Source organism: Dorea hominis, from assembly GCF_014287705.1.
Taxonomy (GTDB): domain Bacteria; phylum Bacillota; class Clostridia; order Lachnospirales; family Lachnospiraceae; genus Dorea_D; species Dorea_D hominis.
In genome coordinates this window covers 1-57,671 of record NZ_JACOOY010000002.1, presented here as the reverse complement: position 1 = coordinate 57,671, position 57,671 = coordinate 1, and the positions used below count along the sequence as shown (strand labels likewise).

Sequence of the window (57,671 nt, the reverse complement as noted above, 5' to 3'; positions counted from 1 at the left end):
CATCACAGGTAACAAGGAAATGTCTCTTTCCTTTAGAGTCTCTCAGAAAAAGATTCTTACATAAAGTTCCTTTTTCGGGAAGTCCTAGCCTATCCATATCTTCCATTGTATGCACCGGTTCATGTTCCACAACTTCATATTTAATTTTCAATTTATCAAGCGCATCATATACGCGTTTTTTCTGGTCTTCCATATTAAAAGCCCCTTTCTTCTCTTTGCAATTTCAGACAGTCTGTCTGTATTTACAAATAAACTTTTTATTTATTATATGGTATTTATTTAACGAAGTAAAGTGAAAATTTCTTGCACTTCTCGCTTATACTCCTCTATTGTCTGTGTTTTCTTGATTTTTCTTATTTTTTCCAGATGATCTGGATAATACCGCATCAAGTAAGTCCAGATTTCTTTCATTTTAAATAATACATATATTTCTTTCGGACTTGCTTCTTCATAATGAATGCAGATATCTTGCAGAAATGCTGCCATACGCTCTTTTTCTATCGAAAAGCCACCATAGCTTTGTATTTTCTTTTCATTTTTTAATTTCTCTGCTTCCAGTTCCATCAAAAGTCCCGGATTAGCGATCATTCCTCGTCCGATCATCCAGCAGTCTGTCTGTGGAAATCTCTGCTGCATCTCCTGGATATTTTTTACAGTATTCAGTTCTCCGTTATAGCAAAGACTGTGTCTGCTGTGTCCTTCGGCATATGCATACCAGGAAAGTCTTACCTCATGCATATAGTAATCCTTCTGTACTCGCGGATGAATGATCAACTCTTCCAGCGGATACTGATTATATATAGAAAGAATCCGTTCAAATTCTTCCGGTTCATCTCTTCCAAGCCTCGTTTTCACAGAGATTTTCACATCTTTTTCATTCGAAAATACGGTATCCAGAAATCGATCCAGTTCTTCCGTCTTTGCAAGGAATCCGGAGCCACGGTATTTTGATGCAACCGTCCTTGACGGACAGCCAAAATTCAGATTGATCTCTTCGTATCCATATCGTTTCAGTTTTTCAATCGTCTGTACACAGTCATTTCCATTGTTGCTTAAAATCTGTGGAACAACAAAAAGTCCTGCATTATGCGCAGGCAGAATCTCTTCCTGTTCTTTCAAATTCAGCCCGCGCTTACTATGCGGTACGAAGAAAGGTGTATAATATTTATCCATTTTCCGAAAATACTTATGATACGCGTTCCTGAAAATATAGGTCGTGATCCCCTCCATCGGGGCAAGGTAATACTTTGCCATCATGTTCTCCTTTTCATCTTTCAACATTCTAGCAAAGCTTTCTCACCACTGCAATGATTTTTATACACTAGCTGTCTTGAAATAATTTTCCGATTGATCTAAACTTCGATCTGTCCTGTTATTATCGTATGGCGCGGTGACTGGCTTGTTTAAATATTACGAACTACTCTCCCTGTTCTGTTTTTCTTTTCATTTTTTTCATTGTGTGCTATCATATCTGACGGAAATATAACAAAATCTAAAGGAGTATATCAAATGGAATTTTTAAAGAAAAATACGAAAGGGATCTTATTATGTCTCTGCATCGCTATTCCTTGCTGGATACTGGGACAACATTTTCCAATTATCGGCGGACCGGTATTCGGTATTCTTGTCGGGATGATCCTGACATTATTTATCAAAGACAAATCTGCTTTCCAGAGTGGGATTACTTTTGTATCAAAGAAAGTATTACAGTATGCTGTCATCCTTCTTGGGTTCGGGCTGAACCTGACTGTTATTCTGGAAACCGGGAAGCAATCACTTCCGATCATTGTAACCACAATCGCAACTTCTCTGATTCTTGCCTATGTATTGCATAAAATCATGCATATTCCGGGCAACATCTCTACTCTGGTTGGCGTCGGATCTTCCATCTGTGGTGGTTCTGCAATTGCAGCTACAGCACCGGTCATTGATGCAGATGATGACGAAGTCGCACAGGCAATCTCTGTAATCTTCTTTTTCAATATGATTGCAGCTTTACTGTTTCCAACGCTGGGCGGAATTCTTGGCTTTTCCACAACAAGCGGCGAATCATTTGGAATCTTTGCCGGAACGGCTGTCAACGACACCTCTTCTGTAACAGCAACGGCATCTACATGGGATTCTCTGTACCACCTGGGTTCTGCGACACTGGATAAAGCCGCTACCGTTAAACTGACACGTACACTTGCGATCATTCCGATCACTCTGGCACTTGCATTCATCCGCACACGAAGTCAGAAAGCTGAAGGCAAAAAAGTAGAGTTGAAAAAAATCTTTCCAATGTTCATTCTTTATTTTGTACTTGCTTCTGTCATTACAACAATTGCGACTTCCTGCGGTATCTCCGCAGATGTATTCACTCCACTGAAAACACTGAGTAAATTCTTTATCGTTCTAGCCATGAGCGCAGTCGGTCTGAATACAAATATTATCAAGCTCATCAAAACCGGTGGAAAACCACTTCTGCTCGGTTTCTGCTGCTGGGTTGGAATTGCTCTTGCAAGTCTTGGCATGCAGCATATACTTGGAATCTGGTAGGATATCTCTGCTGTAATAACAAAGTTATTACAGCAAAACGGCAGTTTATGGAATCAGATCTTTGAAAACATCTCAATTATATCTATCCACGAACTGCCGTTTTATTTTTTACTATTATTATAATTATCACAATCTCTGGCAGAAACTATCTCTGGCAGATTCCTTGAATATCAATTATTTTAACAAATCTGCATCGTCAAAGTAATTGATATGCATTGCATCTTTCACATCATGCAGTGTCTGGGCTGCTTTTGCACGGGCAACTTCTGTTCCGGCTTTCAGAATATCATAAACATCTGTCTTTCTGCTTTCCCAGTCTTTTCTTCTTGCACGGATCGGCTCCAGTTCTGCCTGCATAACATTATTCAGGAATTTCTTAACTTTCACATCACCAAGACCACCACGCTGATAATGTGCCTTTAATTCATCCAGATTTGCATAATCCGGTAAAAATTCTGCGAAATACTCATCCTTACAAAATGCATCCAGATAAATAAATACCGGATTGCCTTCTACCTGTCCCGGATCTTCCACACGCAGATGATTCGGATCTGTAAACATGGACATAACTTTCTTCTTAATGTCTTCCGGCTCATCAGACAGATAAATGCAGTTTCCAAGAGACTTGCTCATCTTCGCTTTACCATCAATCCCCGGCAAACGCAGACATGCTTTATTAGACGGAAGAATGATCTCAGGCTCTGTAAGTGTCTCGCCATATACACTGTTGAACTTGTGTACGATTTCCTTGCACTGTTCTAACATCGGAAGCTGGTCTTCTCCAACCGGAACGGCTGTTGCACGGAAAGCGGTAATATCTGCCGCCTGACTGATCGGATAGCAAAAAAATCCAACCGGAATACTTGCTTCAAAATTACGTTGCTGGATCTCAGCTTTTACTGTAGGGTTTCTCTGTACACGGGATACAGTAACAAGATTCATATAATAAAATGTAAATTCTGTCAGTTCCGGAACCATAGACTGAATGAAAATATTCGCTTTCTCCGGATCGATTCCGCAAGCAAGATAATCCAGCGCTACATTCATAATATTCTGGCGTACCTTCTCCGGATGCTCTGCATTATCTGTCAGTGCCTGTGCATCCGCGATCATAATATAAATCTCGTCAAACTTACCGGAATTCTGCAGTTTTACACGCTCTTTCAGGGATCCTACATAATGTCCTACGTGAAGCCGACCGGTCGGACGGTCACCTGTTAAAATAATTTTGCTCATTCTTGTTCTCCTTACGCTATATCATTCACACATTTCCATACAGAAAGTGTATTTTTCTTAACCCTTTTATTATAAAGCGCGAACGACAGACCGTCAACAATACAGGCAACAAAAAAAGAAAAAGGCACTTACGCAGCGCCTCTTCCTTTTTTTTCACAGGCTTCTTCAAAAGCCTTTAATTTTCTCTTTGCATCTTCGCTCAGATTTTTCGGTACCTGGATTCGAACAGTTATATATTGATCTCCCCGTATATTTTTATCTTTCATAGATACGATTCCTTTGCCTCGAAGTCTGATCTTCGTTCCAGACTGTGTACCCGGTGCGATTTTACACATAACCTTACCGGTCAGCGTCTGCACGATTGTTTCTCCTCCCAGCACAGCTGTTGTAAATGGAATCTGAACAGTACTGTATACGTCTTTTCCTTTACGTTCATATCCCGGTTTCATGCTGACAGTCACTTTCAAGAACAGATCACCGTCTTTTCCACCGCCATATCCCGGACTGCCTTTGCCACGGAGCCGGATGCTCTGTCCGGTATCAATTCCGGCAGGTATCTTCACTTTCAGAGACTTCCGTTCTCCGCTTCCATCTGTCACATGGATCAGTTTTTCACATCCGAAAGCCGCATCCTCAAAGGAAACTGTAATATCCGCCTCCACATCTGCACCATCCTGTTGAAAACTCCTTCCATAATTTCTGTAGGAATTTCCGCCCTGGTTTCCTGTTTGTCTGCCGAAACCTCCAAATGAACTGTGTGCGCCGCCGAAACCATGAAACGCACCACCGAACATCTGCTTTAGGAAATCATCCATATCTCCATTTCCTTCGAAATGATATTCATGAAATGTACCATCCGGTCCTGCATAACGGTAAGTGCCGCCACCAGACGCACTACCATTTCCATAAGCACCGTCAGCTCCCATAGATCCGTCAAATGCTGCATGTCCATACTGGTCATACATTTTTCTTTTTTCTTTATCACTTAATATATTATATGCTTCGGTAGCTTCCTTAAATTTCTCCGCTGCCTGCTCATTTCCTGCATTCGTATCCGGGTGGTACTTTTTCGCCAGTTTACGGTAAGCTTTTTTTATTGTTCCGGTATCTGCGTTACGTGCAACTCCAAGAACATCGTAATAATCTCTTTTCGCCGCCATAAAATCCCTCCCGTTTTTCTTTATTGCTGTTATTTACACCCCACACAGAGTGTATTGTAATCTTGTTTTAACATTTTATGAAAACCATCTATATGAAGATTACCCCGCGGGATCATGCCCGCGAGGTAATACGAATTTTACATTGCAGCTCTGTTGTTATCCCTCAATGCTGATATAATGTTTCTTCTCTTCTACCGGTTTTGCTTCCTCTTTTGGAACGCTGAAGGAAAGAATACCATTCTCATATTTCGGATGGATATCTTCTTCCGTTACATGTTTACCTACATAAAAGCTTCTACTCATGCTTCCTGCATAACGTTCTTTTCTGATGTAAGTTCCATCCTTCTTCTCTTCATCCTTATCCAGTCCTTTAGCTGCACTGACTGTTAAAACTCCTTCTTTCAGTTCCATCTGGATCTCATCTTTCTTAAATCCAGGAAGATCAATATCTACTTCATAACCCTCTTTGGTATCTTTTACATCTGTCTTCATTAAGTTCTTTGCATGTTTACCATAAAGTTCTTTCTCTACATCCGGGAATTTCGGGAATGTAAAATCATTCATAAAATCATCAAATAAGTTTTCTCCAAAAATACTAGGCATCATCATAAGTCATATCTCCTTCCAATACTTTATAAATATTATTAAGCACATATGAAATATTCGTCTGGAATATCTGATGTGTTGTTATCTGGAACATCCAGGATTCCGGATTTCTAAGAAGTTCTTTCTTTTTATCCCTCTTCCTTTGTTCTAGTTGTACTATAACATTTACTATTAGCACTGTCAAGAGGTGAGTGCTAATTATTTTGTGAAGATTTTGTGAACACTACAAGCCATGCAAAATGGTAAAAATAACGCTCTGCAAGACCCAGCACCGTACAACTGCTGATACTACCGGAGCCGATGTTGTAAAAAATGCTTTGGATCAAGCCAATCATTTTGAAGGATCTGCTGAAGAAGCCCAAGTTGCCATGTTCCTGAAACAATTAGGAATCAAATATAGCAAACTCACCAAAGATGAATTTGTCACTTTGATGGGCATCCTTTGTAAATCCGATATGCTGAAATCTTCAGGAAGCAAGCGTGGCAAAGGTAACCGAAAGAAACGATAGCAACATAAAACAGGTCCGGACGCACTGAGGGTAATCAGTGTATCTGAACCTGTCTTTTCTATGGTCTTTCCGATGAATAGCTGGGCCGGCTTTTCATTGAAATTTCTTATGCTTTTTTCGTTGACATTTAATACTGTTCAATGTATCATATAATCAAGAAATGGGTTTGTTACCGTACAGCTATTGCTCAAGCGGGGTGCTCGTTTCTTTTTTTATGTTCACCATGTCATACAAATATAAATTTCCGTCTGCAACATGTCGTATCAACATTTCTATCCTGAATATATTAAACCGTTCAAGATCTCCAGTATCATTGTTATATACTGGAAGTGCAAACCTTATCGTAAATCTATACCAGTCAAACTTTGCATCAACGTTATGCTTTCCTTTAAAGTTTTCCTGCCATCGTTTATTCGTAGCACATTGAAGAAGCATAGGAATTCCCTGGGTAGCATTAGCCTTTGCTTTCGCATTCGCTCCATATAATCTTTTGGTATCTCCAGATCCTTTTAATTCTCCTGGAAAATCTGAACCAATATAGACTTGCTCCGAGGTTTCGACTACTTCATAGCAATCTCCTATGTATTCTTTTAAATACTGCTCAACTTCTTCCCAATTGATATTCCTCTTTCCTTTAAAACGAATATCACTGATTACAACAATTTTCTTTCCATCCAAATCAGTGCCACAATTAATGCCATTAGCGCCATTTTTAGTGTCATTGGCGTTAATTATGGCGTTATTGGTATCAACCTGACCTCGATAAATATTGATACGCAAATCAACTTTACCAGACAAAATAACCGATGCAACGGAAAGCCTGTAAAGCAGCCACTTTCGAGATACACAAGACAGGACAAAAATCGACTTCCATTATCAAGAGTGAGTGTAATTTTTTGAAATTTTTTCAGATGTAACTATCAAAGAAAAGTGTTATGTTATAATTACTTAATATAAATTCCACTTTAATAATCCATAATGAGGAGGAAAATCTATGAAACAAGTTACATTAGGAAAAACAGGTATTACTGTTCCACAGAATGCGTTCGGCGCTTTACCAATCCAGCGCGTCTGTCAGGACTATGCTGTGAAATTGCTGCGCAGAGCCTATGAGGGTGGCATGCGTTTCTTCGACACGGCAAGAGCCTACAGCGACAGTGAGATCAAGGTTGGGGAAGCCTTTGATGGTATGCGAGCCAAGGTATACATTGCCACTAAAACAGCCGCCAAGACACCGGACGATTTCTGGAAAGAGCTGGAAACTTCCTTAAAAAATCTCCGTACAGACTATATTGACATTTATCAGCTCCATTGTGTACCACAGTGTTACCGTCCAGGAGATGGCACTGGAATGTATGAATGCCTACAAAAAGCAAAAGAAGAAGGTACGATCCGCCATATCGGAATTACTGCACATAAGCTGGGTGTAGCAGAAGAAATCGTCGAAAGCGGTCTGTACGAGACTTTGCAGTATCCGTTCAGTTATCTTTCTTCTAAAAGGGAAATCGCACTGGTGAACGCCTGTAAAGAAAAAAATATGGGATTTATCGCTATGAAGGGACTTGCCGGCGGTCTGATCAACCGCTCCGAAGTAGCCATGGCTTATATGACGCAATACGATAATGCGCTTCCAATCTGGGGAATCCAGAAAGAGGACGAACTGGAAGAATGGCTCAGCTACATGGAGCAGACGCCATCCATGACACCGGATCTGGCCGCTTACATTGAAAAAGAGCAGAAAGTATTGACCGGAGAATTCTGCCGCGGCTGTGGATATTGTATGCCATGTCCTGCCGGTATCCAGATCAACAATTGCGCCAGAATGTCTTTGATGCTCCGCCGTGCGCCATCCGAAGCCTGGCTGACACCGGAAATGCAGGAAGAGATGCGCAAAATTGAAAACTGCCTGAACTGCGGACAGTGCAGGAAGAAATGTCCGTATGAATTAAACACACCGGAGCTTCTGAAAAAGAATTATGAAGATTACAAAAAAGTACTTGCCGGAGAAGTAAAAGTACAGTAACCAGCCTCTCCACGCACAAAATCATAACAGTCGTGGTTCTCCCACCAAAACAGGACTGGTCACACTTAGAATGATGTGATCAGTCATTTTTCCTTCATCCGCTCCATATATTCTTCCGGTTCTTCAAATGAACTGTCTTCTCCGGTACAGATCACTCTCAAGTCATCTAGGAGCGCTCTCGCTTCCATCATCCCGCTTTTCTCCAGTTCATTTATAAGCTCTCTGCTTTTTCTGACTACAGCTTCCGATATTCCATCCCACTTCTCGTGGAATCTCCGGTATCTGTAATACAGTTCTTTTTCCTTCATATATTGTCTGAGCATCTGTGCCGCACGCTCCGGACAGCCGTGTACATCCAGATATGCAATCACATTTTTCAAATCCACTGCGTCTTCCAGTGCATCATGACTGACAGAAGAGCCAAGTCCGCATAACAGCTTCAGATTCGCAATGCCTATGCTGTGCATATTCAGCTTTCTGGAATAGATTCCCTCGATATCGCGCATCTGTTCAAGCATCTGACTCACTGTCTTGCGGATGTGTTTGGAAATGCCTGTCCGATAATATTTTAAATCCTGGCTGATCACCTGCTGATCCGGTCCCCATACGCAGATTATTCTGACATTACGTGCGCGCAGTTTTCTTGCCACTTCTTTCATAACCTGTTCATAAGGTGGTGCCTGCAGGAGCTCCTCTTCCGTGATCCCGGTAAGCTCGCGGAATTTATCATGCAGCGGTTCATCATTATAAATATAAGAATGAAACCTCTCTACTTCCTCAAAATTCTCCCGACAGATCACCATACCAAGCGATACCAGTTTTGCCGGTGGACCGCCTTTCTTCTGTGACGTCACATATTCGGAATCCAGAAAAGCAATCCTTCCTTCTTCCAGAAAATCTGCAGCTTTAAAAACTGCTTTTGATTTTTTTCTTTTGATTGTATATTTCTTTCTTGTCTTTCCCAAAGAGCCACCTCTTGTTCATCAACTTATTTTTCGCTCCGGCACTTTTTATGCGTCAAAATCTGCCTCGAACGTACCTTCCGGTGTTTTCATTGTTAAGATTCCGAGATTAAAATCTTCATCCTGAATTGTAATATGATATTCAAAAATTACATCATCCTCAATTTTGGATAATAAAATATACTCTCCGTTTTCTTTTCCTTCAATCTGGTCACAGATATCATCATATACATCTGCTCCGGAAATCTTTCTCGGGTATCCTGCTTCTTTTATCTTTTTTTCAATTACTTCGAATAATTCATTCATCTGTCTGCCTCACTCTCTGATATCATCTGTTTATTAAACTCTTACACCATTTCATTATAATGTGCATAAATGCCATCTTTTTTCAAAAGTTCTTCATGCGTACCGCGTTCTTCAATTCCACTCTCTGCTACAACAAGTATCTCGTCCGCATTCCGTATCGTAGATAACCGATGTGCGATCGTAATGGTTGTGCGGTTTTTCGCCAGCTCTTCCAGGCTCTTCTGGATATGACGTTCACTTTCATTGTCCAATGCACTGGTTGCTTCATCCAGGATCAGGATTGATGGATTCTTCAAAAATACGCGGGCGATCGATATTCTCTGCTTTTGTCCACCGGACAGTCTTGTTCCACGTTCTCCTACAAATGTATCATAATCATCCGGTAATCCCATAATAAAATCATGAATATTCGCCTTTTTTGCTGCACTTTCAATCTCTTTCTGCGAAGCTCCTGGTTTTCCATATGCAATATTTTCCCGGATTGTTCCACAGAATAGATAGACATCCTGCTGCACCAACCCGATCGTCTCACGAAGACTCTCGAGTGTAAGATTTCTGATATCTTTTCCGTCAATCGTTATTTTTCCACCTGTCACATCATAAAATCTCGGAAGTAAAGAACAGATGGTTGTCTTTCCACTTCCGGAAGGTCCGACAAGTGCAATTGATTTTCCTGCCGGAATTTCAAATGACACATGGGAAAGTACCGATGTATCATCATCGCTGTAATGGAAAGAAACATCCTCATAGCAGACATGCCCTGTTACATCTGTAAGTTCTTCTGCTCCCGGCGCATCTACAATTTCCGGCTCTGTATCAATAACATCCAGGAAACGATGAAAACCGGATAAGCCTTTCTGCATCATTTCTGTCAGTTCTACAAGAATCTGGATCGGACTGATGAAGATTCCGATATATAATGCATACATGGCAAGATCAGCAGCTTCCATCTGTCCATGTGCGATCAGCCATCCACCAAATACAAGTGTCACCAGATACATCAATCCCTGGAAAAAGAGATTTCCACTCATAAAACTTCCCATACAGTGATAATTGGCATCTTTGGATTTTAAAAATCCTTCATTGCTTTTCTTGAATTTTTCACATTCAACTGTCTCATTTGCAAAAGACTGCACAACCCGGATTCCCGCAAGTGTATCCTGCAGACTCGCATTCACATCTCCGATCTTTCTCCGGTTATCCATAAAAGTTTCCTGCATTTTACGATTTTGTCCATAAGAGAAAAACAGCATAAATACAACCAGCACCAGCAATGGAATCGCCAGTCTCCAGTTGATCAGGAATAAAAATACAAACGAACCGATGATCTTAATCAGTGAGATAAATAAATTTTCCGGTCCATGATGTGCAAACTCAGATATATCAAACAAATCTGAAACTAATTTGCTCATCATCTGTCCGGAATTGTTCTGATCATAATAAGAAAACGATAATTTTTCATAATGTTCAAATAATTGCTGGCGCATGTCGCGTTCCATTCTCGCTCCCATCATATGTCCCTGATAGCTGACATAATATTTACAGCCCATCTGCACAAGATATACAATCAGCAAAACAATTCCGACCGGTAATAGCGCATGCAGTATTTTCTCCGGTGTTTCGGTAAATAATGTCTTCGTCATTGTACGAAGGATCTGCGGAAATGCCAGATCCACAAGACTTATAACCGCCGCGCATACAAGATCAAGGAAAAATACACCTTTATACGGCGCATAATATTGAATAAATTTCTTTATTGTATACATAAAAATGCCCTCTTTCTATAATGATTCAATATGCCTGATTCATTTTCGGCACTTTTCCTATTATAAATGATTTTCTTTCGTACTTCCACCCTTTTATAACCATTCTCTATGTTACATAACTGTTCTTTCACACATTTTTTCAATAAACTTCTTTTCTTATTGATACTTGTTTCACAAACACTTTAAGTATATACTATAGCATATACTATTCTATATATTATCTGAGGAGGTATCGCTATGATTTCTTTAGAACATTTTGATGAAATTGACATGCGTGTCGGCACAGTTACTGCCGTGTCCCTGAACAAAAGAGCGCGAAAGCCAGCTTATAAAATCACTGTAGACCTCGGTGATGAACTCGGTATTAAAAACAGTTCGGCACAGCTTACAAATTATGAACCGGAAGAACTGATTGGAAAACAGGTTGTCTGTATATGTAATTTTGAACCGATCCGGATCGGTGATGTAAAAAGTGAAATCCGTATTCTCGGAAGTGATACCGACAAAGGATGCATTATATTGACATCCGTCTCACCGGTGAAGAATGGAAGTAAGATTTATTAAATCTGCTAATTTGCAGTTGCTAATTGTTCCGTATAAAAAGAGATTACCTGATGCAGGGTATGTCACCTCAACAGGTAGTCTCTTTCTGTTATAGCTTCAAAAATCAGGTTTTCTGATTTGTCATGTATTCATGTTATTCCTGTGCATCCAGTAATTTTCTCATACTCTGATTTGCAAAGCAAATATCTTCTTTCCAACTGTCCTGCCCTACATCCCAGAGTTCCGTTACATAACGGCGCACGCCCAGTTTCCATGCCGTTTTAATGACTCTCTCAAATTTCACGTGTCCGGTCAGGAATGGAACTTCGCGGAAAATTCCCGGTTTTGTTTCTTTCAAATGCAGTGCGATCAGTCTTCCTTCACCAAGCAACAGATCTTCACACACATCATGCTTATATAAAACCGCTGCATTCGTAATATTACCAGCATCCGGATAGATTTTCAGATACGGAGAATTGACACGGTCTACATAATGAACAGCCTTTCCGACTGTATTCATAAATTCATTTTCCATTGTCTCAAATCCAAGAAGCACGCCTTCTCTCTCTGCCACTTCTGCCATAATACGGATATTTTCAAGGAAATACCGTTTCGTCTCTACTGTAGATTCTCCAAAATAAATATCATATCCCGGAATCATCACTGTACGTATGCCAATTGCTGCTGCAAATTCAATTGATTTAACTGCAATCTCCATGCCACGGTTACGGATCTCCGGATCCGGATCTCCTACTGCGTATTTTGTCAATGCACTGACACTCATAGACTGGATTGGGACTCCCGTCTCAAACATCGCATCTACGATTTCTTTACGCTCCTGTTCACTCATATACACACGGCTGATACGCTTCTCTGAAGCATCAATGCTGATCTCCATGTAATCATATCCACAGTCTTTTGTACATTCAAGCATTTCCTTCCAGGAAAGTGTACTTCTCATTGCTTTTTCATACAAGCCTATCTTATACTTCTTCACACTGCCACCTCTCTCATTTTCTTTGTTACATCTGTTGTCGTTCCTGTAAATAGCCTGCTTTTATTATCCCACATTTTTTTCAGATACGCAATCTTCACAGCATCTTTTATTCTCGGATCATCCGTCTGATCCACAAGCATGCCCCCGTTAAAACCAAAATTAGAGCCTTATCCGATATAAGTTTCCGGATAGGCTCCATTTTCTTCAAAAACAGATACTATGATTTCTTTGCGTATCCAAGTGATTCGTTCTCATAGTCTCCGCGTTCCTTTTTCTTCTGAACATATATATCCCATACACCAGCTTCGTCTTCAATGCCAACTGTCGCAGGATCAAATAAAGGATCTAATCCAAGCTTAATCTGTGTCTCATAATCCTTTACAATCTTCAGTACTTTCGGTGTCAGAAGCAGAACACTGAATGTATTTACCCATAACATACAGCCGACTCCGATATCACCCATTGGCCAGATGGTATCTCCGTCAATCAAGATTCCAAACAGGCAGAAAATTAAAAATAAAATCCTGACTACAGTTACAATCATCCTGTTCTCTCCAAAGAGATATTTGCATGTTGATTCTAACTGATAAGAATAAGACAACATGGTTGTAAAAATAAAGATAAACAACATCACTGCAAGCAGCATTGCTCCTGCTTTTCCAATTGTATCGGACATCGCTTCCTGCATGAATGCGATTCCGTACTGTACTCCCGGCGCGTGTTCAATCAGAAGTGCTGCGCTCTTACCACCGTCTGCTGAGACATTATAAGTTCCTGCCATCAATACAGAAATTCCGGTACAGGTACATACAAGCAATGTGTCAATATATACAGATAATCCCTGCACAAGTCCCTGCTTTACCGGATGTGAGGTGTCTGTTGTAGCTGATATTAACGGGCTCATACCATTACCGGCATCATTGGAGAAGAATCCACGTTTAATTCCCCATGCAACTGCGGAACCTACGATTCCGCCAAATACAGCATCCTTACCAAATGCACTTGTAAAAATAGATCCAAATACACTCGGTACTTTCTGGATGTTCATTACGATGATCAGAATCGTGATCAGGAAATAAATACCGCACATGATCGGTGCCAGAAATTCTGCAACCTGTCCGATTCGTTTGATACCGCCCATGATGACGATACCGACGATCACTGTCATTGCAAGTCCGACTACAATAAACGGAAGTCCAAACGCTCCGTTTACTGCTGTAGCTGCTGTCTGTGTCTGCATCGCCGGAAGTAAAAATCCCGGTCCGATAAATACCGCAATACAAAACAGTACAGCAAGTACCTTTCCGAAATATTTATTCTTCATTCCTCTGGACATGTAGAATGCCGGACCTCCGGTCAGCTCTCCCAGATTTCTTGTCTTATAAGCCTGTCCGAGCATACACTCTACCATTCCGGTAGATGCTCCTAAGATCGCTGTGATCCACATCCAGAACAATGCTCCCGGACCACCCATGAAGATCGCTGTCGCTGTTCCGGCAATATTACCGGTTCCGACACGTCCTCCGACCGTCGTCGCAAATGCCTGAAATGGTGACAGACCTGTATCTTTGTCATTGTGGCCTTCTTCGAGCAGGCAGTGAACCATATCTTTTAATCGTCTCACCTGCATGCCGCGAAGTCTTACTGTGAACCAAAGTGCAGCAACCATCAGGAACACACACATAACCGGTGCCCATATGATGTCGTTGACCATGTTCATAACTTTTACAAATACTTCCATTTTCCCTTTTCCCTTAAATATTTTGCCAATGCATTTATGTTACCATAAGACATCCTGCGTTTCAAATATTTTTCGGCATAATCCCACATAAAAAAGAAGAAGTTCTCACACATGATATGGTAGAACTTCTTTGTTAATTTTCTATCTATCGTATAAATACTCTTTTCGCAATCACTACAACGAGAAACCACAGTACTTCTAGCAGTACGATTGTTCCTCCCGGTTTCACTCCCACATAGTAAGATAAAAATAATCCTGTAATTGTCGTGACCACTGCAACGATCACTCCACACACCAGCGTCATGCGGTAACTCTTTGCCATCTGCATCCCACAGGCAACCGGAACTACCAGCATGGAGGACACGATCAGTGTTCCGACCGTTCTGGATGCTGCCGATACCGTTAGCGCTGTCAGAATCGTGAAAATAAAGTTCACTTGTCTGACCGGAACGCCGGAGATTCTTGCCGCATTTTCGTCAAATCCAATATAGAAAAGTTCTCTGGAAAAGATGCCAAGCACAAGCAGGACTGCCACACTGATGATACATACTGCGAGCATTTCTCCCCTGCTGATCGACACAATACTTCCAAATAAAAAGCTATTAAAGTTCGCACTGTCTTCCACAAAACCGGAAAGCACACCTGCCAGCCCGATTCCCGCCGACATAATGATCGCAATTGCCATCTCCGAGTAACGCGGTATTTTTTTTCGAATAGCTTCAATTCCAAATGCCGCAACAATGCAAAGCGCCCCCGCACCAAGTACCGGATTGATTCCAAGTAAAAGTCCAAGTGCTACACCTGCCAGTGACGAATGTGACAGTGCATCACCCACCATGGACAGTCGCTTTAATACAATCGTAATTCCGATACACGGCGTGATCACTGCAAGAAGAAGCCCTACTACAAAAGCTCGCTGCATAAATCCATACTGTAAAATCTCCATTACTCTGTAATGCCTCCTTCATCTGCTTTAAAATGTCTGTTTACTCCACAGAATAATTTTGTGTTTCCATGTGTTACCATCAAAATCGTAAGTCCTTCTTCGTTCTTTTTCTGTAACACTTTCGCAAGTGCTTCCAGTGAAACAGAGTCTACGCCGACGGTTGGCTCATCCAGTATGAGAAGTCCCGGATCTGCTGCCAGAACTCTTGCCAGCATGACACGCTGCTGCTGTCCACCGGAAAGCTCACCGATTCTTCGTTTCAGGAAACTTTCCATTCCAAGTTCTGTCAGCGCCACTGTAATCTTTTGTCTGCACTCTTTTCTGCTCAGCCGCTTCTTGAAAGGGCGGTAAAGACCTGTCATCATCACTTCCTCTACGGTTGCCGGGAAGTCTTTGTTTCCACTGATACTGTTCTGTGGCACATAACCAATCTTAAGTTCTTTAAAATCCGCTTTCCCAATTTTTTTTCCAAAAATCTCCACAGTTCCCTGATCCGGTTCCAATTCTCCTAAAAGGAGCTTTAAGAATGTACTTTTTCCACTTCCGTTTTCTCCGGTCAGGATTGCATAATCACCACTGTTCAGACATATATTTACATTTTCCAATATAGGTACATCCCCGGTATAATGAAAAGAAACATCCTTCATCTGTATAACTTCCATTTTGCCACCTGCTTTCTGCATGTTTGCCCTCACTGTCTTTTCCCAAAATGCTTTCTTATTTTTCTTAATTATCGAGAGCTTTCTTAAGTGTCCTGAGATTCTCTTCCATCACAGAAAAATAATCTGCACCCGCTTTCTGATCTTCATCGCTCATTCCTTCGAGTGTATCCAACACTGCCGTCTTCGCACCGATTTCTTTTGCGATCGTCTCTGCCACTTTCGGGCTTACCAGTTCCTCAAAGAAAATCGTACCTACATCATGTTTCTTTGCAAACTGGATGATTTCTTTCATTCTTGCCGCATCCGGCTCCGAATCTGACTGAATTCCTTCAATACCAATCTGCTTCAGATCATAAGCGCGGCACAGATATCCAAATGCTTCATGCGCAGTGATCACTTCTTTTCTCTTAATCTGACCGAGTGTTCTTTTATACCGTTCATCCAGTTTTTCACATTTTTCGGCATTTTTTTTGTAATTTTCCTCATAAACAGTTCTGTGTTTTGGATCTGCTTTTATCAGTGCATCTTTGATATTTTCCATTTCCTTTTTTGCATTGAGCGGTGCAAGCCAGACATGCGGATCACTGCCTGTAAGCTTAACTCCCTTACTTGCTTCTGCGACAACAAGCTCTTTGTTATCCAATGTATTTAAAATTGTATCCGTCCAGTGTTCCATCTCTGCGCCGTTATATACAAACACATCTGCATCTTCCAGACTGGCTACATCTCTTGCGCCCGGTTCCCATTCATGTGGTTCTGTTCCTGCCGGAACAAGGTCCTTCACTTCCACCTGATCTCCGCCTATTTTTTTTGCAAGATCATACATCATATAAAAACTCGCCACAACCTGTACTTTTCCATTTGCTTTTTTACGCTCCATGCTGCTTTCCTTTCCACATCCGGTTACAAGCATGGAAATTGCCAACAAAAAAAGCACCACTGTGCTGAAACGATAACGGAATGTCTTCTTCATCCTAATCATCCTCCAAAAATGCAACTCATTTGCATTTAACACAATAATGCTTTTTCAGTTATTTGTCAATATCTTCTTCGATATTTGCAACTCATTTGCTTATTTATCTTCCATTTTTTTCTCGCAGTCACCGCAGATCCCATGCAGCAGATCTCCTTCACACAATAGACGGAACTTATGATCTTCTTTTAGATGGTTGCGGAACTCATCCATAAACTCACAGTCCAGATGCAGGATTCTTCCGCATTTGACACATTTCAGATGCAAATGCTGTACACAATGCCCCATCTCTCCGGAATACTGATAAACTGCTCTTTCTGATCCGGCATCCGCATACTTGATGATTACATGTTCTGCCAGAAGTTTATCCAGATAACGGTAAATCGTTGTCGTATTCGCCTTTATCTCTTTTTCTTCCAGATGCTTCTTAATATCGGAAGCACTGACCGTTACTGACCAGTTCTGTTTCAGATATTCCAGAATCTCCGTTCTCGTTTTTGTTATATATGTTTTTCGCTCTGCCATTGCTTTCGCCTCTTTGTTATTTATTTTTCTTTGCTGCTTTTCTTGCTTTTTTCAGTGCTTTCGTCGCAAGCCATTCTGAACGTCTGAACTCTTTTAATCGTCCAAACTGCTCCTTATAAAGTCTTGGCTGCATCTTCGGGAATGCACGCAGCATACGTGTTGTCATTCTAGGGCTGCGTTTCTGCAATTCCAGATACATACCACGAAGCTCCTCTTTTCTCGCTTCTGTCTGTTCTTTTATGCGCTCCTGGCGTTCCATGCCTTCCATGACACTTTTGTAAATGTCGCTGCCAATCTGATCAGAGATCCGGTGAAACTCTGCGGCAATCTCCTCCATTTTCTCCAGACGTTTATTAAATTTCAGGATTGCAGCTACCGTTACTGAAATATCAACAAAAATACTGATACCAAATGCAACGTCCTCACCGATTGTCAGCCACTTCGGTACAAGCAGTACCAGTTTACAGATCAGCGGATGGACGATCTTTACAACAAATACACACGCTGCACCCCATGCCGCCGAAAAAGGAATACACACATAGCCATTCAGATTAAATGGAACTTCCGAGTAATCCCACCATTTGTGATGAAATAATTTGTCCAGCGCAAATCCGGTCAGCCACTCCAGTGTCGTTGTAAGCACAATCGACAGTAAATATAATAATCCAAGTTGATGCGCGTACGGATCTAAAAGCTGTACAACGATCACAACACCGACTCCATAGATTGGACAGATCGGACCGTTCAAAAACCCACGGTTTACGAATTTCCGTTCCTTGACTGCGGCATAGGCAACCTCTGTACACCAACCGAGAAAGCCGTAAATAAAAAAGTATAAAATAATATTCTGTATTTCCATATTCATCTCTTTTCTTCTATAATTTTTATTCTACTGCCAGCTTACCGGTCATTTTAAAACTGAAACAATCCGTCATTTTTCTGCTCCAGTACTTTAATTCCGTTCAGAAACAGCCGGCAGATAGGTGTTGCCACGCCAAGTTCTTCTCCCATGCGTACCATCTCGCCTGCAAACATCTCAATCTCTGTCTTCTTTCCTGCTTCTATATCCTGAAGCGTAGACGGCTTATTCTGCGGCGGGATTCTTTTGATCGTTTCATACTGGTCGTCTAACTGCTCCTGGGTAATGATAATTCCTTTTGCTTTTGCAACTGCACGGACTTCTTCCATTGCTTCTACGCGGATAGCACTTGCTTCTTTGCTTTTTACATAAGCGCCAAACGGAATACCAAGAAGTGCACAGGTCAGATTCTCACCAACATTACACATATATTTAAACCACAGCCCGTTCAACATATCCTTCCGGATCACATATGGAATATCACAACGTTCTAATACTTCTTTTATTGCTTCTACTCTCCCGGACAATGTCTCATTTATTTTTTCCCCAAAATATATCTTTCCCCAGTACGGATCAAAATCTGCTTTTCCATCCTTCATTACAATCGACATCCGCATATAAGAATACAGTACATGCTCCCATCCATATGCTGCCGCTACCTGCTCCTCACTGTTCACACCGTTCATAACGCATAAGATCTGTGTATCCGGTCCGACAAATTTCTCAATATCTTTAATTGCCTGTGCAAGTCCCAGATCCTTTGTTGCCATAATGATCAGATCTGTCGGTGTTCCATCTTCCGGAGTACAGATTGGAAAATGATAGTTTACACCATTGACTGTCACGCCTTTTGTCTGTAGTCTTTCTTTTCTTTCCCCTTCTGCGATCACGCAGAAATTCTCTCTTCCAAGATGTTCCTCCATACGTGGCGCGAAAAAAACGCCCATCGCTCCCAGTCCGATCAGTGCTGCATTTTTTATATCCATCTTTTTTCCTCCTGTCTGTATTCATAAGCTGTCATGTGCTATAGATTCCATACAAATTGTTCCGCACTTCGTACTTCCACAATTCTCTCCGATCATTCGCATATCATTTTTATCATAGCAAAATCCGGAATAAATTTCCACACCTACAATATAAAAAGAATCAAGGCTGTTACACCTTGATTCTCCATGCTGCATCATCGCTGATCGCGATTCTCACCTGATTCGTTCCGATGATCAATCCTCCGATAAACTTCTGTATAATGTGGATATCCACACCTTCTTTTATCTGGTACTGTGCCATTAGATCCAGCACTTCCGGTACTCCGAACATCCATTTAATCGTGTAGTCTTCTCCTACGTTCGCCTCTGCAAGTGCCTGCATACTATCACCTCTTTTTTTCATTGTATGAGCGCACATGCCTGTTAGTCAATCGTAACATTTTTTATTTCATATTTTTCTCCATATCCCGCATCTCTGCAAGTGCCTGGCCACCCATCAGATACAAAATTCCAATATTGAAAATGGTCATAAGTCCAATACCGACATCCCCCAGATCCCAGACAAATGTGTATGTCGCGATTCCTCCGATGAAAAGCATTACCAGTGCCAGCACTTTGTATGCTGTCTGGGAAAACCAGTTATCTCCAAACAGATAAGCAACATTACTTCTCGCATAGAAAAGGATTCCCAAGAATGTTGAAAAGCTGAACAGAAACAGCGTGACCGCAATAAATATAACTCCGGCTTCCCCGAAATGATACCGCATAGCTGCCTGTAAAAGCTCCATTCCTTCTTTTCCTGCCAGCATTTTCTCCGGTGCAAGCAGCATGATCATTGCTGTACAACTACAGATCACGATCGTATCAATAAATACACCTAAAGCCTGTACAAGTCCGGCTTTTCCCGGTCGCTCACATTCAGCAGCTGCGGCTGCACAAGGTGCTGAACCGGAACCTGCTTCATTAGAGAACAGTCCTCTCTTCACTCCGTTCATGATCACGGCTCCAAAGCCACCTGCAGCTGCCTGTCTGAAGCCAAATGCTTCTTTGAAAATTCTGGAAAATACACCCGGCAGGCTCGGAATGTGTGTCATGATCAGAAAAACGGTGATTGCAAAATAAAACACTGCCATAATTGGTACAATTACATCCAGAACTTTCACGGTCGCATTCTTTCTTAACACAATAAATGCTGCCAGAATAACCAGAACGATCGTAGTATATAAAGGTGGAATAGAAAATGCATTTTCAAATGAAGATGCTACCGAATTGCTGATCACCTGGCTGATTCCGCACCAGCAGATCAGTCCGGATATTGCAAATAAAACGGCAATCAGTACATGCTTTTTCTTCGTTCCCTGTCTATCTTCTATATAGTGATGTATATAATAAGCCGGACCGCCCCGGTAACCACCGTACAGAGGGTCCTTCTCCTTGTAAAGCTGTGCCAGTGTTGCTTCTATAAATGCCGTAGATGAGCCGATCACTGCCGTTATCCACATCCAGAACACAGCCCCGGCTCCTCCTGCTGAGATTGCTGCTACCACGCCGACCAGGTTACCCATGCCTACCCGTGTTGCCGTAGACACGATCAATGTCTGAAATGTAGAAAGGCTGCTCTCTTCTTTCTTTTTCTCAAGAAGTGCCTTCACCATCTCCGAAAATAACCGGACAGGCAACACTCTTGTCCTTATTGTAAAATAAATTCCTACCGGTATCAGCAAGATAATAAGCAGGGATATTCCTACAGAGCCACCGCCAGGAAGTGGTATCTGCAGGAAATCTCCCCATAAAAATCTGTAAATTGTTTCAATAATTGTAATGATCATTTCCCCGGTCCTTTCCATAACGTAAACATACTAAAAATTATTTTACCACAGACCGGAACTTATTACTATATTTACTTACATCTGTTTTCTTACAACCATATATTCATCACCATTGCGGTAGTACGGACACTGGTAATGCTGGTCGGAAATAAGACGCATATATTCGTCTTCATCCATATTAATATCGCATACATAGCTCTCATAATCTTCATCATATGTGAAATAAGTGCAGCTCTCGCAGCTTCCTTTTGTCTGTTTGCTTGCCATCGTTTTTCCTCTTAATGTAAAATGATGTTAAAGTTAAAAGATGCCATACGAATTGTTCCGTACTACGTACTCCCACAATTCTACCCAATATTCGCATATCGTGAAGCTTACGCTCCACTTTTATGCTCATATCGGGGGGGGCGGGTCACTAAGCCATAAAACCACTCACGTGCAAGCACATCGTGGCTTCAGGCTTTTGACCCTGGCATCATATCCTCTATCATTTTGTAGGAAGATACGGAAAATGTCAAGCCGTATACCGAAGTGCTTCCACCGGTTTTTTCTTAGCTGCCTTATTTGCCGGATACAATCCGAAGATTACACCGATCGCTACAGAAAAAAGCACGGCGATCCACAGTTTTCCTTATTCTTTCCCGGTAAAATATCCCGGATCATCTTCCTGATCGGTATGTGCATAAGACGAATCAGTAAAATGTTCCTGATACTTTGTTCCATTACCGCCGGTCAGTTTTCCATCACCTGTAAACATATCTGCATCTTCTTTCACTTCTGTCAGATAAAAATTCGCACGCTTTTTCTTCCAGATGGCATACAGATTATATTTACATTCTTCTGGATTGTCTGCATGCATCCGTTCTTCATCTTTGTACATTACTTCGCCACGCTTTTCTTTGCTCCATCCCAGAAATAAATATCCTCTTCTTACATATTGATTGGCAGGAAGCTTTCCTGAATCCAGGTATTCCAGCCGGAATACATCCATCGTTCCACTGCCTCCGTTTGCATGAAACCAATAGCTGAACTCTTCCGGTTTCCACACTGCGTTGATGCTAAGATTACTTTTTACACAGCTCATTTCCTCCCCGGATCTATCCCATCCTTCAAAACGATATCCTGTTTTTTTCGGTTCCAATGGTTTACCGACACTTTCTCCTCTTGAAACTTCTTTCTTTATTTCCTCTGTCTGCCAATTTGTACATCCCGGCGCACGAAATGTAACCTGATACTTAGGACGCTCCAGTGTAATTCCTGCAGTTGCTCCTTCATAACGCGTTCCGGAATATGTCTTTAATCCGGTCTGCGCTGCATTTACCTGCAGGTAAACAGTTACGATTGTCACTTCATCTGTGCATTTCTCTTTCGCAAGCTTCTTCGTTCCGGCAGCATCTGTATAATAGAGACATCTGCCATCCGGGCAGTTCTTTGTGACAGACTGCCCGGCAATCTGGCTATGTGCAGGGATTGTAAACGTCATCGGAATATTAAATATGTAATAATATCCCTGATTTGCATCCTTACCGGTACTGACCTGCGTCACTGCCGTAAATTCTCCATTCACATATTTTCCAATACGGAAATTATACCGGTTCACTGCATTTCCTGATCCATCTGCTACTTTCAGACTTACATTCCATTTCGTAGACTTTGCACGCAGTTCTTCTATCGTCGGGGCAGTCGTTCTGGATAGTGTCAGCTTTCCGATTGCTGTCTGCACTCCCGGATTTTTATCTTCCGGTGAGAGAAAAGGCATATTTATTCCGTCCAGTCTGATCTCCATGCTACCAGATTTATATGCTGACTCTGCCGCAAATACATTCCATAGAACCATTCCGGCTGTTGCCAGTACAAGAATGCTCATTGTCAGTATAACGGCAATTCTTTTTCCGGTACAAAGAGACTGTCTATCCTTTTCCTGCATATTTACCTTTCCTCCTTTTTCTTCCTGCATACATTCCCATACTCATACATGCCATCCCTGCGAGCAATAATCCATATCCAATGTGCGCACCTGTCTCCGGAAGTTCTAAAACAGCGCTGTTACTTATCTGGTAAGAAAGATCATAATAATAACAGGAATCCCGAAAAACGACTGCTTTCTCTACATCGGCTCCTTCTTTCTCTGCTTCTTCCTTTGGCAGCACAAGTGGGATTGTTACAGAAATTGGTTTTGTCAGTTTACTTTTTCCATAAACTGTCTGCAATTCTTTTATCTCATATTGTCCGGTTTTAAGCCCGGAAAATGCCAGTTTCCCATCCTTTCCTGATGTGGACACAGCAACCTGCTTTCCATTAGCATCATAGATTCCAAACAAAACTCCAGCAAGCGCATTTCCATGCTCATCTGTTTTCCTAATCTGGATCTTTCCGGTTCTTGCACGATTTTCAAATACAGCATGTCCTTCCAGCGTTCTTCTCCCCTGTGACTGTCCGTCACGTCCGATCCGCCAGGTTATCTCCTGGTTTGTTTCATCAATCTTCACACCTTCGTCTGTACAGCTTATCTGTGACAGCCGGTAATAAGGATCTGTCTGCTCTTCCCGCACCGTATAGGTTCCCGGCTGCAGATCTGTAAACTCCAGAGATTTGGTAATATATCCATCCGTTTCTTCCAACAGATACCTGACTTCTTCTTTTGTAAAAGAAAGGATTCCCTGTTGGTTGATTTCCTCGCCCAAAAGCGTTTTTCCATGAAGTGTAAATGAAAACTCCGGTCTCCATTTTTCCCAGTCAATCTCATCTTTTTTAATTTTCTTGAAGATTATAATTTTCCCTTTCTCCGGAACATGCTGGTTCGTAATTGTCGTTTTCAGAAAACTTCTGTTCTCTTCCTCTGTCTCTTCTTCCGTATAAAGCGGTAAATATCCTGTCTCCTTGTTTCCGTCAATAAGTTCTGTCTGTTCTTCCCGGAATTCATAAACATAAGCTCTTCCTTTCTCATCTTCTGCCGGAAGATCCTCAAAGCTTTTTTCATCTTTCCAGTTATTTTCCTCCTGCAAAATTGTTTCCCGGTACGGAATACCATTTTGATACAGATACACTTTTACCTTATCCGGACGAATTCCATCCAGATTGTCTTCATCTTCCCACTTCTTCTCTACCTGCAGATTGCATCGCCGGTCCTTAATTTTATTTGTCACCGTCCAGACTCCTTTCTTCTCATCTGTAATTATCCCATCAGATTCATATCCTTCCGGTACTTCTTCACACAACTCCCACTCTTTCATCTCTGCAACCAGAATGTCTGTTTCCAGCCTCCAGTCATTTTCTTTCGATAATGTATATGTCTTTTCTATTCCGTCTTTTTTTGCAGAAATAAGAATCTCCGAAGGGCGTTTCCCTGCCGCATTACGATTATCATCCCATATCTTCACAAGTTCCGCATGTTCAAGTTTCCGGTTGCTGACTGTTACTGTCCTGCTGTTTTCTTTCGGTTCTCCATCAAAACTCCAACTGTTCTTCGTTCCTTTTTCAATCTTGTACCCCGGTGCACTTCTTATTTCTCTTACTTCATATAATCCATCTGCGCCAGAACTGTAAAGATCCGATGGAAGTCCGGAAAACATTACTTTCGAACTTGTTCCTTCTCCTGTACTTTCTGACTGTGCTTCCATAATTCGTTCACCTTTCCGGAAGAGAATTTCTCCGTCCGCATTCCGGATCTCTCTGCCTGCATACATACCAAACAGAGCTCCTTCTACCGGATTTCCACTTTCATCTTCTTTTCCAATTTCAATTGTCTGCGTCAGGAGTGCATCTTCTGCTTCCAACCGGAAATCAACATCTTTCACTTCCTGCCTGTCTGCATCTATTACATCTACAACCTGTACGATTGTCTCTGCTTTCGGATAATCTGCAAGACTTCCTTTTGTAAATACAAATCCAACCGTCTCTTTTCCTTCTTTTTCTGCTTTCTGTGGCAAAATCTGTACTTCTTCGTCCGAAGGATATACTTCTTTCCTGGAACCGTCACTATACACAAGCTGAAAATTAAAATCTTCCGTTTTATAAACACTTCCTACTGTAAAATCATATTTCGGACTTACGTCCGCCTTCACTGGAACCGGCGAGCCTTCTGTCTCCTCATTTTCGATTCTTGTATTGGCATAGATTTTTTCCAGACTCGTACAATTTCGAAACATATTTTTTACATATTTCATGTTTTTTGTATAAAATCTTGTCAGATCCAGTTCTTTTAATTTTGTACATCTGCTGAACATATCATTTGCATTGATCACACTGGAAGTCTCTATAGCATCAAAATAAATCTTCTCCAACATAACCAGTTGTCTGAACACCGCAGAACTGTCTGCGTTCAGAATGACATCCTGTTCTTCCGTCTGCGTGGAAATCATGCAATTCTGATCTTCCATCCACATCACAACACTTCCATCCTCCAATGAAGATACATCTTTATATGACGCTCCTTCCGGTGCTTTTTCATTTGTAAATGTTATTGTGTCAAGCTTATCTTCCACGCTGTGGAGTATTCTTCGGAATTCTCTTCCGGACTTTAAAATATAACGTCCCTTGCTCGCTTCCGGGTATGTAACAGGCAGTGACTCATCCGTATTGTTATCCGGTACATCCGGCGATGTGACTTCATTCTCCTTTTTGGCATTTTCATCCCATGTCAGACGGACTTCATATATCTCTTCGTCTTTTCGATAGCCATATGGTGCTTCCAGCTCCCGTACTTCATATATTCCAAGTGGAAATAATTCTGTCTTTGTTCCATCTGCCTGTTTGCGTGTGAATTTTATGTTACCGGATTCATCTGTCCTCTTCTTATCGATCAATGTTCCTGTCTTCCACAATACCGAATCATCATCCAGGCAGATATCTTCCTTTGCATACAATCCATAGACAGCTCCTGCCACCTGCCCAGTTCTGTATTGGAACTGCCCCTGTGAAAATCCATGTAACCGGTCACCCATCTTCGTCATCTGGATCTTCCCGCGAACCGGGACATCTTGATCTTCCATTTTCATAATTCCATCCGGCGCATCTTTGAATGTAATTGTAAATTCTTTCTTCTGACTGCATTTATAGCCATCAGGTGATACAATTTCTTTCAGTGTGTAATGTCCGTAAGGCAGACGACACATCCCGGCTCCCTGCTTTTCTGTCTCCTCCCCCTGTCCGGTTGTAAATCTGGCAACCGTTTCTCCTTTCTCATCCAGCACAAGATAAGTTGCATCATTTAAAAGCTTTCCGGTCTCTGCCGAACGCTTTGTTAATTCAAAAGAAATCAAATTTTCTTCATTTATTATAGTAATTACTTCCGTTTTTCCTTTTTGCTCTTTCCCAAGGATGACTTTCCTGTCTTCGCTGAATCTGTGCGTTGACACTCCTTCTATCTGATGAATCATATATGTTCCAAATGCAAGTTTTCCGCTTACTGCTTCCCCTTTTTCGTCTGTCGTAAGTGTCTCCACTGCTTTTCCCTGCTCGTTCCGAATCTCAAACCTGGCTCCTGCTTCCGGCTGTGTCACAGTTTCTGTCTTTGACGGACGATCTGTAACCATCATTTTCTTTATGTGAATAAACGCATAATCCTCAAATACATCTTTTGCTTTGAATGTATAGACGAGATGACCGTCTTCTTCTACCGGTGTTTCTTTGGACGAATCAAAGATTTCCGCAAAGGAATAACCTTCTGCTCCTTTTGTCTGTCTTACAAAGAATGATTCGCCAGAGGAAAGCATATCCAGTAAAGCACAGGCTTCTCCTTTTTCATCTGTTACAAGTGTCTGCATCTTCTCTTTTTTCTCATTCAATACTTCAAACTCCGCTCCTGCTTCCAGTGTCTCTTTGCCATCCTTTTCCTTGGTTTTTCGTATCCGTATCTTTTGCGCAGTACTCTCATTTTCCAGATAATAAGATAATAAGCGCTCTTCTCCTGACTTTATCGTCACTTTAAAATCCGGAATCTTTTTATAATTTTCCGCACCTTTACTCTGATGTATCGTATAAATTCCCGGCTCCATCTTCTGGCTGTATGCTGTTCCGTTCTCATCAGTAACAAGACTCTCTACCTTTTTCCCGGATGCGTCCAGGATTTCAAATTCAGCACCTTTTTCTGCTTCACATTCGTTAATTCCTGTCTCAGCATCAAATAATTTCTTTACTTTTGAAATTGCAATACCTGCATATGCTGGCATGTCATGCCCTTTTATCTCATAGATTTTCTGATTTCTTGTAACCGCAACTGTCTGCGGTGCCAGAAAACTGTATCCTCCAATTCCCTGTATCTGTTCCAGACGATAATGTCCATAAGGAAGCCATCCCGATTCTGCCTTTCCTTCTAAATCTGTAAGCAGAGTCTCAACCTTTCTTCCCTGACTGTCATACAGTACAAACGCTGCCCCTTCTTCCGGCATACTGTCTGTACCATCCTGTCTGCCACATGTTTTATGTATGCGAATCTTTCCTCTGATCATAGCATCCTGTACAGTAATTTTCTGATCTTCAGTCCGTAAATCCACCGAATAAGCAGTGTCATCCAACAAGAATCCTCTCGGAGCTTCTTTTTCTCTTAAATAATATTTCCCCGGGCGAAGTCCTCCTGCATTCGCCTGCCCCTTCTGGTTTGTGCAAAGTTCCGTCACTTCTTCTCCCGGTACATAGAGCACCCGCTTGTTATCACTGTCCATTATTTCTGTTTCCGCATACAGACCATAAATTGCATCTGCCAGGGATGTCTCCGCACTCTCTTCTTTTTCTGCACTGATCTTTTCAAGCTTAAGTTCTCTGTCTTCCGGATAATTCCACAATTGTACTTTTAGATCTTTCTCCGTCTGTTCTGTGAGCATCACTCCGTCTGCATCGGAAATCCTGTGACCGAAAGGCGCTTTTATCTCTTTTATATTCCATAAGTGGAACTTACTCTGCAAAGAAGACAGTTCCGCTTGAACTTTTTTATTTATCTCTCTTTTTGCTGCCTTTTCTGCCAGACTTTTATTCTGATAATAGCCATTTTCTGTCGCCTCTGATTTCTTCTTTTTATCCAGATCATCCCAGTTTGACACATATTTTTTTGACACCGTGTATGTCTTCGTCTTCAACAGCCGCTCATAAATATACTGCGCTTTCCCATCTGCATCCGTTATCACATCCACAATCGCTTTTCCGTCACAGCTTAACTGAAAAACAGCTCCTTCCAGTGCTCTTTCTGTACGAATGTCTCTCTTGTCGATCCGAAGTGATACTTTCTGGGATGACTCACCGGCACCTTTTCTTTCTACATTCTTTATGACCGGTTTTGGATTCGTCACAATTTTAAAAACAGCGATCGGCTGATGAGTGTTTCCATACCTCTCCAGTTTGTAAGTTTTCTCTGTGATCGTATAATCTCCCAGTATATTCTTTGCTTCCGTATAGAGCTGATCATATAGAATGATCTGTTTCGATGCACCAAAATCCGGAACCTGACTGATCAGCTTTACCGTCTTTCCTTCCGTCCGGTTGTAGGATGCATGCTGCATATACCAGCTGAATCCCTGGGCGAGCATCTGTCTTTTGCTTTTCGGAAGTTTCATCAGTTTACTGCTCCCGGTAATCCCACGAAGTGTGACTTTTCCTGAAAGCAGATATTCTTGTGCGATACCGATATATTTATATTTCTCATATCCGTTTTTCCGTTCATACATCCAGCTTGTGCGGCTGTCTTTTGTCACATCGAATTCTTTCGCAGGACCAACCGGTGTATCCTGCTCCGCATAGACACACTGCCCCAGTTCGCCATCCATATAATGAAGCAGCACACAGGCATTTTCCCTTATATACTGTAACCCTTTTCCGGTATTGAACTTTGCATTACTTTTCCACTGATAAGTCACAATGTGACTGCTCGTATCTATTTTCTTTGACAAGCTGTGTCTGGCAGCCTTTGCAGACATTCCCCATATTCCGGTCAGCAATAATATAAGCAGAATTATTCCGCAGATTTTCCGGAAATACTGCTCTACCCGTACATCCTGCGTTTTCTGTATCTTCCTGCATTCTGTCATGCTCCTGTCTCCTTCTTTTCTTCGCTTTCTGACTGAATATACCAGGTAACGGAATTTTCCATTCCCCCGATATGGATGACAGGTCAGAAGCGTAAGCATATCTTTCTCTTTTTTTATTTTCTGTGTTTCTTCCAGCCGGATGATATCCATATCCTGCACTCTATATTCCAGTTTCTGCTCAGGTGTCCGCACATAAATTACATCACCATACTCCAGCTTTTCAATATCCCGGAAATAAGGCTTTCCCCGGTATCCCCGGTGCGCTGCAATGATACAATTCTGCCCTTTTTCCTCTGGAAGTCCACTTTCTTTTAAAATAGCAGCTCCCCACGCAAGATGTTCTTCTGTCTCATTTCTATAAAGTGGCAGCGTCACATTCATTTTCGGGATCTGAATATATCCGTATTCTTCCTGCCTGCTTCCTGTTACACTCCTTCGTCTGCTTTTATGTTCACGCTCATACGTTTTTACAAATGCCTGTACTTTTATCTCCTGCAGATCTGTTGCCACATCCGGATAAAAATACAGACATATTCCAAGTAACCACAAAACAATTCCCGCAAGCTTTGTCTTTTTCATCACTCAGATGTCCACTTTCTTTTTAAAATTCCAACGCACACAACCATCGACGCTGCGATCAGCAAAGTTTTCCGATACTCCTTTTGCCATCTGGTCTTCCTTTTCTTATGCTTTTCTTCTCTGTATGCTTCCTTCCGGTAAGAAATACGATGTCCTCTGACCAGTAATCTGTGACTGTTCACTCCATACGGCGTGCAGGTTAAAAGCGTCACCAGATCTTGCTCTCCCTGCACATACAGTTTCTTCGTATCATCGGGACGTACAACAGAAATATCGTCCACTTCATATGCCAGGATTTTTCCCAGCACATGAATATAAAACTGATCTTTTTTTCTGACCTCTTCCAAATCTGTAAATAATTTTGCTTTATCCAGTCCTGTATGCCCGGTAAGTACTGCATGAGTTCCTTTACCGCCAACCGGAACACTTGTCGCACCGAGGTGCCCGATCCCTTTTTCCAGCACCTCACCGTCCGTTCCATGATATACCGGAAGATATATACGGATTCCCGGAATATCCACATATGCCATTACTTCACTTCCGGGGATATGTAATATTTCCCGGTAATCCTTTCAGGTATTTTTTTTACTCTGTTCTGATGAAAATGGATCTGTCAGTATCACATCTGCTTTTGCAAGATTCGCATTGTAATCTCTTGCTTCCCGCATAAGATTTTGATAATTTTTCTTCGGAAGTTCCCTGCTCTTTTTTTCATATACCTGTATCCGGGAACCTGCTTCTTTTTCATACAAACTGTTACTGATCCATGGATAAGAAGCCATTCCGATCCCTGCCAGGATCAATCCGATCTGTATTATTTTACGCATGGAGTTTTTTCATCTTTTTTTCTTTTTCCGGTAGTAAACATCATTCCTGTTCCTGCCAGGATCACACCTGCAATCGTAAGCAGATACAGCCCTCTTCCTCCTGTCTTCGGAAGCGAAAAACCTTTTGCATTCTGCACTTCCATTTTCACAAGCGCATTTGCAGAAGCCGGATCAGTGGAAGATTTCTCCATTATTGCATTTGTCCCATCAACTGTTGCAGAAGCCGCTGTAACCTGCACCGAGCTTTCTGTTCCTTTTGCCGAACTGCTTACTACACCTTTTGTCCCATGGATCACAATCTGAAGTGGTTCTTTCAAGAGACTGTATCCCTGATCCGAATGTGTCTCTGTCAGCACGTAAGTATCTCCTTCCAGTCCATGGATCAAGAGCGTTCCGTCCGCTGCAGGTGTAAAGTCTGTTGCTTTATTTCTCTCTTCTTCTTTTCCTGTCACATAGTAGACACCGTCTGTTCCATTCGCCTTTACATAATATCTATCTGTCTGATTCTGCAATACAAACTGTACCTGCGTGGCATCTCCTTTTCCATCTGAAAATGTCTTTTTCAAATGGATTCCATAAGTATAAACAAGTGCCTTATCATCCTGCGTGTCGTAATAAGAGTCGCTTGTTCTTCTCCATTCAAGCGTAACATCGTTTGGATTTCCTTTATCTCCGGTTACAACCGATTCTTCAGATCTGACGGTTGCGGTATAATACACAACCAGATATTTATCCGAATAATTTTCGTTAATTTCTTTTAATCCTTCTTTTGTCATGCCAAGAAGCATCTGGGAACTTTCATCCTCATTTTTCGTATATTCCTGTGTGAATTTTCCTGAATCCTTCGTCCACACTGCCACCGCACCGCTTCCGGCGACATTATCTATATTTGTTGTTGTTGCTTTTTCTGCGGAATCATAAAATGCAAGAACTGCATTTTCTCCATAGCGAAGACCTTTCGCCATTGTATCTTTGAATGTGTATTTACTAAGATAAGTTGATGTGCTTGTAATATGCGGAAGTTTTGATATAAACTGATAATCCAGTGCTGCACCTTCTGAAGCTGTCACCGTGTCTTTGTACCCAGATTTTCCATCTGCCCGGTCCTTTACCTTCTTATCCAGTATCGGATCTCCAGTCTGGTTCTTCGGATAACAGGTCACATCATAAAACCAGCTTTCTCCACCTGCATCCGTCATCGGAAGCTGTACAAACCACGGATCTGTCGTATCGGTAACATCCTCGGGTACTTTCGTCTCTACAAGCAGATACAAACCAAGTTCCAGACCTGCTTTCGTTGTCTTTCCGGTTGTGTCAGTGAGCGTCATCTTCTCTCCGGCTTTTACATAATCTTCCAGACGGTTCTTCGTTGTCACATTATCCGCAAGTGCATTCCTCATGGCTGTCTGAATCTGATCTGCTGTATAATAACAGGTTCCATCTTTTGTCTCTGTGGCTGCTTTCTTCTCCAGACCTAAAATCTTCTCCAAAATATCCGGGATTCCATATATTAGTTTCACATCCCCATTCTTACTGTATGTGTCCACATCTCCGACACGAAGACAGGTAAATTCCACACCTTCCATTGCGTAATCCTTTAACTTGTTCTCTACAGATTCATCTTTCCGCCCGTTTCCCGGTTCTCCTGCCTGTATACCAGCTTTGCCGGCGCCTGTTATATCATACTTGTAAATCGTAAGTGAACCTTTTTTCGATGTGTCTACAATGTGTTCTGCTGCAAATGCGGGAAATACGCTTCCCACTGCCAGTGCAAGCGCAATTACAAATGCACTTAATCTTCTTTTCTTCATAAAATGTTCTCCTTTCCCTTGTCTTGCATTATGGCAATCCCAGGATAATTTGAGAATTGGTTCCAGAGCTACGTCTCTTATAAATACAATCCTCCTTCGAAGAAACATCACTCTCCCATAATTAAACTAACTGTCTTCATCGGATCTTGTTTTGAAAATAAAACACCGAATGTAAGATGCCTTACGGCTAAGAATCACTTTCTGGATTACAGAATGTTCTCCTAAAAGTGAATATAGAATAACACGAGTTTTTCTTTTATGCAAGCATATTTTTTATAATATTTGTCAGCTCTTTCTCCGATATTTTTTCTCCGAATGCACAAAATGCAGAGTCTGCCACTGGCAGTTTCCTCCGTATACCATAACAATATCAGAACCAAAACACCGCACAGACTCTATTCATCTGTGCGGCATCCATATTTTCTCTTATTCTTAGAAAAGACCTGTAATTCTGCCCTCATCATCTACGTCTATACGCTCTGCTGCCGGTACTTTCGGCAGTCCAGGCATAGTCATAATATCTCCGGTCAGTGCGACAATGAATCCGGCTCCTGCAGAAATTTTCAGATTTCTTACTGTAATCTCAAAATCTTCCGGTGCGCCAAGTTTCTTCGGGTCATCCGTCAGACTGTACTGTGTCTTCGCCATGCAGATTGGTGCATTGTCAAATCCAAGTGCTGTAAGCTGATCTGCCTGCTTCTTCGCATTCGCAGTCAATACTGCTCCTTTACCGCCATAAATTTTCTGTACGATCTGGTTGATCTTATCTTCAATCGTTCCTTCCAGCTCATAACTGTAATGGAAGTCACTTGGTTCATCACACAGACGGATTACTTCTTCTGCCAACTTGATTCCGCCTTCTCCACCTTTTGCCCACACTTCGGAAAGTGCCACATTCACACCTGCTTCTTTACATTTTTCTTCAATTAACGCAAGTTCTGCCGGTGTATCTGTCGGGAATGCATTGATTGCAACTACGCAAGGAAGTCCATATACATGTTTAATATTATGTACATGTTTCATAAGATTCGGAAGTCCCTTCTCAAGTGCTTCCAGATTCTCTTCATTAAGCTCCTGTTTCGGAACTCCTCCATTGTATTTCAGCGCACGTACAGTTGCAACGATCACTACCGCATCCGGCTTAAGACCTGCCATACGGCATTTGATATCCAGGAACTTCTCTGCTCCAAGATCCGCTCCAAAACCTGCCTCTGTGATCGCATAATCGGCTAATTTTAATGCCATCTTCGTTGCTGTCACAGAGTTACATCCGTGTGCAATATTTGCAAACGGACCACCATGCACAATTGCCGGAACATGTTCCAATGTCTGTACAAGATTCGGCTTCAATGCATCTTTCAGAAGTGCACACATCGCGCCTTCTGCATGCAGATCATGCGCTGTTACCGGTTTCTGCTCGGACACTTTTCCATATGTGTATCCGACAATCAGTTTACCGAGACGTTCTTTCAGATCCTTGATATCATTGGACAGACATAAAACTGCCATAATCTCAGAAGCAACTGTAATATCATAGCCATCTTCTCTCGGTACACCGTTGACTCTTCCTCCCAGACCATCTGTTACAAAACGAAGCTGTCTGTCATTCATATCCACGCAGCGTTTCCATACGATCTTTCTCGGATCAATGCCAAGCTCATTTCCCTGATAAATGTGATTATCGATCATTGCTGCAAGCAGATTATTTGCCGCACCAATCGCATGGAAATCGCCTGTAAAATGCAGGTTGATATCTTCCATCGGAACGACCTGTGCATATCCGCCGCCTGCTGCTCCGCCTTTCATTCCAAATACCGGTCCGAGAGAAGGCTCTCTTAAAGCAACCATAACCTTCTTATCCAGCTTCTGCATCGCATCCGCAAGGCCTACCGTTGTTGTTGTCTTACCTTCCCCTGCCGGAGTCGGATTGATCGCAGTCACCAGAATCAGTTTACCGTCTTTTGCTTCTGACTTTTTCAGCAGATTATAATCAATCTTTGCTTTGTATTTTCCATACTGCTCCAGATATTCATCCGGGATTCCTGCTTTTTCTGCTATCTTCGTAATCGGTTCCATCGTACATTCCTGTGCAATTTCAATATCTGTTTTCATCGTCATATCCTCCTGATCTGTGTCCTTTTTATCGACAGTTTCTCTCGGTCCTTTATTTTCTCCTGTCTATACAATAGTAGTAAAATAAAGGACAACATCTATCCTTTCGAATAAATGTTGCCCAGACGGTCGGCTTGTCTTTCTAATACTTGATTCCCCTGTGGTTCTCCACAATTATCCGTCAGTAATCAGTACCTATATCTGCCATTTATAATATTATAGAAAAATACAATTGTCAAGACTTTCTCTTTTTTAGTTCTTCCAGTTTTTTTAATGCTTATTTCTTCCCTTTTTTCTGAATCCTTTTTCCTATAATTCTAAATCAGACCGTACCAGATAACGGTATCTCAAAGCTGCTCCTCATATTTCCACTCACTTTTCCCGATGTGGCCCGCCGTCTTTCTGTTATCTAATTTTGTCGTCTATATCCAGAAATTCACTAACTTTTAGTACTGCCCCCCCCCGGATTTTTCAGACATTTCTATTATCTTTCCTATCTTCTCATGTTCTTTCTGGGCAGAATCAAACATTACAACATCCGTATCATAAACCATCTCCTGTATCTCATCTTCTATATCTTTGAGACAGGTAAGAAGCAGCGGATTAAATGCACCGCACTCTCCGTTCAGAATCATCTGCATTGCTTTCTCATGAGAATAGCTTGCCTTATATACACGCTTGCTCACCAGTGCGTCATACACATCTGCCAGTGATACAACCTGTGCACTGATCGGAATATCTTCTCCTTTCAGTCCATCCGGATATCCTCGTCCGTCGTAACGTTCATGATGCCATCTGCAGATCTCTCTCGCTGTCTTCACCAGAGGTTCATCCTGATAATACTGTAACTCTTCCAGAATCTCCACACCAATCACAGTGTGTTGTTTCATAATCTCAAACTCTTCATCTGTAAGCCGGCCTTTTTTATTCAGAATCTTATCATCAATCCCGATCTTACCGATATCATGCAGAGAAGATGCCATCACGATCAGATCACGATCCATCCATGATAAATGATACTGATCCGAGATCTGAACCAGTCTTCCGAGCAATAACTGTGTCAATACATTGATATGCTGCACATGCGGTCCACTTTCACCATTACGGAACTCTACAATATGACTCAGAATTCCGATCATGATCTTACGGCTTTCTTCTTTTGCACGGATTTGTTCTGTCAGAATTACTGTCAGTCTCCGCTGTTTCGCATACAGCTTGATCGTATTATAAACACGCTTATATACAATCTGCGCATCATACGGTCTGCTGATATAATCCGATACACCCATCTCATATGCACGACGGATAAAAGATGTAGAATCTTCACTGGAAATCATGACAACCGGAATCTCTTCGATCATATCTTTTTCATTCATGTGTTCAAGAACTTCAAATCCATCCATGATCGGCATTACAATGTCCAGAAGCACCAGTGATATCTCGCATCCGTACCGTTCCAGGACTTCCAGTGCTTCCTTTCCATTCTCAGCCTCAAGTATATCAAATTCATCTTTCAGCATCTCGTATAAGATCTCCCTGTTCATCTCGGAATCATCAACAATCAGTATCCGCTGGCGCTTTTTCTTCTTTGCGTTCACCTGTGGCAGGCTGTCATCCATGGCAATGGTTCCCCATTCTGCCACGATTGCATTCTTATGTGACTTTGCCTGATACATATAACGGTCCGCACGTGCAATTGCGTCCCGGATCTGCTCTCCCTGAGCCATAACCGCTCCAACACTGGCGGAAATCCTGTTTCCGATACTCTCCGGCATCTCCACCAAACAGATCTGTCTGCGGATATCACGAAGCTTCTGTTCAAAAAACTCTTCCGATATTCCCGGCATAACCAGCAAGAACTCATCACCGCCATAGCGAATCAGGGCATCTGTCTTACGGATCATCTTCTTGATTACAGCAACTTCTGTCTTTAAAAATGCATCCCCGATATCATGTCCGTATGTATCATTTGCTAATTTGAAATCATCCAGATCGAACATTGCAACTCCGGCATGCATGGATTTCTTCTTGATCTGGTCTTCATAATATCTGCGGTTGTATGCTCCTGTCAGAGCATCCGTATACAATGCTTCATAAAATGCTTTCGTATCTTTGATCTCATCTGACTGAGCAATGTCTGCTCCATTTCCCAGATTCTGTATCATCTCCAATACACAGGACTGCCCGTCAACTTCCACATACTGTGCAGTTACCTCATATAGTTCTGTGCCTATATATTTCAGCTTTGTCTTCCGTGCTTTCTCTTTCAACGCAACTACGGAAACACAATCGTCGCAGTATTTCCCTGCGCCAAGGCATGACTCTTTCCAGTAGTTTTCGCCTTTTCCTGCCTGCGTTGTATTTTCTTCTTTGAGTTCTTCTGCACTAAGCAGTCGGACTTTACTGTATATCCGTCTAAAAATCTCCAATTGTTCTTCTGCCTGTTCTTTTGTCAGCCTTATCTCTGATAACTGTGTATCCATTTATTCTCCTTTTAGCCGTTCCGGCTTTTAATTCTGTTCCTGCTGCCACTCCCTGATTGCTTCTACTGTGATCTGATACTGTTTCTGTACCGCTGCAAACTGTTCTTCATACCCTTTGAGCTCACGATCTCTTAATGCCTCTGTTAGTTCAGCGCTCACTTCGTATAACTTCTGAAAGCCAAGATTCAGACATACTCCTTTTAATGTATGTGCACCTCGAAAAGCTGTCTCTGCATCTTTTGCTTCAATGCCATCTGCGATCATCTGGTAGCTTCCGTCACTTAAGAAACTTCCTGTAAAACGTTCTACCAGCGCATCGCTGCCCATTCTCTGCAGAACATCATCATAACTTGCTCCCATTTTTTCATAACACTCTCTTATATCCATCTCTATGTCCTCCATTACTCTGATTTTCTATAAAAAATGATACGAACATTCTGTATATCTGTATTCTGTCCATGTTCATGCATTTTTTTGCATATATATACAATCATTGTATACCAAAATCCGTCTTACCTCAATCTTTTTCGACATTTTCTGCTATCGTTTAAACCAACGTACAGACTATGGCCTGTCTGTAATTTTTTCCCGGTTTTCCTTATATTTCTCACTACAATATCTATAATCCAGAATCCAAAGGCAATCCCAATGCAGGTTTCCGCTATAACCGTTAGATGCTCAAATGCGATTGCATATTTTCCGGCAACCATCCCCGCCATCATATAGTAAAGACGTGCTCCCGGCATCAGTGGAAAAACCGAACCTGTCAGGAACAACGTTGAAGGAGATTTCATGAGTCTGGACATCATATACGCATAAGCTGCCACAAAGCAGGACGATATAATAACTGAATAGAAATTATTTCCATTGCATGCAAATGCAAGCAAATAGATTCCCCATGTAATGAATGCGCCGATTCCGGAATATACCATCCTTTTTCCGCGGATGCCAAACCAGCTTGCATATCCTATACAGCCTATTGTGCAGGATACAATCTGTATCCAGACACTTGGATTTATCACAAAATGATCTGTGCCGTTCCATTTCATCAACATCATGGCAAGTGCAATTCCGAAAGCAATTCCAAATGCTCCCAGCAGTGAATTCATGATTTCCAGAAAGCCGGATATAAAATTTGCCTGCATTACGTCCCTGATTCCGTTAATCAGACCAAGTGAACTAACAAGCAGCATTACAACACCAATCATGATCCAGTCCGGATGCCCCGTAATTCCTGCCCGGAATGCCAGAACAACAAATACTTCTGACAGAAAAGAAAGTATCAGATTGTAGATCAGGAGATTTTCTTCCCGCTTCTCCAGCCATTTTCCAAAGAACACGATGAACACGGACAGCACCAGCGCTATCAGCGCGTCTCCGAAATTACATCCAAAAAACACCGCAAAACTGGTACCTCCAACAAGCTGCGCAAGAACGATTATCCATGCTTTCTGTGTTGGTGCGTCCATAATTTCCCGATATCTTTTCTGCAATTCTTCATCGTCCGGTCTGTTGGTGCATATATATCTGGATAACCCGTTTAATGCATCCAACCGGTCATAATTGAATCCTGTCGTCTCGACATGACGAATCTGCGTGATCATTTCATGCTCTTTTGTTTCCACCGTGATCTGAATATTGTTCTGTATCACAAATACATCCTGCCGAAGGAAGCCATAGCTTGCACACATGCGATCAATACTGTCCTGCACCCGGTAGATTTCCGCGCCTGTACACAGTAGCGATTCGCCAATATCCATAATTCCCTGAACGATTTTATCGTAATTCACAGGTATTTCCCTTTCTATTGTTTTCAAATTCTATATATTACTTACAAGCTTTTTCCATCAGCGACTGTTATCCAAAATTTTCGAATAACTGAATCATCCTCATGTCCGGAGGTCTATTAACCGTGTTCTCTGCTCATCACCGCCACCGTCTCAACATGGTACGTATTCGGGAATAAATCTACGCAGGAGATCTTCTCCACCTTATATCCTCTACCCTGGATCATCTCGAGATCTCTGGCAAGGCTGGTCGGTTTACAGGCAATATATACAAGACGATCCACGCCGAAATTTAGGATCTTCATCAGCGCTTTTGGATTCACGCCGTCACGCGGTGGATCAAGCATAATAAGATCTGGCACTTCGCCCAGTTCATCAATCACTTTCAGCACATCACCTGCCCAGAATGTGCAGTTATCAAGGCCATTAAGCGCAGCATTTTCCTTCGCCGCTTCAACCGCTTCTTCCACAATCTCCACACCAACAACTTTTTTTGCTACCGGTGCAAGGATCTGCGCAATCGTTCCGGTTCCGCTATACAAGTCAAAGATAACCTTCTCATTGATATCTCCAATGTACTCTCTCGCTGTCTCATACAGCACTTCCGCTCCCAGCGAATTTGTCTGGAAGAACGAAAATGGGGTAATCTTGAATTTCAGCCCTAACAGTTCTTCATAGAAATAATCCTGTCCATAGAGCACTTCCGTTCCTTCATCTTTTACTACATCAGCAACACTGTCATTTTTTGTATGCAGGATACCTGCCATTTTACCATCGAGTTCCAATTCCAGAAGCTTTTTCACCCATGTATCCAGAAATGCCTGTGCATCTGTTTCCGTTGTCGTTACAAGATCTACTAAAATCTCTTCTGTTTTCACAGCTTTTCTTACAAGCAGATGGCGAAAATATCCGGTATGTCTCATGCGGTGATAATATAGAAGTCCCGACTCCCTTGCTGCCTCTAATGTACAGTCAAGAATCTTTCGGTAATCTTCGTCCACAATCTGGCAGTCTGTCACATTGACAATATCATGAAAACTGCCTCTTTTATGCATACCAAGTGCGATTGGTCCATCTTTATACTCATCTCCAAAAGAGAACTCCATCTTATTACGATATGCCTGTTTTACCGGGCTTGGTTTTACTCCCTCCCAGACATACTTGCCATTCACAGCTTCATCCATCATTTTCTTAATCTGTGACTCTTTCATTGCCAGTTGTTCTTCATATGGCAGATTCTGATATGTGCAACCACCACACTGTCCAAAATGTGGACAAACAGACGGAATCTCTTTCTCTGATGGCTTCAGCACTTCCAGCAGTCTTCCTTCTGCTTTCCCTTTGCGGATCTTATTTACTGAAAATCTGATCTTCTGTCCCGGCACTGTATTTTTCACGATCACGGTACGATCTTCTTCCGGCAGAAATACTTTTCCTTTATTTGGAAAATCTACCTCTTTTACGATTCCTTCCCAGACCTGTCCCTTTTTCATGTTTTCTATTCCTTCCTGTTTAAATAATACTTTTTTTGATTCATTCTATCTTCTTGATTTTCATCCCACAGGATTACTTCTGTTCTTTATATTTTGCGATCAGTATTGTTCCTGCTTTTTCTACCCTTATCTGGTCTACACTCTTCACATACTGATTAAACTGTGCATATCCATAGTCATTGATCTTAAAATCTTTGTATTTTTCATAAATACGGTTGCCCAGTGTGCTCAACTCAATTCCCTTCTCTCCGGCATTCTTCACCAGATTCTGTACATACCGGTCAACAACCGTTTTCTTTCCATGATTTTCTTTCAGAGAAACTGCAACGAACTTACCTTTTTTTACAAGCTCCAGTTTCGGAAATTCTTCCAGAAATTTGGAAAGCATGTTGTAGCCATAGCTTCGCACATCAAAATCCGGATGCAGGCTTACAAGGCGGCTTCCGACTTCGCCAAGTCCTGTCTGCTTATTGTTATCATCATTTTCCAGTATCATCTTCACAATGTCTTCTTCAATCTTCTCTTTGCTCAGACCTTCCCGTGGTGTCTCTGTTCTTCCCGGTTCCTGTTCATTTAACAGGTTTTCTAAAATAGTAAATTTATCACACGCCTTGCGAAACGGCTCCGGCGTTTTATTTTCACCCATACCGATCACATTCTTCCCACTTTCACGAAGTCTGCTTACCAGTCTTGTAAAATCACTGTCACTGGACACAATGCAGAATCCATCTACATCATTCGTGTACAAAATATCCATTGCATCAATGATCATTGCAGAGTCCGTTGCATTTTTCCCCTGTGTGTAACTGAACTGCTGGATCGGTGTGATGGAATTTTTCAAAAGTTCATCTTTCCAGCTTGAATGCTGTGTACTTGTCCAGTCTCCATAAATTCTCTTATAAGTAATATTGCCGTAACGCGCAAGCTCTGTCAAAATCGGTTTGATATATTTTGCAGATACGTTGTCCGCATCAATGAGTAATGCATAGCATTGTCCGTCCATATCTTAAGATCTCCTTATCCCGAAATTCGTTCTTATCTTTTCCCTGCTATAACGAAAAAACTTTTTTCTCTCACTATAGCAAGAAAAAAAGCAGGCAAAAAACCTGCTTTTCTTTTACTTTTTTGTAAGACTTATACCTGATCTTCGTCATTGAAGAAATCATCATCGAAATCATCCTCAAAATCATCTTCAAAGTCTTCCAGATAATCTGGCGTAAAGAAGCAGTATACTGCATAGGCGATTCCTGCTACTGCTGCAATTGCACCTACGATTGCCAGCGCCCATAATACGTTCTTACACTGCTTATCTTCTTCCTTTTTATTCACCAGCTCGCTTAATTTGGTTGCTGCAATAAGTTCATCTACTCTACTCATGCTCCCACATCCTTTCTCGTGATCTCACGCGATTCAATTATTGGTCTTATTATAACACTATCGTTTTCAGATTACTATCTTTTTATGTTAAATTTTCCGAAGTTTTGCAAACATTGCAAACATTTTTTTCGTACCTGCGCTGTCAAAATCAACTGTCACTTCGTAGTCTCTTCCGCCTTTCACAAGTGCCGTCACAGTTCCTTCCCCGAACTTGACATGCTGAACGCGATCGCCCACATCATAACCCGGTCCGTCTCCCTTTGGTGTGCCAAATTCTTTTGCAGGTTTCGCTGTGGAAAATGGATTCGATGCCGCAAATGGTTTTGTGTGAAATGCCTGTTTTGCCTGCATATAAGCACTTGCTTTCGCTAGTTCTTCCACTGGCGCTTCTTTCTTGAAAATACCGCCTGTACTTAAGAGTTCCATCGGAATCTCTTTTAAGAAACGGGATATTTTATTATACTGTGTCTCTCCGCGGATCATCCGTCTTCTTGCACAGGTTAATGTCAGTTCCTCCTCCGCTCTTGTAATTCCGACATAACAGAGTCTTCTCTCTTCTTCCAGTTCTTCTGGACTGTCTGCCGTAATTGTCATATAGCTTGGAAATATTCCATCTTCCAGTCCTGCTAGATATACGTGTGAAAATTCCAGACCTTTCGCGCTGTGAAGTGTCATGAGCACAACATAGTCAGTGTCTTCATCCAGACTGTCAATATCCGCAACCAGCGCAACCTCTTCCAGAAATCCATTCAACGTAGCCGGTTCGTTATTTTCTTCGCATGTTTCTTCATATGTCGCGATCTTGCTTCTAAGCTCGTCAATATTCTCAATTCGCGCTTCTGCTTCTTCCGGCCCCTCTGCCATAAGACTGTCAATATAACCTGTAACATCCAGAATCTCCTGCATCAGATCGGACAGCGTCATATCTTTTGCATCCACTTTGAAATGTTCAATCAGTGCAACAAAGGATTCTAATTTTGAAAGTCCTCTTCCAATATTCGGGATTGCATCTGCAGAAAGAAGTGCATCATAAAATCCGATATCATATGCTGCCGCATAATCCTGCACACGGTTAATGCTCGTAAGACCGATTCCTCGTTTTGGTACATTGATCACACGACGGACAGCAAGATCATCTTTGCCATTGTCGATCGTCTTCAGATAGCACAGCAGATCTTTGATCTCACGTCTTGCATAGAAGTTGATTCCTCCGACGATCTTATATGGAATATTCGCTGTGACAAATTTCTCTTCAAATATACGCGACTGTGCATTCGTCCGGTATAAAATAGCATTATCATTATAAGTGCCATTTCCTCTATCTACCTGTTCTCGGATATCATCTACGATAAATTCGGCTTCATCATATGCGGTATCAAACTGGCGAAAACGGATCTTATCGCCTTCGTCATTATCTGTCCACAATGTTTTGGCTTTTCTTCCCACATTGTTGCTGATCACAGCGTTCGCCGCATTCAGGATATTCTGTGTAGAACGGTAATTCTGCTCCAGTTTGATCACTTTCGCATCTTCAAATACTTTTTCAAAGTTCAGAATATTTTTAATGTTCGCGCCACGGAACTTATAAATGGACTGGTCATCGTCTCCTACTACACAGAGATTTCTGTACTTTGCAGCAAGCAGCCGGATCAGTTCAAACTGTACAGTATTCGTATCCTGATACTCATCTACCATCATATAACGGAAACGTTCTTGATAATATTCCAGAACATCTTTCTGCGTCTGGAAAAGCTGTACTGTCTTAAAAAGCAGATCGTCAAAATCCAACGCATTATTTGCGCGGAGCTGTTTCTCATATTCTTCGTAAACATCTGCAATTTTCCGCTGTGCAAAATCTCCACCCGCATTCAGCCGGAACTCTTCCGGTGTGATCAGTTCATTCTTCGCCTGGGAAACTGCACTCATAAGTGCACGCTCTCTGAAACGTTTTGTATCAATCTCCAGTAGCTTGCAAACATCTTTCATCAACGTCTTCTGATCATCTGTATCATAAATCGTAAAATTTGTATCATATCCCAGCAGTTCAATATGACGTCTGAGAATCCGCACACACATCGAATGAAAGGTACTTACCCAGATGCTTTCTGAACCGAATCCAACCAGCTGGTCAACTCTGTCCCGCATCTCACCTGCTGCCTTATTCGTAAATGTGATTGCCAGGATATTCCACGGATTTACGCCCTGTTCTTCGATCAGATATGCAATCCGATGAGTCAGCACTCTTGTTTTCCCGGAACCCGCACCGGCAAGAATAAGAAGTGGACCTTCCGTTTGAAATACGGCTTCTCTCTGTGGTTCATTTAATGTATCGTAAATACTCAAAGTTCTTAATTTCCTTTCTTGTCAGACATTGCTTTATGTTCTTTCAAAATCTCATTATGCAGTGAAACCGAATCCCATTCCTGATTAGAAGGTGTGAGAACTGCTTTTAACGGCACCTGCACTTTTTCTTTGCGCATCATAAATAGTGCTTTGTCGAGGGACGCCTCCGATGCCGGACATAAGATAAGCATCTCGTCTGTAAATGGCTCTTCGCCGTCCGTTTCTTCGCTCTTTGTCTCCTCATCTGTTTTGCCCTCTGCCAGTTCTCCTACCGGAATATGATATTCTTCCGGCAGAATATGACGCACTATAAACCCGAGATAGCTGAAAATCATTCCTAGTTTTCTTCCTTTTTTCGTTCCTTTTAAATTGTAGCACAGTACCGTCTGTCTCATTACCTATTCTCCGATCATCATTTTAATAATCTCTTCATTCGTCTCACGCATACCTTCTTTACCGAGACGACCGATATTCTGGATCGTTGCCTCCACACCTTTTGTTACAATTCCGTCACCGGCGTAGAACTGCTGTCCATTCAGGTACATGTTATAGCCAAGGATTCCTGCATCTACAGATGCCGCAATCTTCGCTGCACAGGAAGCTTTCGCTCCATCACAGACCATACCGGATACGATTGCCAGTGCATTCACAACTGTATGAATAACTTCTTCATAGCCGCCACCGCACAGGTATGCAATTCCAGCCCCTGCTGCCGCACCTGCACTGACTGCTCCACAATATGCGGAAAGTCTTCCAATTCCGGTCTTCTGATGGATTGCTGTCAGATTTGATAACGCAAGTGCACGGTATTTCTTCTCTTCTGTCACATTCAGCTCTTTTGCATATTCGAGAACCGGTAACGAACATGTCATTCCCTGATTACCGCTTCCAGCGTTAATAATAACCGGCAGCTCACATCCGTTCATACGTGCATCCGATCCTGCTGCCGCTCTCGCCTTCGCTCTTGTACGGACATCATCTCCGTACGCGCTTAAGAGAACACTTCCGATATTTGCTCCGTAGTCCCCGCGCAGACCTTCATCTGCAATCGCTGTATTATACTCAATCTGACGCCCGATTACTTCTTTAATATCGACAACATCTACCGTATTAATAAAATTCCAGATAGACTTCATGTCCAGAAGGCTTCTGTCCGTCAGCCCTTCTTCGTTCTCTCCTTCTACCGGAATGTTAAATATCACTTCACCATCTTTTTCAATATGTACAATGTTCGTATGATAATTTGCGATTCTTACCTTCGCATAGGAATCTTCTTTATACAACGTCAGCACAATATCAAATGTAATCCCCTGATCGATATGTTCAACTGTAATCGGCGTCTCTTTTAAAAATGTGATCATCTGCTCAATCTCATCCGGTGTCACTTCTGCGATAACTTCCAGCTCTTTCTCTGCCTTTCCGGCAATGATTCCTGCTGTCACTGCCGCCGGAATTCCTTTCAGATGATTCGTATTCGGAACAATGACACTTTTTACATTTTTTATAATACTTCCGCTGGCTTCTACCAGTACTTTATTCGGTACACATCCCAGTACTTCTCTTGCCTTTGCTCCTGCATAAGCAAGTGCGATCGGTTCCGTACACCCCATTGCCGGCACCAGTTCTTCTTTTAATATCTGTATGTATGCCTGATATTTTTCATCTGTTTTCTTCATGATAACCTCCCTGCTTTACGCAAATTCCCCAATATTTTTTACCCAAACAGTATAGCATAAAAATATTTCTATTGCCATCTAGTTTTGAATACTATATAATGGTTACATTGAGGTGATAATATGACAATTGATACAAATGATCTGCTGAACAGTATTTTATCCAGCATCTCCAGAATAGACTATATCAAGCCGGAAGACATCCCGAATATTGACCTGTATATGGATCAGGTCACTACCTTTATGGAAGAGAGTCTCCGCTCGACCAAGCGCTATACGGATGATAAGATCCTGACCAAGACTATGATCAATAATTACGCGAAGAACAATCTCCTCCCGCCTCCGGTGAAGAAGAAGTATTCACGCGAACATGTTCTTGTTATGATCTTTATTTATTATTTTAAAAACATTTTATCTATCAAGGATATTGAAACGATTCTTGCTCCTCTGACGGAACAGTATTTTTCAGACACAAAAGGACTCTCTATTACAGACATTTACAGTGATATCTGCGAACTTGAGAAATCACGCATTTGGAATATGCAGAAGGATGTTACACATTCTTATAATGCAGCGATGGAGATGTTTCAGGATATTCCAGATAAAGAACAGCGTAATCTTCAGATTTTCGCTTTCATCTGCAATCTGAGTTTTGATGTATACGTCAAGAAGCAGATCATTGAAAAACTGATCGACGAACTTCCAAAACCGGAAGAGCGCAAAAAAAAGAAGTAAGAACTTCACTTACTTCTTTTTTTATTCTTATTAAATTCTTTGTTATTCTATCGTATAAATGCTTTATTCTCCGCTCTGCTCTTCTTTCTTAGCAATTCGCTCAAATACCATATCGTATCCGTCATTCCCATAATTCAAAGAACGGTTCACACGACTGATCGTGGCTGTGGAAGCTCCTGTTTTCTCTGCAATCTCCAGATATGTCTTCTGCTCTCTCAGCATCTTCGCAACTTCAAATCTCTGCGACAGGGATAACAACTCGTTGATCGTACAGATATCCTCAAAAAATGTATAACACTCTTCTTTATTCTCCAGACTCAGCACAGCTTCAAACAGATAGTCAACTGCTTCCGTCCTTATTTTTTTACTCATAGCAATTATCTCCTTTGTAACAGTATTCATTACCGTTACATTTTAACACACTAAATTCGTAAAGTCTATAGCTTTTTATTACGTTTTAATGCTTCTTTCAATTTTACGATCGATGTATTCACGATCAGCTCTTCCGGAAAGTCCACTTCTCTTAATACGGGTTCCGACCATGTACAGTCTGCAATGAAAGCATCTACATGTGCATCTGAACCAAGCACGATCTTTGCTCCAAGCTCTTTACAGCATCTCAGCATCTCTATGGCGTTCTCTTTTGTATTCTGTCGGAAACCGCCAGGACGTAATGATGAATTATTAAGTTCCAGCAATGTTCCTGTCTCTTTTGCCTTTTTCACAATCGTCGGATAATCTACCGGAAATCTTCCGTCATCCGGATGTCCGATAATATCGATCCACGGATTCTCCATTGCATTTAAGTAAGCTTCTGTAACCGGCTCTTTTTTCCACTCATCTTCAAAACACAGCGTGTGGATGCTTGCAATAGCAATATCCAGTTTCCGAAGCACGGATTTTGGCAGATCTACACTGCCTGCCGCATCCAGAATATTTAACTCTGATCCAAGAAGCACATCGATTCCGTACATCTTACGCGGAACAACACCAAGATTTTCAAAATAATATAAATTCGTACTTCCGGGCATTTTTGGTGCATGTTCTGTAAGCGCCAGTCCTTTCAGTCCTTTTTCTGCTGCCATCTGTACCATTTCCCGCATTGTATTATAAGCATGTCCACTGACAAGCGTATGCGCATGTGTATCTATTTCGATTGTCATAATCTCTCCTCTTTTCTGTATTTTTCCACTTCTTGATTTAATTATACCCGATACGGCTTTCTTTTTCCAGATTTCTATTGACATCTTACGTTTTCACAGATATCTTATTTTATGGGCATTCTGTTTTGCATTGCAAATATGCTATATAATTCTGTAGTTATTCGCTGCAAATACTCAATGTGCCACAACATATTCTATACAATTAAGTAAGAGGTTTTTAATATGAAGAAAATACTTATGATTGCCACCGGCGGAACCATTGCATCCGCAGAAGGCGGAGACGGATTAACACCAGCTATGACAGGTGAAGAACTTGCAGCCAGCGTACCGGGCATCAAAGACAAATGTGATCTGACCGTACTACAGCTTATGAATATCGACAGTACAAATATGCGTCCATATCTCTGGGGACTGATGCGTGACGCGATCACAGAACATTATAACGATTATGACGGTTTTGTTATTCTGCATGGTACAGACACGATGGCTTATACAGCCGCTGCACTGTCTTACCTGATCCAAAATTCTGCAAAACCGATCGTTCTTACCGGCTCACAAAAACCAATGGGCAACCCATATACGGATGCCAAGATCAATATTTACCAGAGTATTCTCTATGCACTGGACGATAACTCCTGTGATGTTTCTATTGTATTTAATGGAAAAGTAGTTGCCGGAACCCGCGCAAGAAAACAGCGAACAAGAAGTTTTGACGCTTTCGAGAGTATGAACTTTCCACTTCTTGCCGTGATCCATGATGACCGGATCGTCCGTCACTACATTGCACCAACAACCGCTCAGGCAAATATGGTATCTTACCAGAGGCTGAACGACCGTGTCTTTGTTCTGAAGCTGACGCCAGAAGTAAAGGCAGATATTTTTGAACTGTTGCGCGGACATTACGATGCGATCATTCTGGAAACATTCGGTATCGGAGGTATTCCGGAATACGATGATTCTTTTGAGAAAGCTATCTTCGGTTGGGTAGATTCCGGAAAGACTCTCGCTGTCACGACACAGGTTCCGGAAGAAGGCTGTGATCTGGAAGTTTATCAAGTTGGTAAGAAATACAGCGAACACCCTAGCATCCTCCAGGCTGCGGATATGACAACCGAGGCACTTGTTGCCAAATTGATGTGGATTCTTGGACAGACAAACAATCCGAAAGAAATCCACCGCTTATTCTATCAGACTATCAATCACGACCGCCAGGAAGAGTTGTAATAATAAAGAAGAAACGGTGTTTCACAAATGATCATTCATCTATGAAACGCCGTTTCTTTTTATCTTACGCAAAAAATCTTATTTCTGCATATTTCCAAATATTAAAAATCTTATTTGTCGTATTCGTTCATCCATTTTAACAGCTCAACACAGTAATCATCATGTCTGTCTACGAATGTAGTATGACGCGCTCTCTCCCAGAGGATCCATTTAGAGTTTGGAATCTCATCCGCCATAGTCTTTGCTACTAATGGTGAACACAGATCAGAAATACCACTCATGATCAATGATGGAACTTTGATCTCGTGAAGTCTGTCAATGTACTCAAAATCTTTTAATGTACCGGATGGAACGAACTCGTTCGGTCCCCATCCATACAGGTAAGCTTCTCCACCGGATTTCTTTTCTCTTGTACAGCATTCCGGAAGATCTTCTCTCCAGTAGTTGCAGTATCTGTCCATATAATTGTCAACTGCTTTCAGATAAGCTTCTCCTGTAAAGTCATTGCGTTCCAGTGCATCATTGATTGCTGCCTGATCTTCCTCAGACATCATCTTAATTCTTCTCATTCCTTCTCTTGCCCAGAGGCTGCTACTTGGGTGCCCGGAAGAAATAATAAAGGATTTTACGCCTTTTGCTCCACGCTCGATTGCATATGCGATCTGCATCATACCGCCCCATGACTGTCCAATGATGTGGCATTCTTTCAGTCCAAGATGCTCTCTTAATGCGTCCAGCTCATCCAGCCAGAGATCCTGTGTCCACATCTCCGGATGTCCGTCCAGATAAGATTTTCCGCATCCTAACTGGTCATACATAATGATCATACGATCGTCATCATCTGCAACATTATCCAGAACTTCAAAATAGTTATGAGTAGATCCCGGTCCACCATGCAGACAGATCAGCGGAGCTTTTCCGTTGTCTTTCTGTTCTCCGACAATTCTGTAATAGGTCTGATAACCTTTAAAAGGCATATATCCTTCTGTAATTTTTGCCATTTTCTTTTCCTCCTCTTTGACAAAAAAAATTTGCAACACGCATACTGCGGCGTTGTATTGTAACTACAAATCTCTGTCATTGTATTTCTCGATTTGAGCGGCCAATACCATGTCATTATTATAACATAATTTCATATACTTTAACAGTAACCAAATATTAAATTTATGAAATTTTATTAAAATATCTATCAAATTATCCTTGCCTCTCCCCGTCACTTACAGTCATCCTTTATAATTCAAAATGGGCAGGAAAAATCCTACCCATTTTTCGTTGATGTAGCATCCACAGGAATCTGCCAATGGCAGATTCTTTAAGTATTCTCTTATTGATAATCCATAACATCGATCCACTTCATCAGGAAATCTTTCTCCAGTTCATTCTCTTTTACAAGCTGCGAAGCGGCCACAATCGGGAGCCACTGCTGTACATACTGGATTGCTGTGTCTGATTTCTTACAGAAAATTTTCAGATAGAGATCTGCCACTTCCTGATCCTTAAGCGCAAATAACAAATACGTCATTGCTGCATCTGCACTGGCATTTCCCTGTGTTGCATGTGCCCAGTCCACGACTGTCATTTTTCCATTCTTTCCGACAATAATATTGCTCGGATTGAAATCTCCGTGACAAAGCTTACTGTGATGTGGCATACTTTCCAGCCTCGTTAGAAGTTCGTATCTCTGGCTTGCATCCAGTTCTGTAATACTGTTGATCTGTCTTGCAAGCTTCTCTTTCAGATCTGGAAGCATCGGTGCTTTCCTAGACTGTATCTGTAATTGCAGGTCAACAAAGTCGGACATGTACTTGTCAATATTCGCCGGGTCCACATGCATCATCTCTTCTAATGTCTTACCATCTTTGTATTCCAGAAAAATCGCCCATTTTCCGTCAATATTTTCTATTTTCTGAAGCTTTGGAATCTCAAGACCGGTTGCTTCGACTCTGGCTGTTTCCATTGCTTCATTGAAAATGTCAACTTTTGGATGGTTCTCATCAAATAATTTAACGATACTGCCTTCACAGCGATACACTTTCTTATACGGACGTTCCACGATCAGTTTACATAAATCCATATTCATAAAATAAGCCTCCTTTTCTATATTTCCGAACTTTACTTGTTAAACATATTATATACCCGTAATACAGAAAAAGGAAGCTTTTTTTGATATTTTTTTAACTTATTTTTTGTGCTTTATTTTATTGTTAATTTTTCTACAATCTTACTATTTCATAATTGGCTTTAATGCTTCTGCAAGTTTTTCTTTCTGACTTTCGGCTTCTGCAAGATCTTTGCCAAGTGTTGTATAATAAATCTTAATCTTCGGCTCTGTTCCTGACGGACGAACGATTACTGTTGCGCCGCCTTCCAGCTTGTAAATCAGTACATTCGCAGCCGGCAGACCTGTCTCTTCCGGCTTCTGATAATCAGTTACAGATACAACTTTATGTCCTGCAACTTCTGTCAGCGGATTCTCACGAAGTCCCTGCATAATACCTGCCATCTTATCCATACCACTCAGTCCCGGAAACTCAAAGCTGTCAATCTTATTCAGATAACGACCATATTCCGCATAAATCTCTTCCATTCTCTGCTTTAGGGAACTTCCGATACTTCTGTAATAAGCTGCCATCTCACAGATTAACATAGAACCAATCACCGCATCTTTATCTCTTACATACGGTCCGGCAAGATATCCATAACTCTCTTCAAATCCAAAGATGAATCGATCTACTTCTCCTGCTTCTTCTAACTGTGCAATCTGATCTCCGATCCACTTAAATCCAGTCAGTACATTGCGAAGCTCGACACCATAATGTGCTGCAACTGCATCTGCAAGCGGTGTAGACACGATAGATTTTACAGCGACCGGATTCTCTGGCATTGTGCCTTTCTCCGTACGTCCTGCGCAGATATAATCTAACAGAAGAACTCCTACTTCGTTACCGCTTACCAGCTCATAAGAACCATCCGGGCACTTCATTGCAATACCAACACGGTCCGCATCCGGATCGGTTGCAAGCATCAGATCTGCACCTGTCTCTTTTGCAAGATTCAGTCCCAGTTCCAACGCCTCAAAAATCTCCGGGTTCGGATAACTGCAAGTTGTAAAATAGCCATTTGGATATTCCTGCTCCGGTACAATTGTAATATCCGTAATGCCAATATCTTTTAATACACGTGTAACAGGTACCAGTCCGGAACCATTTAACGGGCTGTATACCAGTTTCAATCCTGCACTCTTGCATAAGCCCGGACGAACCTGACGTGATTCGATTGCTTCATATAATGCATTCTTGCAGTCATCCCCTACAAACTGGATCAGACCTTTTTCTACACCTTCTGCAAAAGATATGTATTTTGCTCCTGTAAGCACATCTGTCTTCTGGATCTCTGCATATACAATTGCTGCCGCATCATCTGTCATCTGACATCCATCCGGTCCATAAGCCTTGTATCCATTATATTTTGCCGGGTTGTGGGATGCTGTAACCATAACACCTGCATTGCAGTTATAATAACGTGTTGCAAATGATAATGCCGGTACAGGCATCAGTGCGTCATAAATGCGAACCTTAATTCCATTCGCTGCCAGAACTCCTGCTGCTGTCTTGGCAAATACATCACTCTTCAGACGACTGTCATAACTAATCGCTACTGTCTGTGTTCCTCCCTGTGTCTTTACCCAGTTTGCAAGTCCCTGTGTTGCCTGACGTACAACATAAATGTTCATACGGTTCGTTCCGGCTCCGAGAACACCTCGAAGTCCGGCTGTTCCAAACTTCAGTGCTACTGCAAAACGCTCCTTGATCTCTTCTTCATTTCCCGCAATTTTCGTTAATTCCGGGTTCAGATCTGCATCTTCCAGATCTGCCTCCAGCCAACGTTTATACTCTTCCTGATACATTTTGATCACTCCTATTACTTCATATATTTCCATTCGTAAATGATACTTTTAATATAGCATATTTTCAGGCATGCCGCAATTTTGTTCTTGCTTCCTTGGCAGAATTCTCAAGATTAAAATCTTAAAAGTCAAAATCTTTATAATCTTCCGGCAAAAAACGATGATAAACCATATGACAGCCTTCATCTTTGAAGCAGTAATAATAGTCATCGGGTACCCCGTCCGCAAAACGGAGAAGATAATCAAACTCTCCATTTGACATAGTTTCAAAAATCACCTGATCTGAATGTGCTTCAAACAACTTCTTAAGATCCTCAATTGTACAGTCACGCTGCTGTACCTGTCCAATCAGTTCTTTTATGAACTCGTTATCTTTCATCTGTTCTTTTACATAGACACTTCCTTCTTCCGGAATGTGAATACAAAACCGGCCTTTCTTATGCGTCACCTGTACATTTCCCAGTTTGTCTGTAAATTCTTCCGGAAATGCCTGCAGTCGCTCCTGCATCTCTTCTGCCGTATCTTCTGCATGAAAGAAATGCTGCAATGTAGCGAGTGGATAATACAGTCTTACTGCTTCTTTACGAAATCCCAGTTTTGCCTGTTCTTCCTTCATAATATCCACAAGATTTCTCTCCATCTTTGCAAACCCTTCTTTTTGCCTTTTTTCTGCATGTTCCAAAGACTCTCCAATCTCGATCAGATGCCCGTCCGGATCATAAATACGGATCACTTGCTGTCCTCCGCTTTCTTCTTTTAGAGGATTCACATAAGTAATATTCCAGTCTGATTTCTCCAGTTTTCCTGCAAATTTTGTTAATTCATTCTCTTCAAAGTATAATTCTGCATTATTTCCTGCATTTTTGACTTTTTTTCCTGTTAATTTCTCCCAGATTTCTCGTTCCTGCAGGACTAATCCTTCTGTCAGTATCATATTTCCGTCAAAAGCTGTAATCACATGTAACCCGAACAGTTCTTCATAAAAGCGTCTGGAACGCTCAACATCTTCTACCACCAATAATATATTTTTTAAACGCATATTTTCCTCTTCTGTTATCTATGTACAATAACGGAATGATCTGTCTGTCAGTATCCTTGCAAATATCAGACCCAGCGGCAACGCCATAACAATAAGCATAGCTGATGCAAACCAGGATGCGGATACCGAAAGCGACATCATTCCCAAATTATAGAAGCCTCGATATAAGTATAACCCAGGAACCATAATAACAATAGATGGGACTGTCACTGAAATTCTCGGATATCCAGCTCTGTTTTTTATTAAAGATGCTAATATTCCAGCCGTAAGCGCTCCAATAAATGCCGCTACTGCCGGCGGCATACCGGTAAGATCAACAAATTCAAGTCGAAGTGTATTGGCAACTGCTCCGATTCCTGCAGCTACAGCTGCAAGTCCCGGTGGACTGTTGAACATAATGGAAAATCCAAACACACCACAAAAGCTGGTAAGAAGCCGGAATATCACCTGCTCTTCTGATGTTAAACAAATTTTTGGAAAATCTACCGGCTGTAAATGTAGAATTAATGCCATGATCCAGGCAGCCATTGTTGCGACAAGAATAACCAATATAGCATACGCAAAACGTTCCATGCCCGAACGCATATCCAGTTTTGCAAGGTCAATGCCACTCGTAATAAATGGGAACCCCGGAATAATAAAGAGCATGGCACATATATAACCAGCTTCATGTTGAATGGATATTCCCCACAAAATTTCTGCCAGTTTTAAAAATCCCGCATAAGTAAAACAAGCTAATGATACACTGGATACAATACACAAAAACAAAGTAAAATGGTGTTTTGTCAATTTGCACCGCACATAATTTCCAACACCTGCGCCAATAAATGCACAGAGCATTTCAATCGGACCGCCGCCAAGCAGAAATGTGAATCCACCGCACGCAAGCGCTGCAGCCATTCCCAGTGCCACAGGTGAATATAATCCATGAATTTTCTCTATTTCATCCAGAAGCTGATGTAACTGTTCTCCGGATATATGCTTTCCTTCCTTTTCAAAATTCCGGATAAATTTTTCCAGACGGTTTAATTTTGATGTATTTACCCCTGTATTAGTCAGACAAAGAGCTTGTGTATAACCATCTTCTCCATCAAAACAGGTGTATTCGATCGACATCAGTCCAATATCCGCGGTACATGTGATCCCCATCACTTCTGCAAGTGTATTCATGGAACTTCTCACTCTCCATGCTCCGGTTCCACAGGACAAGAGCATAATACCCACTCTGCCGATAATAGAAGCTTTCTCAGTAAGGCTTGCTTCTGTAACAGGTCTGTTCTCTCCTCCTGCATCTGTATACTCATGCCAGAGAACATCCATATGATTTTTTCGTAATTGATCTAGCTGCATCCTCATCACTTCCTAATCATTCAGATCCAGGCTTTCCTGTCCTGCTTTTTCCATCATCTTTTCCCGGCATGCTAGCACGATACCATCCACTTCCTGCAAGTGATGCAGCATCTTCTTCTCAAATTCGCGAATCGGCAGGAGCACCCCGATCTCATCAAACTCTTTTTGCTTTTTAATTCCTGTTTCCTGTCCGTAATATACAATTGCGCGCGGTGCTGCTTTCTGAATCTGCATAAATGTTTCCCATACAACTGCATACGCTTCAGCCTCTGTCAATCCCATCTTACATGTATCCGGTAAAGCATACAGAATCAATATGCCTCTGCTTTTGTTTTCTTTTTTCTCAACAATTTTTGTTCCTTTTTCATAAGACCGTACAAGATCATATCCATCTGCCAGATATACTTTTGATCTCGGTGCACATTGATGTATCTCGTATGTTTCTTTGAATTTCGTATATTCTCTTGCCGAGACCTTTTTTTCCTGTAACAGATTGCCATCTACATCTGTTAAAAGCACCGGATTTGCACCCGCTTTTCCGTGAAATTTTTTAGGGATCAAATATGCTTCCCGTAATAAGTCAAACATACTTCTTCCACAAAGTTCCAATAAAAGTGCCGTAACATCACCATTTTTATATGCATGAAACAGTACCTCTGCGAAATGTCCTGCTGAATCTCCGGATATATTTTCTTCTTCCAGATGTTCCTGAAATACGTCTTTTAATCTTCCACATGCTTCTTTTGATTCAAATATTTTAGAAAAAATTGCTTCTACAGCTTCTTCTCTCGGTAATACAGTTTGCATATTATCGCCTCCATAACAAAAATAGCCTTCTATACTTTATTAAGTATAGAAAGCTGTTTTTTCAAAGTCAAATAAATAACCTCTGTTTTATTTACATGGCACCTATGTTCTATATATATAATCACATTTCTGCATCATACACCTGCCATTTCCAATGCTAAAAATACATTTTCTACAACAATAAATGTTTAAAAGCTTCCTCTGCAATTCCCGGTGGGAAATTCATATTTTCCACCAGACAGATTTCTCTTTCAGGAATCTTTTCATATAATGATATCATCTGCAATTTTCCAGATTCTATTGCTGGTTTTACATATAATTCCGGTAAAAAGCCAATTCCCAGCCCACACGAAATCAGTGGCAATATCTGATCCATCGTCTCTACTTCTGTGTTCGGTGTAAATATCAGATTCTGTTCCATAAACCATTCCGAATAAAATTTGTATGATGTGCTGTCTTTCTCCAGACTGACTATGGGATGTGAAGCAATCTCTTTTAAATGAACCTGAGAATCTCTTTCTTTCCCTAGTATATCCAGACAAAACGCAGGACTTCCAACTGCAATCTCACGGAATTTCATCAGTGGCATTACTTTTAAAGGCTTCTGCGCCTTCAATGGAGTCGTTACAATTGCCAGGTCCGCCTGTCCCTCTTTTACCGCGCGTATTGCTCTTGGTGTACTATGATTCAACAAATGGAGCTGAATATTGGGATATGATTTATGAAACTTTGTAAGTACCGGAAGAAGCCGTAAATGTAATGCAATCTCGCTTGCACTGATCGTAACGCTCCCACTTTCCATACTACGTTTTCCTGCCAGCTCTACTTCCGCTGCATGAAGCTGCTGATAAGCAATCCTGACATGTTGATATAATAATTCACCTTCCTGTGTCAATGTTACACCACGGTTAGATCGTACAAACAACCGACAGCCAAGCTGATTTTCCAGATTGTTCATAAAATGCGTAATATTGGGCTGGTTGCTTCCTAATACTTTTGCCGCCTTTGAAAAACTCTTATAGGTTGTCACATAATAAAAAATCCGGTAATAATCGTATGTAATGTCCATTTTTCTCTCCATCTATATCACATCTATACCATATCTATATTTTATTTATATATCAGGTATGCCGAATATACATTTTACATTTCTTGTCATCTATTATACACTTGCAAAAGGAAAAAGAAAATCTATTTTTACAGAGGTGGCCTGCTATGATAAAAAATAATATAAAATTCACAACAACAAGTCAATTTATTATCTTTCATAATATTTGCAGTAAGGTTTCATCTGATGTACAAATACGCGATATTTCCAACCACAACAAACCCGTTGATGGGAAAAAGCTTTCTGAACTTGCAAATATCCAACTGGGTCTTCCAGCATTACTGATGATTCATGGTAATGACGAAGTTCAGGTTTTCTCATCTCTTCAAAAGTATGGAATCTGTCATAAAAAAGAGAAGAAATAATTTCCTCATTCTTAGTCACTCTCATACGACTGTCCGAAAAAGATAGCCGTCTTTTTACTTATCTATATTAAAATCCTTGAATAAAAGATTAATAGTTTTTATTTCTTATAACAAAAAAGCGACTGGCTTTATACCAATCACTTCTGTAAGTTATATACCTTCAAAACTGCATACAAGAAATACTCTTCATCCTTTACCTATCACCTTGCTTGGTCATGCCCTCGACCGATTAGTATCAGTCAGCTCCATGTGTTACCACACTTCCACCTCTGACCTATCTACCTCGTCGTCTTCAAGGGGTCT

Annotated in this window: 52 protein-coding genes, 1 rRNA gene and 1 riboswitch (1 of these 54 running past the window's edge); of the genes, 7 read left to right on the top strand and 46 right to left on the bottom strand. The window is 41.5% G+C overall.

From position 1 onward, the window contains the following. Positions 1-193 carry the 5' portion of a prolyl-tRNA synthetase associated domain-containing protein gene (locus H8S07_RS01745; RefSeq protein ID WP_021861407.1) on the bottom strand. Its footprint begins 299 nt before the window's first position, so the window shows 193 of its 492 coding nt (coding positions 1-193); it begins with the start codon at positions 191-193; its stop codon lies beyond the left edge, outside the window. Between the two features lie 86 nt (positions 194-279). Next, positions 280-1,257: a tRNA-dihydrouridine synthase family protein gene (locus H8S07_RS01740; protein ID WP_243175946.1), complete on the bottom strand. Its 978-nt coding sequence runs from the start codon at positions 1,255-1,257 to the stop codon at positions 280-282. Positions 1,258-1,509: 252 nt separating this feature from the next. Between H8S07_RS01740 and H8S07_RS01735 the strand changes: the two genes are divergently transcribed. Continuing rightward, positions 1,510-2,538, top strand: a complete 1,029-nt coding sequence (locus H8S07_RS01735) for a YeiH family protein (RefSeq protein WP_186855312.1) — start codon at positions 1,510-1,512, stop codon at positions 2,536-2,538. Between the two features lie 174 nt (positions 2,539-2,712). Here the strand turns inward: H8S07_RS01735 and trpS are convergent, their stop codons facing one another. The 3 genes from trpS to H8S07_RS01720 form a co-directional block, all read right to left on the bottom strand. Next, positions 2,713-3,774: a tryptophan--tRNA ligase gene (trpS, locus tag H8S07_RS01730; RefSeq protein ID WP_117537379.1), complete on the bottom strand. Its 1,062-nt coding sequence runs from the start codon at positions 3,772-3,774 to the stop codon at positions 2,713-2,715. Positions 3,775-3,902: 128 nt separating this feature from the next. Further along, the gene (locus tag H8S07_RS01725) at positions 3,903-4,934 is read right to left on the bottom strand and encodes a DnaJ C-terminal domain-containing protein (RefSeq protein ID WP_186855311.1); all 1,032 of its coding nucleotides are present in this window, start codon (positions 4,932-4,934) and stop codon (positions 3,903-3,905) included. Between the two features lie 156 nt (positions 4,935-5,090). Beyond that, on the bottom strand, positions 5,091-5,543 hold the full coding sequence (locus H8S07_RS01720; RefSeq protein WP_021861412.1) for an Hsp20/alpha crystallin family protein: 453 nt from the start codon (positions 5,541-5,543) through the stop codon (positions 5,091-5,093). Between the two features lie 236 nt (positions 5,544-5,779). On the opposite strand from H8S07_RS01720, the gene H8S07_RS01715 reads away from it, so the two are divergent. Next, positions 5,780-6,049, top strand: coding sequence for a hypothetical protein (locus tag H8S07_RS01715; RefSeq protein ID WP_186855310.1), 270 nt, complete (start codon positions 5,780-5,782; stop codon positions 6,047-6,049). A gap of 180 nt (positions 6,050-6,229) precedes the next feature. On the opposite strand, the gene H8S07_RS01710 is transcribed toward H8S07_RS01715, so the two are convergent. Next, entirely contained in the window at positions 6,230-6,829 is a 600-nt protein-coding gene (locus tag H8S07_RS01710) for a hypothetical protein (RefSeq protein ID WP_243175945.1), read from the bottom strand. 214 nt (positions 6,830-7,043) lie between these two features. On the opposite strand from H8S07_RS01710, the gene H8S07_RS01705 reads away from it, so the two are divergent. Continuing rightward, positions 7,044-8,072 carry an aldo/keto reductase gene (locus H8S07_RS01705; RefSeq protein WP_186855309.1) on the top strand — a complete coding sequence of 343 codons (1,029 nt, stop codon included), beginning with the start codon at positions 7,044-7,046 and terminating at the stop codon, positions 8,070-8,072. Between the two features lie 83 nt (positions 8,073-8,155). Here the strand turns inward: H8S07_RS01705 and H8S07_RS01700 are convergent, their stop codons facing one another. From H8S07_RS01700 to H8S07_RS01690, 3 genes are read right to left on the bottom strand one after another with little or no spacing between them, the layout of a single operon-like run. Further along, positions 8,156-9,037 carry an exonuclease domain-containing protein gene (locus tag H8S07_RS01700; RefSeq protein ID WP_118288454.1) on the bottom strand — a complete coding sequence of 294 codons (882 nt, stop codon included), beginning with the start codon at positions 9,035-9,037 and terminating at the stop codon, positions 8,156-8,158. A gap of 45 nt (positions 9,038-9,082) precedes the next feature. Beyond that, positions 9,083-9,340: a hypothetical protein gene (locus tag H8S07_RS01695; RefSeq protein ID WP_021861417.1), complete on the bottom strand. Its 258-nt coding sequence runs from the start codon at positions 9,338-9,340 to the stop codon at positions 9,083-9,085. A 41-nt stretch (positions 9,341-9,381) separates the two neighbouring features. Next, entirely contained in the window at positions 9,382-11,106 is a 1,725-nt protein-coding gene (locus H8S07_RS01690; protein WP_186855308.1) for an ABC transporter ATP-binding protein, read from the bottom strand. A gap of 237 nt (positions 11,107-11,343) precedes the next feature. Here H8S07_RS01690 and H8S07_RS01685 point away from each other — a divergent pair, with 237 nt between their 5' ends. Next, the gene (locus tag H8S07_RS01685) at positions 11,344-11,670 is read left to right on the top strand and encodes a tRNA-binding protein (RefSeq protein WP_021861419.1); all 327 of its coding nucleotides are present in this window, start codon (positions 11,344-11,346) and stop codon (positions 11,668-11,670) included. A gap of 133 nt (positions 11,671-11,803) precedes the next feature. Here H8S07_RS01685 and H8S07_RS01680 read toward each other — a convergent pair whose 3' ends face one another. The 27 genes from H8S07_RS01680 to H8S07_RS01555 form a co-directional block, all read right to left on the bottom strand. Beyond that, positions 11,804-12,646: an L-ribulose-5-phosphate 3-epimerase gene (locus H8S07_RS01680; protein ID WP_186855307.1), complete on the bottom strand. Its 843-nt coding sequence runs from the start codon at positions 12,644-12,646 to the stop codon at positions 11,804-11,806. Then, positions 12,643-12,780, bottom strand: a complete 138-nt coding sequence (locus H8S07_RS01675; protein WP_158549892.1) for a hypothetical protein — start codon at positions 12,778-12,780, stop codon at positions 12,643-12,645. Before H8S07_RS01675 ends, H8S07_RS01680 begins: the two co-directional genes overlap by 4 nt. 83 nt (positions 12,781-12,863) lie before the next feature. Continuing rightward, on the bottom strand, positions 12,864-14,387 hold the full coding sequence (locus tag H8S07_RS01670; protein ID WP_186855306.1) for an alanine/glycine:cation symporter family protein: 1,524 nt from the start codon (positions 14,385-14,387) through the stop codon (positions 12,864-12,866). A 145-nt stretch (positions 14,388-14,532) separates the two neighbouring features. Next, complete coding sequence (locus H8S07_RS01665; RefSeq protein WP_021861422.1) at positions 14,533-15,333, bottom strand: metal ABC transporter permease; 801 nt, start codon at positions 15,331-15,333, stop codon at positions 14,533-14,535. Continuing rightward, positions 15,333-16,016 (bottom strand): metal ABC transporter ATP-binding protein, encoded by a 684-nt coding sequence (locus H8S07_RS01660; protein WP_186855305.1) that lies wholly within the window; start codon positions 16,014-16,016, stop codon positions 15,333-15,335. The genes H8S07_RS01665 and H8S07_RS01660 overlap by 1 nt, the downstream gene beginning before the upstream one ends. 43 nt (positions 16,017-16,059) lie before the next feature. Further along, on the bottom strand, positions 16,060-16,908 hold the full coding sequence (locus H8S07_RS01655; RefSeq protein WP_334299405.1) for a metal ABC transporter substrate-binding protein: 849 nt from the start codon (positions 16,906-16,908) through the stop codon (positions 16,060-16,062). A gap of 159 nt (positions 16,909-17,067) precedes the next feature. After that, positions 17,068-17,493 (bottom strand): Fur family transcriptional regulator, encoded by a 426-nt coding sequence (locus H8S07_RS01650; RefSeq protein ID WP_186855303.1) that lies wholly within the window; start codon positions 17,491-17,493, stop codon positions 17,068-17,070. A gap of 16 nt (positions 17,494-17,509) precedes the next feature. Next, on the bottom strand, positions 17,510-18,352 hold the full coding sequence (locus H8S07_RS01645) for a putative ABC transporter permease (protein WP_186855302.1): 843 nt from the start codon (positions 18,350-18,352) through the stop codon (positions 17,510-17,512). Positions 18,353-18,405: 53 nt separating this feature from the next. Continuing rightward, a complete protein-coding gene (locus H8S07_RS01640) occupies positions 18,406-19,338 on the bottom strand; it encodes a ketopantoate reductase family protein (RefSeq protein ID WP_117537386.1) in 933 nt (310 codons plus the stop codon). 169 nt (positions 19,339-19,507) lie between these two features. Beyond that, entirely contained in the window at positions 19,508-19,720 is a 213-nt protein-coding gene (locus tag H8S07_RS01635; RefSeq protein WP_021861427.1) for a FeoA domain-containing protein, read from the bottom strand. Between the two features lie 61 nt (positions 19,721-19,781). Continuing rightward, positions 19,782-21,167 carry an alanine/glycine:cation symporter family protein gene (locus tag H8S07_RS01630; protein ID WP_186855301.1) on the bottom strand — a complete coding sequence of 462 codons (1,386 nt, stop codon included), beginning with the start codon at positions 21,165-21,167 and terminating at the stop codon, positions 19,782-19,784. Between the two features lie 75 nt (positions 21,168-21,242). Then, entirely contained in the window at positions 21,243-21,434 is a 192-nt protein-coding gene (locus tag H8S07_RS01625; RefSeq protein ID WP_021861429.1) for a DUF6472 family protein, read from the bottom strand. Between the two features lie 364 nt (positions 21,435-21,798). Further along, the gene (locus H8S07_RS01620) at positions 21,799-23,094 is read right to left on the bottom strand and encodes an InlB B-repeat-containing protein (protein ID WP_186855300.1); all 1,296 of its coding nucleotides are present in this window, start codon (positions 23,092-23,094) and stop codon (positions 21,799-21,801) included. Further along, positions 23,078-29,764: a sortase gene (locus H8S07_RS01615; protein ID WP_243175949.1), complete on the bottom strand. Its 6,687-nt coding sequence runs from the start codon at positions 29,762-29,764 to the stop codon at positions 23,078-23,080. The genes H8S07_RS01620 and H8S07_RS01615 overlap by 17 nt, the downstream gene beginning before the upstream one ends. Beyond that, on the bottom strand, positions 29,764-30,321 hold the full coding sequence (locus H8S07_RS14345) for a class C sortase (RefSeq protein WP_330598494.1): 558 nt from the start codon (positions 30,319-30,321) through the stop codon (positions 29,764-29,766). The genes H8S07_RS01615 and H8S07_RS14345 overlap by 1 nt, the downstream gene beginning before the upstream one ends. A 15-nt stretch (positions 30,322-30,336) precedes the next feature. After that, positions 30,337-30,591 (bottom strand): hypothetical protein, encoded by a 255-nt coding sequence (locus H8S07_RS14340; RefSeq protein ID WP_243175943.1) that lies wholly within the window; start codon positions 30,589-30,591, stop codon positions 30,337-30,339. Next, entirely contained in the window at positions 30,579-32,402 is a 1,824-nt protein-coding gene (locus H8S07_RS01605; protein WP_186855298.1) for a SpaH/EbpB family LPXTG-anchored major pilin, read from the bottom strand. The genes H8S07_RS14340 and H8S07_RS01605 overlap by 13 nt, the downstream gene beginning before the upstream one ends. A gap of 432 nt (positions 32,403-32,834) precedes the next feature. Next, positions 32,835-34,520, bottom strand: a complete 1,686-nt coding sequence (locus tag H8S07_RS01600) for a formate--tetrahydrofolate ligase (RefSeq protein WP_186855297.1) — start codon at positions 34,518-34,520, stop codon at positions 32,835-32,837. Between the two features lie 106 nt (positions 34,521-34,626). Further along, a riboswitch (ZMP/ZTP riboswitch) is annotated at positions 34,627-34,713 on the bottom strand. A gap of 247 nt (positions 34,714-34,960) precedes the next feature. After that, positions 34,961-36,997: a diguanylate cyclase gene (locus tag H8S07_RS01595; RefSeq protein ID WP_186855296.1), complete on the bottom strand. Its 2,037-nt coding sequence runs from the start codon at positions 36,995-36,997 to the stop codon at positions 34,961-34,963. A 27-nt stretch (positions 36,998-37,024) separates the two neighbouring features. Then, complete coding sequence (locus H8S07_RS01590) at positions 37,025-37,384, bottom strand: Hpt domain-containing protein (RefSeq protein WP_021861436.1); 360 nt, start codon at positions 37,382-37,384, stop codon at positions 37,025-37,027. A 125-nt stretch (positions 37,385-37,509) separates the two neighbouring features. After that, complete coding sequence (locus H8S07_RS01585) at positions 37,510-38,787, bottom strand: threonine/serine exporter family protein (protein WP_186855295.1); 1,278 nt, start codon at positions 38,785-38,787, stop codon at positions 37,510-37,512. Positions 38,788-38,903: 116 nt separating this feature from the next. After that, positions 38,904-40,277, bottom strand: coding sequence for a 23S rRNA (uracil(1939)-C(5))-methyltransferase RlmD (rlmD, locus tag H8S07_RS01580; RefSeq protein WP_118288446.1), 1,374 nt, complete (start codon positions 40,275-40,277; stop codon positions 38,904-38,906). A 73-nt stretch (positions 40,278-40,350) separates the two neighbouring features. After that, positions 40,351-41,280, bottom strand: coding sequence for an NYN domain-containing protein (locus H8S07_RS01575; protein ID WP_021861443.1), 930 nt, complete (start codon positions 41,278-41,280; stop codon positions 40,351-40,353). Between the two features lie 131 nt (positions 41,281-41,411). Next, positions 41,412-41,654 carry a hypothetical protein gene (locus H8S07_RS01570; protein WP_021861444.1) on the bottom strand — a complete coding sequence of 81 codons (243 nt, stop codon included), beginning with the start codon at positions 41,652-41,654 and terminating at the stop codon, positions 41,412-41,414. A gap of 87 nt (positions 41,655-41,741) precedes the next feature. Beyond that, positions 41,742-43,997: a DNA helicase PcrA gene (pcrA, locus tag H8S07_RS01565; RefSeq protein ID WP_021861445.1), complete on the bottom strand. Its 2,256-nt coding sequence runs from the start codon at positions 43,995-43,997 to the stop codon at positions 41,742-41,744. A 5-nt stretch (positions 43,998-44,002) separates the two neighbouring features. Then, complete coding sequence (locus H8S07_RS01560; protein ID WP_186855294.1) at positions 44,003-44,392, bottom strand: DUF3783 domain-containing protein; 390 nt, start codon at positions 44,390-44,392, stop codon at positions 44,003-44,005. Positions 44,393-44,395: 3 nt separating this feature from the next. Continuing rightward, complete coding sequence (locus H8S07_RS01555; RefSeq protein ID WP_186855293.1) at positions 44,396-45,673, bottom strand: L-cysteine desulfidase family protein; 1,278 nt, start codon at positions 45,671-45,673, stop codon at positions 44,396-44,398. A gap of 120 nt (positions 45,674-45,793) precedes the next feature. Here H8S07_RS01555 and H8S07_RS01550 point away from each other — a divergent pair, with 120 nt between their 5' ends. After that, positions 45,794-46,405, top strand: coding sequence for a DUF1836 domain-containing protein (locus H8S07_RS01550; RefSeq protein WP_021861448.1), 612 nt, complete (start codon positions 45,794-45,796; stop codon positions 46,403-46,405). Between the two features lie 63 nt (positions 46,406-46,468). Here the strand turns inward: H8S07_RS01550 and H8S07_RS01545 are convergent, their stop codons facing one another. Both H8S07_RS01545 and H8S07_RS01540 read right to left on the bottom strand, forming a co-directional pair. Further along, positions 46,469-46,777, bottom strand: a complete 309-nt coding sequence (locus H8S07_RS01545) for a YerC/YecD family TrpR-related protein (RefSeq protein ID WP_118661287.1) — start codon at positions 46,775-46,777, stop codon at positions 46,469-46,471. A 65-nt stretch (positions 46,778-46,842) separates the two neighbouring features. Then, positions 46,843-47,568 (bottom strand): phosphatase, encoded by a 726-nt coding sequence (locus tag H8S07_RS01540; RefSeq protein WP_118661286.1) that lies wholly within the window; start codon positions 47,566-47,568, stop codon positions 46,843-46,845. 222 nt (positions 47,569-47,790) lie between these two features. Here H8S07_RS01540 and H8S07_RS01535 point away from each other — a divergent pair, with 222 nt between their 5' ends. Then, a complete protein-coding gene (locus H8S07_RS01535) occupies positions 47,791-48,792 on the top strand; it encodes an asparaginase (protein WP_186855292.1) in 1,002 nt (333 codons plus the stop codon). A gap of 110 nt (positions 48,793-48,902) precedes the next feature. Here the strand turns inward: H8S07_RS01535 and pepI are convergent, their stop codons facing one another. The 7 genes from pepI to H8S07_RS01495 all read right to left on the bottom strand — a co-directional run bounded on the left by pepI (position 48,903) and on the right by H8S07_RS01495 (position 56,964). Beyond that, positions 48,903-49,793 (bottom strand): proline iminopeptidase, encoded by an 891-nt coding sequence (pepI, locus tag H8S07_RS01530; RefSeq protein WP_021861452.1) that lies wholly within the window; start codon positions 49,791-49,793, stop codon positions 48,903-48,905. A gap of 323 nt (positions 49,794-50,116) precedes the next feature. After that, positions 50,117-50,872, bottom strand: a complete 756-nt coding sequence (locus H8S07_RS01525; protein WP_186855291.1) for an aminoglycoside phosphotransferase family protein — start codon at positions 50,870-50,872, stop codon at positions 50,117-50,119. A 144-nt stretch (positions 50,873-51,016) separates the two neighbouring features. Beyond that, the gene (locus tag H8S07_RS01520; protein WP_186855290.1) at positions 51,017-52,699 is read right to left on the bottom strand and encodes a phospho-sugar mutase; all 1,683 of its coding nucleotides are present in this window, start codon (positions 52,697-52,699) and stop codon (positions 51,017-51,019) included. A 121-nt stretch (positions 52,700-52,820) separates the two neighbouring features. Further along, a complete protein-coding gene (locus H8S07_RS14725) occupies positions 52,821-53,738 on the bottom strand; it encodes a DUF3877 family protein (protein ID WP_330598473.1) in 918 nt (305 codons plus the stop codon). 18 nt (positions 53,739-53,756) lie between these two features. Further along, entirely contained in the window at positions 53,757-55,088 is a 1,332-nt protein-coding gene (locus H8S07_RS01505) for a threonine/serine exporter family protein (RefSeq protein ID WP_186855289.1), read from the bottom strand. Between the two features lie 12 nt (positions 55,089-55,100). Then, on the bottom strand, positions 55,101-55,895 hold the full coding sequence (locus H8S07_RS01500; protein ID WP_021861457.1) for a DUF4866 domain-containing protein: 795 nt from the start codon (positions 55,893-55,895) through the stop codon (positions 55,101-55,103). Positions 55,896-56,067: 172 nt separating this feature from the next. Further along, positions 56,068-56,964: a LysR family transcriptional regulator gene (locus H8S07_RS01495; RefSeq protein WP_186855288.1), complete on the bottom strand. Its 897-nt coding sequence runs from the start codon at positions 56,962-56,964 to the stop codon at positions 56,068-56,070. 146 nt (positions 56,965-57,110) lie between these two features. Between H8S07_RS01495 and H8S07_RS01490 the strand changes: the two genes are divergently transcribed. Then, positions 57,111-57,368 (top strand): hypothetical protein, encoded by a 258-nt coding sequence (locus H8S07_RS01490; protein WP_021861459.1) that lies wholly within the window; start codon positions 57,111-57,113, stop codon positions 57,366-57,368. 209 nt (positions 57,369-57,577) lie between these two features. Here H8S07_RS01490 and H8S07_RS01485 read toward each other — a convergent pair. Beyond that, positions 57,578-57,671 (bottom strand): 23S ribosomal RNA (locus H8S07_RS01485); the annotation flags it as partial.

What these genes read in the sequence shown, in the direction of transcription:
- H8S07_RS01740 (WP_243175946.1), bottom strand. Translation starts at nt 1,257, where the DNA reads ATGATGGCAAAGTATTACCTTGCCCCGATGGAGGGGATCACGACCTAT.
- H8S07_RS01735 (WP_186855312.1), top strand. Translation starts at nt 1,510, where the DNA reads ATGGAATTTTTAAAGAAAAATACGAAAGGGATCTTATTATGTCTCTGC.
- trpS (WP_117537379.1), bottom strand. Translation starts at nt 3,774, where the DNA reads ATGAGCAAAATTATTTTAACAGGTGACCGTCCGACCGGTCGGCTTCAC.
- H8S07_RS01725 (WP_186855311.1), bottom strand. Translation starts at nt 4,934, where the DNA reads ATGGCGGCGAAAAGAGATTATTACGATGTTCTTGGAGTTGCACGTAAC.
- H8S07_RS01720 (WP_021861412.1), bottom strand. Translation starts at nt 5,543, where the DNA reads ATGATGATGCCTAGTATTTTTGGAGAAAACTTATTTGATGATTTTATG.
- H8S07_RS01715 (WP_186855310.1), top strand. Translation starts at nt 5,780, where the DNA reads ATGGTAAAAATAACGCTCTGCAAGACCCAGCACCGTACAACTGCTGAT.
- H8S07_RS01705 (WP_186855309.1), top strand. Translation starts at nt 7,044, where the DNA reads ATGAAACAAGTTACATTAGGAAAAACAGGTATTACTGTTCCACAGAAT.
- H8S07_RS01695 (WP_021861417.1), bottom strand. Translation starts at nt 9,340, where the DNA reads ATGAATGAATTATTCGAAGTAATTGAAAAAAAGATAAAAGAAGCAGGA.
- H8S07_RS01690 (WP_186855308.1), bottom strand. Translation starts at nt 11,106, where the DNA reads ATGTATACAATAAAGAAATTTATTCAATATTATGCGCCGTATAAAGGT.
- H8S07_RS01685 (WP_021861419.1), top strand. Translation starts at nt 11,344, where the DNA reads ATGATTTCTTTAGAACATTTTGATGAAATTGACATGCGTGTCGGCACA.
- H8S07_RS01670 (WP_186855306.1), bottom strand. Translation starts at nt 14,387, where the DNA reads ATGGAAGTATTTGTAAAAGTTATGAACATGGTCAACGACATCATATGG.
- H8S07_RS01665 (WP_021861422.1), bottom strand. Translation starts at nt 15,333, where the DNA reads ATGGAGATTTTACAGTATGGATTTATGCAGCGAGCTTTTGTAGTAGGG.
- H8S07_RS01660 (WP_186855305.1), bottom strand. Translation starts at nt 16,016, where the DNA reads ATGCAGAAAGCAGGTGGCAAAATGGAAGTTATACAGATGAAGGATGTT.
- H8S07_RS01655 (WP_334299405.1), bottom strand. Translation starts at nt 16,908, where the DNA reads ATGCTTGTAACCGGATGTGGAAAGGAAAGCAGCATGGAGCGTAAAAAA.
- H8S07_RS01650 (WP_186855303.1), bottom strand. Translation starts at nt 17,493, where the DNA reads ATGGCAGAGCGAAAAACATATATAACAAAAACGAGAACGGAGATTCTG.
- H8S07_RS01645 (WP_186855302.1), bottom strand. Translation starts at nt 18,352, where the DNA reads ATGGAAATACAGAATATTATTTTATACTTTTTTATTTACGGCTTTCTC.
- H8S07_RS01640 (WP_117537386.1), bottom strand. Translation starts at nt 19,338, where the DNA reads ATGGATATAAAAAATGCAGCACTGATCGGACTGGGAGCGATGGGCGTT.
- H8S07_RS01635 (WP_021861427.1), bottom strand. Translation starts at nt 19,720, where the DNA reads ATGCAGGCACTTGCAGAGGCGAACGTAGGAGAAGACTACACGATTAAA.
- H8S07_RS01630 (WP_186855301.1), bottom strand. Translation starts at nt 21,167, where the DNA reads ATGATCATTACAATTATTGAAACAATTTACAGATTTTTATGGGGAGAT.
- H8S07_RS01625 (WP_021861429.1), bottom strand. Translation starts at nt 21,434, where the DNA reads ATGGCAAGCAAACAGACAAAAGGAAGCTGCGAGAGCTGCACTTATTTC.
- H8S07_RS01620 (WP_186855300.1), bottom strand. Translation starts at nt 23,094, where the DNA reads ATGCAGGAAAAGGATAGACAGTCTCTTTGTACCGGAAAAAGAATTGCC.
- H8S07_RS01615 (WP_243175949.1), bottom strand. Translation starts at nt 29,764, where the DNA reads ATGAAAAAGACAAAGCTTGCGGGAATTGTTTTGTGGTTACTTGGAATA.
- H8S07_RS14340 (WP_243175943.1), bottom strand. Translation starts at nt 30,591, where the DNA reads ATGCGTAAAATAATACAGATCGGATTGATCCTGGCAGGGATCGGAATG.
- H8S07_RS01605 (WP_186855298.1), bottom strand. Translation starts at nt 32,402, where the DNA reads ATGAAGAAAAGAAGATTAAGTGCATTTGTAATTGCGCTTGCACTGGCA.
- H8S07_RS01600 (WP_186855297.1), bottom strand. Translation starts at nt 34,520, where the DNA reads ATGACGATGAAAACAGATATTGAAATTGCACAGGAATGTACGATGGAA.
- H8S07_RS01595 (WP_186855296.1), bottom strand. Translation starts at nt 36,997, where the DNA reads ATGGATACACAGTTATCAGAGATAAGGCTGACAAAAGAACAGGCAGAA.
- H8S07_RS01590 (WP_021861436.1), bottom strand. Translation starts at nt 37,384, where the DNA reads ATGGATATAAGAGAGTGTTATGAAAAAATGGGAGCAAGTTATGATGAT.
- rlmD (WP_118288446.1), bottom strand. Translation starts at nt 40,277, where the DNA reads ATGAAAAAGGGACAGGTCTGGGAAGGAATCGTAAAAGAGGTAGATTTT.
- H8S07_RS01575 (WP_021861443.1), bottom strand. Translation starts at nt 41,280, where the DNA reads ATGGACGGACAATGCTATGCATTACTCATTGATGCGGACAACGTATCT.
- H8S07_RS01570 (WP_021861444.1), bottom strand. Translation starts at nt 41,654, where the DNA reads ATGAGTAGAGTAGATGAACTTATTGCAGCAACCAAATTAAGCGAGCTG.
- H8S07_RS01560 (WP_186855294.1), bottom strand. Translation starts at nt 44,392, where the DNA reads ATGAGACAGACGGTACTGTGCTACAATTTAAAAGGAACGAAAAAAGGA.
- H8S07_RS01555 (WP_186855293.1), bottom strand. Translation starts at nt 45,673, where the DNA reads ATGAAGAAAACAGATGAAAAATATCAGGCATACATACAGATATTAAAA.
- H8S07_RS01550 (WP_021861448.1), top strand. Translation starts at nt 45,794, where the DNA reads ATGACAATTGATACAAATGATCTGCTGAACAGTATTTTATCCAGCATC.
- H8S07_RS01545 (WP_118661287.1), bottom strand. Translation starts at nt 46,777, where the DNA reads ATGAGTAAAAAAATAAGGACGGAAGCAGTTGACTATCTGTTTGAAGCT.
- H8S07_RS01540 (WP_118661286.1), bottom strand. Translation starts at nt 47,568, where the DNA reads ATGACAATCGAAATAGATACACATGCGCATACGCTTGTCAGTGGACAT.
- H8S07_RS01535 (WP_186855292.1), top strand. Translation starts at nt 47,791, where the DNA reads ATGAAGAAAATACTTATGATTGCCACCGGCGGAACCATTGCATCCGCA.
- pepI (WP_021861452.1), bottom strand. Translation starts at nt 49,793, where the DNA reads ATGGCAAAAATTACAGAAGGATATATGCCTTTTAAAGGTTATCAGACC.
- H8S07_RS01525 (WP_186855291.1), bottom strand. Translation starts at nt 50,872, where the DNA reads ATGAATATGGATTTATGTAAACTGATCGTGGAACGTCCGTATAAGAAA.
- H8S07_RS01520 (WP_186855290.1), bottom strand. Translation starts at nt 52,699, where the DNA reads ATGTATCAGGAAGAGTATAAACGTTGGCTGGAGGCAGATCTGGAAGAT.
- H8S07_RS14725 (WP_330598473.1), bottom strand. Translation starts at nt 53,738, where the DNA reads ATGCGTTTAAAAAATATATTATTGGTGGTAGAAGATGTTGAGCGTTCC.
- H8S07_RS01505 (WP_186855289.1), bottom strand. Translation starts at nt 55,088, where the DNA reads ATGCAGCTAGATCAATTACGAAAAAATCATATGGATGTTCTCTGGCAT.
- H8S07_RS01500 (WP_021861457.1), bottom strand. Translation starts at nt 55,895, where the DNA reads ATGCAAACTGTATTACCGAGAGAAGAAGCTGTAGAAGCAATTTTTTCT.
- H8S07_RS01495 (WP_186855288.1), bottom strand. Translation starts at nt 56,964, where the DNA reads ATGGACATTACATACGATTATTACCGGATTTTTTATTATGTGACAACC.
- H8S07_RS01490 (WP_021861459.1), top strand. Translation starts at nt 57,111, where the DNA reads ATGATAAAAAATAATATAAAATTCACAACAACAAGTCAATTTATTATC.